This is a genomic window from Undibacterium sp. TJN19, from assembly GCF_049339485.1.
In the GTDB taxonomy this organism is placed as follows: Bacteria; Pseudomonadota; Gammaproteobacteria; order Burkholderiales; family Burkholderiaceae_D; genus Undibacterium.
Window position 1 is genome coordinate 115,343 of sequence record NZ_JBMPPL010000010.1, and the last position, 57,671, is coordinate 173,013.

The following is a 57,671-nucleotide window of genomic DNA, read 5'->3' on the forward strand; positions in this document are numbered from 1 at the left end:
TGGATTGCCCTGAACATCAACAGGCAGCAAGTAACGTCATTCCCAATAATTGGAAAAAAATTGAAATGAAATAAGCTGAGCTTTTTTTTAAATTAATTAATTAGGACTCCTATTTAAATTAGGTGCTTGGGTTCTTGCACCTGATATGTGTCATAGCACTTGGTAAGTCGATAAGTCGATATGACGATGTGTCATACAAATAGAACCAGAACATGGAACTTAAAGGAAAGACATGAAACACAGATTCAAAAAATTCTCCGCTTATATCGCGATAGTCTGTGCTGCACAGTACACCTGGGCGCACGATCACACCCATCAGGGTGGCATACAAACTGAAGCGAGCAAGAAAATCAAGGCTGATTTTGACATTTTTCACACCAAGATTACGACCGAAGGCAATGTGCTTATTTTTCATATTGCGGTCTCTGGCAAGGCCGGCAAAACAAAACCAGCGAAGTCTGGGAAACTAGCGGGCAGTACCGTGTTTTCCTATGTATGGCCGACCACCTTAGATCCATCTGTTGTTGGCTTTGAACCTAAGAGTGGCATCTTGGCTTTTGCTGTGACGTCCCACCCTGATTTTGACGATACCCCACTATTCGATGAAAATGGTGATGGCAATCCTAACAACGATGGCAATGTCTGGCATACCCACTGGGTAGTCTTGCAGCCTGATCAGGCTTGCGGAAAAGATGCGCTGAAAGTTGTTGACATTCCCGAAGGAAGTAAGCAACGCCTACCCAAGACCTGGCCGGGGTTACCTATATTGATAGACAGCCCGGGTTGGAATCCACTTTTCAAAGGTAAGACTTTGGAAGTGCGTGTGCCTTTTGATGATATCGAAAGCATTAAAAACGCTGGCTTCGATGGCGTTACTGCGGCATTGCGTGTCAATGCCAGCGTACACGCCCCATTACTTTGCGTCACCAACGTATTCAAAATAGCCTCTGGCAACCTGAGCCTGCCTGGCAAATTCAATCAATAAATCAATCACAGCAATCAAGAAAGAAATCATTATGCCTCACGTTCAACTCATCGATCCCAAAGAAACATCTGGTACACGCCATGCCATATTGAATGATATCAATATCGCTTTTGGAAGCACCCCAAATATGTTTCGCGCAGTTGCCAATTCGACAGCTGCACTAAATAGCATGTGGTCAGCATTTGGCGCCTTGGGTAACGGTCTTATCCCGGCAAAACTTGGCGAGCAAATTGCCGTTGCGATCGCTAATCTTAACCAATGCGAATACTGTCTCGCTGCCCATACCGTCCTGGGAAAAAAAGCGGGTGGCAGTAGCGCAGAAATGACTGCTGCGCAGATGGGTAATTCGCTTGACGCAAGAACTGATGCTGCACTTAAATTTGCCATCAAAGTAGTCAATCAGCGTGCGCACATTAGCAAAATTGATTTGGAAACAATGCGGCTTCATGGCTATGACGATGAGCATCTCGTCGAAATCATGGCGCACATTGCCCTGAATCTGTACACCAACTACATCAATGTTGCCCTGGATGTTCCGGTGGACTTCCCAAAAATAAAACTGAGTACTTCCATCGCAAATTAACCTGGTCATTCTGAGTGTGGAACTCTCTCCACACTCAGAATGGCAGCAAATGGGGAAAAAAATGTCTATGCTTAACACTGCTGCACCTGAACTTATCATTTCAGATTGGTTAAACACCGATGCAGCTATCAGCTTACAGTCTTTGCGTGGCAAGGTCGTATTCTTGCATAGCTTTCAAATGCTCTGCCCCGCTTGTGTATCGCACGGATTACCTCAGGCAAACGCGGTAAGAAATGCATTCTCTCAAGAAGAGCTTGCAGTCATAGGATTGCATACCGTGTTCGAACATCATCATGCGATGGGCAAGGAAGCTTTACAAGTCTTTATTCACGAATACAGGCCAGGCTTTCCCATCGCCATCGATATGCCAGATCAATTTAGCGACATTCCTTTGAGCATGCAGAAATATGGTTTACGAGGTACGCCCAGCACCATGCTCATAGACAGGAAAGGGCGCATCCGATTTCATCACCTTGGCGTTATCAACGATCTTAAATTAGGTCGCATGCTGTGTCAGCTGCTAACAGAAACAGATGGTATCGAAAATAATTTCGCCGAAAAAGCTAGTAAGCGTGAAGAGGCACAGGGATGTACTGTACATTCCTGTGGTTTGCCTTAGCACGGTATTAAAATGGTTTTAAAAATGCCTTTATTGCGAATTCAGGATGGGTGCTGGTAACACCAGGTTAGTCGCCTTGGAAATTGCTCCCCATAGTACGCCCACGACAGCATTCCAGACTTTTTCTATGGTCACCATCAATAAACCGCGCAAGGTTTTGGCAAAGCTCAGCGCCATGTCTTCCAGACCATCAAGGAAAAACTGCTGGGTTTCTGCTGTAATTTGCTTGGTCAATATGCCTGTAGAAACCAGTTCGGCCTGCTGGGCAATCGCCTGCAACTGTTGTTGAGTGAAACCGCGCAAAGTAGATACGTCAGCCTGAAGTACTCCACTTGCAGCCGTTTTCATATCATTGACAAGCTGATCAAGATCAAGAGCCATTTCGTCTTTCCTTCCAGTTCGAATTAACGCTGCAAAAAGTTTTCGTAAGTAATGGCCTGGTCCAGATAAATAACTACCTGTCCTTTAAAAGCCAGCGCTTCGTAGGCGGTCACACCTTGCTGGCGGTCGACATCACGCATCTTGCCCAAGGTTTCCGATACTTTCTTGATGGCATAAGCACTTGGCGGGGTGCTGTCGTCAGCAGCCAGCGCCGGACTGCCACGTTTATCCAGCAACTGATTGATCGTATCGGTGACCTTGTTTTTTGGCATCGGCCTGGCACCTGCCTGCAAACTCAAGGCATCCAGCCTACCGATCAGTGAATTGTAATTGTCTGCGCGGGAAGAAAAGCTGGTCTTGTCACTGCCATTCGACATGGCAGCCAGCAAAATCATGGTGTCTGTGTTGACCGCTGCGAGTCCATCCACCACGGTTTTATCATAGGCGGGCGCTAGCTGGATTGCACAGCCAGCCAGGGAGATACAAAGCCCTAGCAGATATACACGCGTCCATAAAAATAATTGCACAGCAGGCTTCATGGTTACTCCGCATGGAATAATGATAACGAAGCTGCAATATTAGCACTGAGAACTTGTTTTATCGTTGCTTGTCTGGCTTGCAATGATAATTTTTAGAGGAAGTACGATTTAAAATCGAGAAATCAGGGTTTAAAAGAACTCGCGATAAGCTTTGTGGCCTCATCATATTTTTCTTTTTGACTGGCGGCATAATTCCATTCAAAAGATGTGCACCAATTTCCCGTCGTCAATAACTTATCGTAATAAATCTGCTTGCCCTTGGTCCCGGAGACAACAGCAAAGCCTTTGCCTTTGGCCTTATAAGTAATGATCTTGCCGTCCTTCAGTTTTTCCTGTTCGGCTTTTTTGAGAAATTCTGCTGGCGTCGTGTCCCAATCATCTATACATGCGCGGGCATAGACACGCAATTCAGCCTCGCCATCTTTGGAGAGGAATACCTGGCCATCACCATTTGCGGCCTCCCCTTGTGGAACAAGGTAGTCAGGATAATCAATCGTATAGCCATAACGATGATTGACATAGGTTTTATAAATCAATTCAGTGCCACAGGCGTTCGCACTGAGAAATACGAGTGAAAATAAAAGGAAAATATTTTGCATATCAATTTCAGGCAACAATGCGGGCTTGCCCTTTGTTTAGAATACTGCACCCTGTCCGTATAAATACGGACAGGGTAAATTTCGATTAACCTAATACTGCAGCAATTGCATTCGCAGTCGCTTCAACATTGCCTGTGTTAAGGCCAGCGATGCACATGCGGCCAGAACGCACCAGGTAGACACCGAACTCTTCTTTGAGACGATCACACTGCTCCGCTGTCAGGCCGGTATAACTGAACATGCCGCGTTGCGTAAGGAAATAACTAAAATCGCGACCAGGCAATTTTGCACTCAATACATCATGCAATTTACGACGCATGGACTGAATACGATCACGCATGGCAACCACCTCAGCTTCCCACATAGGCCGCAATTCAGGGTCGCTCAAAACACGCGCCACCAGTTGGCCACCATGCAACGGCGGGTTGGAATAATTGCGGCGTATCGTTGCTTTCAGTTGCCCCAATACATTTACCGCCTGGGCGGCATCAGGACAAACCACGCTGAGCGCGCCACAGCGCTCACCATACAGGCTCATGCTCTTGGAGAATGAATTCGCCACAAAGAAACTCAGACCTTCATCGGCCAGCAAACGCACGGCATAAGCATCTTCTTCAATACCGTCACCGTAGCCCTGGTAGGCCAAATCAAGGAAGGCGATCAGTTCACGCTCTTTCAGCACCGGCACCAGTTGCTGCCACTGCGCTTGTGTCAAATCTACGCCAGTCGGGTTATGGCAGCAGGCGTGCAAGAGGACGATGCTTTTCTTTTCCGCTGCCTTCAAGGCATCCAGCATGGCCTCAAACCGCAAGCCACCGGTTGCGGCATCATAATAAGGATAAGTCTTGACCGTCAGGCCACAACCTTCAAATACTGCCTTGTGGTTGTCCCAGGTTGGGTCGCTGACCAGCATAGTGCTTGTTGGGAAATAGCGTTTGATGAAATCACCACCCACTTTCAGGCCGCCACTGGAACCAACCGCCTGTATCGTCACGACACGGCCAGCTTTGACAGCGGCATTATCTGCGCCGAACAATAAGTGCTGAACTGCGGTGCGGAAATTGGCTGCACCTTCCATAGGCAAGTACGGGCGTGCACCGGCATCAGCGACGACCTTATGTTCAGCTGCGCGCACTGAAGGCAGCATGGGGATTTTGCCAGCATCGTCAAAATAAATACCGATAGACAGGTTGATCTTGTTGGTACGAGGGTCTTTTCCAAATGCCTCGTTCAAGGACAAGATAGGATCGCCAGGATAGGCTTCGACGTGCTGAAACATGATAGAACTCCACAAGGTTGGACATAAAATCAATGCGCCACGCGGTATTTATTGTTAATAAATACACATTTCGTGTACGTTAAGCCCATATTGTGACACAAGCGGAGGCTGGCTTAGGATACAGAGCAAGTTAGCGACATCTTAAAACTGTATTACAGACCGGCGAAGTTACTGTGCAAACACAAACTGCCGTTTATCATTGATACCCATAAGCGGCAGTTCATACCAAATTGACGTTTCTTAATGCCCGTGAGAATGCTCTGCGGCCTCAACTGGCATTTCGCCGCCATTCTTTCCTTCAAAAAAGAAAGGCTGACGCGTTTTTTTGGTTTTACCCACTTCATTCATAGTGGCAGCATCGTACAAACGCCCATTCAGCATCACCTTGCTGACACGATCTGACAGACGTATATCTTTCAATACATCACCATCGATGATGACCAGGTCTGCAAGTTTGCCCACTTCCAGGGAACCTACATCCTTATCCAGTCCCAGATAGCGTGCGCCATTGATGGTGGCGCTGCGGATAGCTTCCATCGGCGTCATGCCGCCCTTCACCAAAGTCCATAATTCCCAATGTGCAGCCAGGCCTTCGCGCTGGCCATGGGCACCAAGATTGACGGGTACACCAGCATGTTGCAGCTCTGTTGCTGCCGCCGCGACTTTCAGCACGTTAAAGTCTTCTTCAGGCGCCGTCTCGCGACGCACACTGCGCGGCTCCAATACTGAACGTGGCACGTACTTGGACAATATCGGGTGTTTCCAGACATCTGTGTGGGCATACCAGTAATGTTCACCATCCAGCCCACCATAGGCCACTCCCAGGGTTGGCGTGTAGCCAACCTGCGTTTGCGACCACAGTTGCTTGACATCGTCATACACTTTTTCGACGGGCAAGGCATGCTCAACACCGGTGTGACCATCAACCACCATGGTCATATTGGTCTGAAACAAAGAACCGCCCTCTGGCACAACCATCATCTCTGTCTGACGGGCAGCTTCCAGTATCTGCTGGCGTTGGTCGCGACGCGGCTGGTTATAGCTCTTGACCGAGATCGCTCCGGCAGCCTTCAAACGTTTCAGGTGCGTCAACGCATCGTCCAGATTATTGACAATCGCCGCAAAATTACCTTTGGCACCGTAAAGAATGGTCCCAGTAGAATAAATACGCGGACCGATGACCAGTCCTGCTTTTTGCAATTCACTTTGCGTGAAGATTTCACCAGTATCGTTTGATGGATCATGGATGGTTGTTACACCAAATGCCAGTGATGCATAGTTAACCCAGCTTTGCTGCGGGATAATGCCATTTTCACCCATGCCGCCATGCCAGTGCACATCGACGATGCCTGGCATGATGGTTTGTCCATTGGCGTCGATTTGTGTCGCACCATTGGGTATGGCAATGTCCGCCGACCTGCCAATACTGACAATGCGGTTGTTATTGATGACGATGCGGCCATCTTCAATCACCTCATCCGCTTTCATGGTGACGATTCTGGCGCCGGAAATAACGGTCAGGCCTGCGGGCTTGTCTGCTGTCTGGCGAAAACCAATCTTTTGTCCCTGTTCAACTGGTTTGGGCAATTCTGTTGGCGCGCCGGGGACGAATGCAAACGCATCTTTCAGTTCACGGCTGAACAATTCATCGCCTAGCGAAAACAGAATGCGCTTGCTGTCACCGGACCAGTGCAAATATTGGCCCGCATTGACGTCAAGTTGTTTTACAGGCAGTGCATCCATCTTTTGCCCTATAGATACTGCCTTGCCAGCCAGCGGCAAAGGCGTGACATAGGCATGATAACGTTCACCAAAGGCCAGCCATTCGCCATCAGGAGAAATAGCAAACTCACCAGCGAATTCACTTTTTGCAACAGGCTGCTCAGGCTTGCCATCAAGGGGCACGCGTACCAGTGACGTAGTCCAGTCGACTTCGCCTGTGTACTGCGTGCGTGTCACATACACAGTCTGACCGTCTTTGCCAAATTGTGGGGCGCTTCCCTCTTCCGTTATCAAGCGCGGCTCAAGTTTGCCATCAATATTGGCCAGATATACACCGGTATCCAGGCCATACCAGGGTGAGGTCAAAAAACCGCCTTTGGCTTTGACATACACAACTTGTTTGCCATCAGGAGAAAAACGCGCCTGCATATATTTGCCGGGTGTTTTTGTCACCACAGTTTCTTTGCTGCTTGCCAAATCAATGACTCTGATGCTGCCCAGTTTTTCATCGTTCCAGCTACTGAAGACGAGGGACTTGCCATCGCGCGAAAAACTTGGGAAAAACTCGAAATGCGTATTTTGAGTCGTCATGCGACGCGGCGTGCCGTTAGGCAGGTCACGCACATAAATATGACCAAGTGCGGAATACACGACCTTGTCACCCTGTGGCGCTACGTTCACCCAGCGCAGTTGATGTATATCAAACTGATCAGGCGCGACTTCGTGCGGGAAACGCAAGGCAGCACGCACTTCACGTGTATCTTTCACATGGAAAGGAATTTCCACAGCCTTGCCTGCAAACGGGTCTAGTCGCCATAATTTACCTTTCGCCCAGACGACAATTTCCTTGCTACCTGGCATCCAGGCAAATGAAGGGTAGACCCCGTGCACGGCCCAGGTTTCCTGCATGTCACGTTCAAGTTCCGGCCACGCGGCCGATTCTTCACCTGTCGTCAGGTTCTTGAGGAATAGCGTAGATTGATTGCGAACCCGGCGCACAAACGCCAGATACTTGCCATCAGGTGAAGGCACCGGGCGAACAGACCCACCAGGGCCACTGACAAAGGCTTTGACTTTGCCGTCCTGCAGATCGCGGCGGAAAATCTGGTAGATCTGTGTATTGGAATCTTTATTGTATTCAAACGACGTACCGCCGGTGGTGTCTTGCGAATAATAGACGTAGCGGCCATCTGGTGAAAACGCTGGTTCACCCAGGTCTTTTTGCCAGTTAGGTTTTTCATTGAGTTGCACACCAGTGCCGCCACTTTGGTGATACAGCCAGATTTCGCCAGAACCCAGGGAACGTGTGCCCGTATAATGTTTACGCGCAGCGATATATTGGCCATTTGGATGCCAGACAGGGTTATTCAGCAAGCGAAAATCTTCTTTACTGACCGCGTGGGCATTGCTGCCATCAACATTCATCACCCAGACGTTGTCACCACCTCCGGCATCTGACATATAGGCGATCTGTTTGCCATCAGGAGAAAAGCGCGCCTGCATTTCCCAGGCAACTGTGTGCGTCAATGCATGGGCTTCGCCACCAGCGATGGGCAGAGTATATAAATCACCCAGCAGATCAAAGACTATTTGCTTGCCATCGGGGCTGACATCAACACTCATCCAGGTACCGGTACGGGTATCGATATTGACCGTTTTGGCCTCTCCTGGCGGGTGATTCACATCCCATTTCTTTTTTTCCGCTTCGGTCTTGTTGGCCGGCTCAGCAGCTCCTGCGGGAAAACACAACATTAATGCACATGCCAGTGGCAATAGTCTCAAAGCACCCATAACGCTCCCTCTCATTTTTATTCTTACTGATTATTATATAAATGCCATTATTGATATATTTTTAGAATATCAGAATGCGGGATTCAGACGCAGATTCAAAACAAAAGTTCCATATTGTTCATGTTTTCCCGACACGTCGCAGAAATGATGGATGGCAGGTTCGAGCGCCCTGCTTAGCGGCTGATGCCACCATGCCAAGCCTCTTGCTATTTTGTAAATGCAGGCCGCGCGGTGCAAATTGCAACAGGCTTGTCGTGTTAAATGATGAACTTTCATTGCATCAGGTATGATTAGACAATTGCCTTAGACCTTCGAACATGAACCTATTTGCAACCGAAGAAGAAGTGACACAGCTTGCAAATGAGCTGGCATCTGCACATGGTCTGGAAAAATTCATGTGCCAACTGGCTCTTGCCTGGCATTTGCGGCAAAGAGACAGTCGCCACGCCTTACAATATGTCACTACGGCACTGGCAGACCTCGCTGAATTGGAGGCACCAGAGTTCATCAGAAGACAAGCATATGCGCGCTTATGCCTGATACGAGCTGAAATCGCCAGCCTGTTTTGTGAGCTGGCAGCTTCAGAGCAACTTCTCGCTGAAGGCGTCATTGTATTTACGGAACTGGACGATTTCATAGGCCTGGGCGACGCCAGCATGACAGAGGCAACACTGGCTGTCGAACAAGGCAACGCTCAACGGGAAGCAAATGCCTGTGCCATGGCCGCCAACTGGTATGCGCGCACAGATGACCATTTGCGCTTTGCGATCGCAAAGTCCTGGGCGATTTATGAACTGGCTTTTTATGACCCGATAGAAGCTTCAGTGCGTCACGCTGCATTTGGCAGCCAACATCTGCAAACACAACACCCTGCTGTTGCCGCGCATTTGATCGCTGCAATGGGCGTCATCCACGGGCGGCGTGAACCCGCCAGAGCTTCGGTGTATTATCAGCAATCCAGTGAACTGGCACGACAAACCGGCATGATAAGGCTGGCCATCATCTCGGCAGGTAATTCTGGTGAATCGATGCAAAGTGTCGGCGACCTCGAGGGTGCAGCAAGTGTATTTGACTGGGCAGCCGAACGTGCACATCAGACAGAATGGCCTGCATTGATCGCATCTTCCATGTCGCATCTGGGTAGCCTGTTGCGACAGCTTGGCCAACTGGAACGCAGCAAAAAAACTCTGAAAGAAGCGCTGAAAGGCTTTGCCAAAACGCCAGGCGGCATCAACAAGGCTATCGTGCATGCCGAACTGGCTGAATGCCTGCTATTACTGGGAGATACTGAAGAAGCAGTCATCGCATTCAGTGAAGCCATAGCGCTGTTTCGTGCAGCCAATTCCATGGACGATTTGCCTCAAGCATTGATACGTTATGCCCGTGCACTGTCTACTGTGGGGAAACCAGACCTGGCTTTGCAAGCCATTGATGAAGCCAGTTTGCTGATACAGGAACATCAGTTCACTGCTTTAGGAGTGACGTTGAACGAGGTGCTGGCGGATATACACACGCGTCATACGATACCCCCTCCGACGGGCATGGCAGCTCCGAATGCCAGCATTCATTATCTTGAAAAATCATTGCTGACTGGTGCAGTCACCGCAGGCTGGCGTGCCAGTACAGAACTCCTGATGGCATTGAGCGATGCCTGGGCAGCCATCGGTGACAATGAAAAATCCTTGCTGTACGCACGGCAGGCGGTCACTGCAGAACAAGAAGAAGGCAAAAAACAGGCAAATAATCGCACTGCACTCGCGCAGGTAAGGCATGAAACCGAGTTGATACGTGCAGATGCCGAAAAACATAGGCTGGTCGCTCAGTCGGAAGCCCGTCGCGCAGAAACATTGCAAGCATCCGGAGCGACACTGGAACGCCTGGGCAAGATAGGCCAAAAAATCACTTCCAACCTGGAACCTGAAGCCGTATTTGAAACCATACATCTTCATCTGAAAGACTTGCTCGACGCCACAACCTTTATTATTTACCTGCTGTCGCCGGACGGAAAAACCCTTACCCAGGCATTTGGTGTAGAAGAAAACCTACCCCATCCTTATCACGAAGTGAGTGTCGCTGACATCCGCGCTTTCAGCGCACGTTGCGTGAGAGAACGGCGTGAAATCAAGATAGAGCTAAGGCCTGACAATGAGTTTACGGCTGTGCTCGACACCCTTCAGACGCTGAGCTTATTGTTCGCGCCCCTTAGCATAGGCGAACGTATACTGGGCGTCATGAGTATACAGACGCCGCGCGAACATGCTTATGGTGAGAGAGAGTGCCTGATTTTCCGTACACTTTGTGCCTACAGCGCCATCGCATTGGATAACGCCAATGCCTACAAAGAATTAAGGCGGACCCAACAACAACTTGAATCTTCCAGTATTACTGAACGCCAGGCAAGGAAGAAAGCAGAAGACGCCACGCGCCTCAAAAGCGAGTTTCTGGCTAACATGAGCCATGAAATTCGCACGCCTATGAATGCCGTCATCGGCCTGGCCCACCTTGCCCTGCAAACCAAATTAACGACCAAGCAATACGATTACGTCAGTAAAATTCATCACGCTGGTGAATCCTTACTAGGCATTATCAATGACATTCTGGATTTCTCAAAAATCGAGGCGGGCATGCTGGATGTGGAAATCATTCCCTTCCCGCTTGATGAAGTGCTGACCAGCGTCTCTACCGTCACCAGCCAGAAAGCTGCCGAAAAACAGGTCGATTATGTTTTCCGCGTCAAACCGGATGTGCCCAGTCATTTATTTGGCGATCCCTTAAGGCTGGGGCAGGTGTTGATTAACCTGATCAATAATGCAGTTAAATTTACGCCGACAGGTGGCGAGATTGAACTGACCGTGCATTGCCTTGAGCATACTCAGGACAAAGCAAAGCTCAATTTCTCGGTACGTGATACCGGAATAGGCATGTCCGTCGAACAGCAACAAAACCTGTTCCAGCCATTTACGCAGGCTGATGGATCAACCACCCGCAAATATGGGGGGACAGGCCTGGGGCTATCCATATCCCGTCGCCTGGTGGAATTGATGGGCGGGCAAATCAAGGTCAGCAGTATTGAAAATGCAGGATCGACATTTTCTTTTGAGCTGGGGTTTGATGTAGACATCAACGCCATTACAGACTTGCATCTGCCTGGTCAATTAAATGGTGCGCGCATTCTGGTATTAACGGACAGTCAATCGACAGGTGACGCACTGGGTGAAATGTTGTCCACTTTACCGGTACAATTTACCTGTGTGAAACAGGTCAGCGCAGCACTCGAACATATTCAAGTCCACCAGGACGCTGGCATCGATATCGTACTGATAGACTGGCATGAGAGCATGAGCAACAACACCATGCTGGCACAGTTAATCTATCAGGACGCGGCCTTGCAGCAAAGACCAAAACTGATATTGATGACACCGGCAGACACCCTCGGTCAAGCTTCACATACGAACACCGCAGGTGTAGACGGTATCTTGTTGAAACCCGTTTGCATGTCAGCGCTGGTAGATACCTTTGCCCGCTTGTTTGGCGACCGGTTTATTGCAGCCAACAAGACGCAAACTGTTTTGCCTTTGCAAAATCATTCAGGCCATCATGTCTTGCTGGCAGAAGATAATCCGGTCAATCAGCAAATTGCGCTGGAGCTGTTAAGCATGGTTGGCATTCGTGCCGATGTTGCAGAAAACGGGCATGAAGCAGTTCGCCTGATACAGGCTGCTGCCCCGGATCATTACGCAATGATTTTTATGGACTTGCAAATGCCTGTCATGGATGGTCATGAAGCTGCCGCTCTTATCAGAAAAAATCCACAATTTAAAAGCACGCCCATCATCGCCCTGACCGCACATGCTGTGGGCGATATTCGCGAACGTTGTATGCGCGAAGGCATGCAGGATTACCTGACCAAGCCGATACAGCCAGAGGCGTTGTTCAAGATGGTGGCACGCTGGGCTCCTGAAACACCGGGGCTGCCAGATCAGGGGAATGTAAGCCTGTCGCCTGTAGAAATAAACGGCAGCAAGACCACCCTGCCACATTTTATTGCACTTGATACCAAACAAGGCCTGTACTTCATGGGGGGGCGTCAGGATTTTTACTTGAACATGCTCGCCCGTTTTCAACAAAGCCAGGCCGATACCTTATCTGAACTGGACATACTGCTTGCTGTTGATGATTATAAAAATGCAGAGCGACTGGTGCATACCCTGAAAGGCCTGGCGGGCAGCATAGGTGCAATTGAACTACAAAAAATTGCGGCTGAATTTGAAATTGCTTTATCGCTTGAACAAGGAAGACAATCTTTGCTGGACCTGCAGGAACAATTGACTATTTCCCTGAATGCGGTCCTGGATGAATTAAATACACAGTTGCCAAAAGCGACGAATACACCGCTTGAAAACGCATTGAGTGATGAAGAGGCGAAACAAATTTTAAGCGACCTGCAAGACCTGTTGCAGGCATCCGACGGTGATGCGCAAACTTTGTTTGATGAACATCAGGCAGCCATTGCGACGCAACTGATTCCCACCGATATGGGAAAATTAAGGCATTTCATGCACCAGTTTGATTTTGAAGCCGCTGCCGCCCTGCTTGCAAATAAGTGACGACTTATTGTTTCTCAGCCAAAAAATTCAATTTATTTCTTTAGATGATCTGCTTTTCTTTTAACTGAGCTATTGTCGCTTCGCTCACACCCCAGTCACACAAAATTTCCATGCTATGCTGCCCTGCCGATGCGGGTGGCATAGTGACTTCTGGTTTGGTGCGGCTAAAACGTGGTGCCGGTGCGGGTTGCACGACACCTTCGACAGACATGAAATTTTCCCTTGCCTGATTATGCGGATGTAACGGGGCTTCTGCCATATCCAGCACGGGGGCAAAACAGATATCTGAACCTTCCATCACATCACACCATTGTTGCCTTGTCCTGGTTTTGAACAAGGCAGTCAGCTTTGTTTTTAATTCTGGCCACTTGCCGGCATCCATCTGCGCTGCGAATGCAGGATCAGTAATTTCGGCACGCTGCAATAGCAAGGCATAGAATTGCGGCTCAATGGCACCGACAGAAATGAATTTGCCGTCAGCACAAATATATGTGTCATAGAAATGGGCGCCACCATCAAGCATATTGGCGGCGCGCTCATCGGTCCAGGCACCAAAGGCGCGAAATCCATAGATCATTGCGCCCAGCAAGGCAGAACCATCAACCATGGCCGCATCAACTACTTGCCCCTTGCCGGAACTGCGTGCTTCCAGCGCCGCACAGACAACACCAAAGGCGAGCATCATGGCACCACCACCAAAATCGCCAACCAGGTTCAGTGGTGGCGCTGGCGGTGCATCTGCACGGCCCATGGCATGCAACATGCCGCTGAGGGCGATGTAATTCAAATCATGCCCCGCCGCCTGCGAAAGCGGGCCCTCCTGGCCCCAGCCAGTAATGCGCCCATAAACCAGACGGGGATTGCGTTGCAAGCAGATATCAGGCCCCAGGCCCAGCCTTTCCATTACACCGGGACGAAATCCTTCCAGCAGGATGTCTGCATGCTCGACCAAGTCCAGCAGCACTGCTTTCGCTTCAGTCTGTTTCAGATCCAGTGCGAGTGAACGGCGGCCACGCGCCATGACATCGTATTTGGTGCCTAGCATGGGAAAAGGATTGCTAGCACCTGCTGCTAGCTTGCGGTGTATGCGTATGACTTCTGCCCCCATGTCAGCCAGCATCATGGCTGCGAATGGACAGGGGCCAAGGCCTACCATTTCAATGACACGTATTCCCTTTAATGGTCCACTCATGCTATTCCTGTTGGTTTTGACTTTGCTTCTACAGATTACGGGAAATGATTTCTTTCATGATTTCATTGGCACCGCCGTATATTCTTTGCACCCTCGCATCGACATACATTTGTGCTATCGGGTATTCCATCATATAGCCATAACCGCCAAACAATTGCAGGCACTGATCAATGACCTTGCACTGCAGGTCAGATATCCAGTACTTGGCCATGGAAGCCAGTTCTGTGTCCATGCGTCCTTCCATCATATCGACAATACAGCGATCAATGAAAGTGCGGGCGATGGTTGCTTCAGTCTTGATTTCTGCCAGGACAAAACGGGTGTTTTGCATCTCTATCAAAGCCTGGCCGAAAGCCTTGCGTTCTTTTGTATGCGCGATGGTGAGGTTTAATGCGCGCTCAATGGCAGCGACACCTGCCACGCCAAGGATGGTGCGTTCATATGGCAATTCCGTCATTAACTGGGTAAAGCCTTTTCCCTCAACGCCACCCAGTATTGCATCCAGCGGAACGCGGACATCATCAAAAAACAGTTCGCAGGTATCCTGCCCTTTTTGCCCTATTTTTTCGAGTATCCGCCCCACCCTGTAACCAGGACGGTCCCTGGTTTCCACCAGCAATAAGGACACGCCCTTGGCACCAGCATCGGGATCAGTCTTAGTGACCACGACCACGAGGTCGGCCAGATAGCCATTCGATATAAAAGTTTTTGAGCCGTTGATGACGTAGCTATCGGCATCCTGTCTCGCGGTCGTTCGTATACCTTTCAGATCAGATCCGGCTCCTGGTTCAGACATGGCGATTGCCGCTACCATTTCGCCACTGGCCAGCTTAGGCAGGTATTTGCGTTTTTGTGCTTCTGTACCTTGATTCAAAATATAGTGCGCAACAATCGCATGCACATGAATACCGAATGCCATGTCACCTGCGTAAGTCAGTTCTTCAAAGACGATGGACTGATGCGCGAAACTGCCGCCAGAACCGCCGTATTCTTCAGCAATATCAGTCAGCAATATGCCCATGTCACCACCCTTTTTCCACAGGTCGCGGTCAACATGCTGTTGCTTTTTCCAGCGGTCTTGATGTGGTACAACTTCAGCCTCGACAAAGCGGCGTACTGCATCCCTGAAACTTTCCAGCTCCGGTGTAATCCAAGAGGGTCTTATTTGCATTTTGTCTCCATTTTTATTATTGCCAATCTTGTCAATTCGTCCAATTGATGTGACTGGAGAATAAGGTTACCATCAGCATCAAAGACAAACGCAAGATTCTTCACTTTTAGAAGTGAACTACCAATAGCAACTCTCCCATGTCCATGACAAGCAAGTTTAATACGATTATTCCTTCGAAAAATTCAGAATTGCCGGCTCCAGTAACGATGCCAGTCAAAAAGCGTGGCAGGCCTGTGCTCAATGAATCAGAAAGCATAAAAAAAGAATTGATAGAAAAATCGGCTCAGCTCTTCAGAAAAAAAGGGTATGGCAATACGACTGTCCGTGATATCGCGGCCGCAGTGGGCATCCAGTCAGGAAGCTGGTTTTATCATTTTAAAACCAAGCATGAAATATTGGTGGCGGTGATGGAACAAGGCATGCAAAGATCTCTACTGGAGATTGAAGCCATTGCAGTCACGGACCTGCCACCAAGAATGCGTTTTCAGCGTCTGGTGGAAGTGCATTTGCACACATTGCTGGCACCTGATCACGATTTTATTCCAGTCTTGCTGTATGAATGGCGCTCGGTAGAAAAAGCGGCGCGTCTGCGCATCATTGCATTGAAAGACAGGTATGAGGCCGTGTGGAATGAAGTTATGCTTGCCTTGCAAGCTTCTGGAGACTGGGCCATGCCAACTGGCCTGGACAAACTATGGATGTTCGGAACCCTGAACTGGACCGCACAATGGTACAGGCGTGACACTGGGATAGGTATAGAACAATTGGCTGAACAAGCAGTGCAATTTATTTTACGTACCCCGGCAAGCAGAAACTAAAGCACACACCAATAATGAGATTTTTATTATTGGTGTGTGGCAGGGATCTGGGTATTTGTCGAAATCCGGTTTTATTTAAACTGACTTACGCTTCGAGAAAATGGCAACCAGGCCGACCACTAAAAGCACAGGGAACAGCAAAGGCAATAAAGCCAATGCCAAAGATCCCAGGACTACCCCAAATACGATGCACAGCAAGATGGCAACGCCAGTCAGGATTATACCTGTCACACTCAAAGCCAAAAACAGTGCCAGCATGCCTATCCCACAGGCCAGAACGAAACCGGAAAAGCCACTAAATCCGTGTACATTTTCACCGGCAACCTGCATGCTTACTCCATCATATGAAAACATGCTGAGCACTAGCATGACGGTGAAAATGGAAAGCAAAACAAATGCTATACGTTTGCCGGATGTTGTCGATTTCATTTTGAGCCCCTCTAGGTTTATTTAATTTTTTGAATCTGGTGTTGATGGAAGCATCATAGTAAGAAGCAGGATGACAAGCCATCGCCTTGCGACAGAGCGCAAAAATGAAGGGATGAGCAGTAAATATGACGTTGTATCCGGAGGGTCGGACGGCGATCAGTAAAGAAAAGAAGACACAAAAAGCAGGCAAGGCGGGTGTTTTGCAAGATCACCCGCCCAGAGTGACAGAAGGAAAGCTGCTAACTATCAGGCGCCGGTGTAGCTGGTTTTTACGGTCGTAAAGAACTCTACAGCAGCACTCCCCTGCTCCCGTGCACCATAGCTTGATGCCTTGGTGCCACCAAATGGCACGTGGTAATCGACACCTGCCGTTGGCAAATTCACCATGACCATGCCAGCACGTGCATGACGTTTGAAGTGCGTTGCGTATTTCAGTGATGTAGTACAGATGCCTGCCGTCAAACCAAATTCTGTATCATTCGCCAGTTGCAACGCATGTTCATAATTTTTTGCAGGAATGACCGACGCCACAGGGCCAAATATTTCTTCTCGCGTGTGCTGCATCGCTGGGTCACAATCAACAAACAGTGCAGGGTTCAGAAAATATCCGTCGGTATCACGTGCAAGGCGCTCACCACCAAATGCGAGCCTGGCACCTTCGTCCTTTGCCATGGCGATATAACGCAAATCCTGGTCCAGTTGCGATTGATCGACCACAGGGCCGATGTCAATACCGGCATGCAGCGCATTACCCACTTTAAGTGCCTTTAATTTTTCTGTCATGCTGGCGACGAAAGCAGCATAAATTTTCTCATCGACAATCAGGCGCGAAGAGGCGGTACAGCGTTGTCCGGTAGAGAAGAATGAACCCTGTATTGCCGCATTGACAGCGACATCAAGGTCAGCATCTGCCGTGATGACCAGGGGATTCTTGCCTCCCATTTCCAATTGCACCTTGGCACGACGGGCAGCACATGCTGCCAGCACCCGCGCACCAGTGCCCACTGAGCCAGTAAAACTGATCGCATCCACGCGACTATCCTTGCTCATGGCTTCGCCAACGATGCGGCCCGGCCCTGACAATAAGTTAAACACGCCAGCCGGCAACCCGGAACGGCTGATGATTTCTGCCATCGCCCATGAACAGCCGGGCACCAGTTCTGCCGGTTTTAAAAGGACGGTATTGCCATATGCCAGTGCCGGCGCGACCTTCCAGGCTGGTATGGCAATGGGAAAGTTCCAGGGAGCGATAATGCCAACCACGCCTACTGCTTCGCGCGTTACGTCAACCTCGACACCTGGTCTGACTGATGCCAATTTGTCGCCACGTATGCGCAGGGCTTCCTGAGCAAAGAATTTAAAAATGGCAGCAGCGCGCCCCACTTCACCGATTGCCTCAGGCAGGGTCTTGCCTTCCTCCCTGGCCAGGAGAGTACCCAGCTCAGTTTTGCGTTCATTGATTTCTGTACCGATTTTGTCGAGGGCATCTGCCCTTTGCTGTACACCAGAATTGCGCCAGCCTTCCGCTGCAGCACGCGCTGCTGCGATTGCCAACTCTACTTGCGCTTGCCCGGCACTGGCGTATTCATCCACGACTTCGCTGAGATCAGATGGGTTGTGTGTCACGGTAGTGTTGGCACCGTCATGCCAGTCGCCATTGATATAAAGCTTTTTCATTTACTTTTTGTCCTTAATGATTGTCATTATTGTTTTCATGAGTTGCAAAACCATTTGCGAGACCAATTGCAGCCAGCGTTGACGTTTTGGTCGGAAAAACCGGTTGCCGCAATCCCGGCGCCTGCCATTCAAACAGGAATTGACAAGCTGCGCCGCAGATACGCCCCTGACACGCCCCCATACCAGCTCGTGTCATCAGCTTGGCACTGCGCCAGTCACTATGCGCTGCCAGTTGCACCGCACTGACATCTTCACAGCGACAGACCAGCGTATCGGGCCGGCACAGTTTACGCAAATCAGAATCAGGTGCAAAGCAGGTGTTGAGTAAATCAGCAAATTCTTGGGCCTGCTCACGCTTGGTGGAATCGCGTCCATCAATCAACTGGCCGCTCGCGCCCAGTCCGGCAATACGCCCTTCAGCCAGGGCTTTGTCAACACCGCCGATACCGCAAGCTTCACCAGCTGCCCAGATATCGGGCTGACTGCTGGCCTGTTTTTCGTTGACGGCAATATGACCATTCCTGATTTCACAGGCCAGCAGGCTGGCTATTTCCAGATTAGGGGTCAATCCAAAACCGCAGGCCAGAAAATCACAAGGCAATTCAAGTGTTTTACCCTTGTGTACTAGGCTGACACTGCGCACGCGTTGCTCACCATGCGCCTTGATCACACGTGCATCATGCCGGTAATGAAAATATTTCAAATGCCAGAATAATTGCAGTGCCTGCCATAGTTTGCCGCGATGTGCTTTGAGCAAAGCCAGGAAAAACTTCATCAATTCCATCGTCGTGCGATGTTCGACTATGCTGATCACTTCACCACCAGCACGACGAACCGTGTCTGCCACAGCGAGTAATAAAGGGCCACTACCGGCGATGACGACACGCTTTGCTTCGACTGGCATACCCGCCTTGATCAAAGCCTGCAGCCCGCCTGCGCCTGTGACGCCCGGCAAGGTCCAGCCAGGAAAAGGCAATAAGAGTTCACGTGCCCCGCTGCAAATAATCAGTTTTTCCCACGAGATTTTTTGCGGACCATCCGAAGTTTCCAGCAGAAATTCATGGTTTCCCGGTGCAGCGACGATACGCACGCCGTAAACGATGCGCACATTACTGCAAGCTGCCAATTGCCGCCATAGTGTATGTGCGCGACGATCCTTCCATCGTGCCGGTCCGCCACGCCAGATTTGGCCACCTGGCGCAGGATTTTCATCAATAATCGTCACCAGTTCTGCCTGCCTGGCAGCTGCAAGCGCCGCTGCCAGGCCTGCAGGGCCAGCACCGAGTATCAGGATGGAAGTAGAAAACGGCAAAATACCCGAAATCACAAGGTACCTCCATTTTGGGTATTGATCACCATACCGGAGCGGCAGTATTGCTGGCAAGCCAGACTATGCGCGCGCCCATTAATGCGCACCCGGCATTCCTGGCACACGCCCATGCCGCAAACTGCAAACCGGGGCTGGCCCAAAACTGACCGTCGCGTATGCATTTTGTCGAAACTGATCAAGGCAGCCGCGACACTCATGTCTGTACTGGCATCGAAGGGAAAGCCATCTATCCAGATTTTTGCCTGTTGTGACAATGGATCAGGCATATTTCAAACTCCGCATAGTAAAAAACCGTGAAGGCAAATAGGATGTATGGTCGATTTCGCAGGGGCGCCCGGCAATCTGATCTGCCAATAGCTGCGCCGTCGCCATCGCGGTCGTGACGCCAAGCCCCTCATGCCCGGCAGCCAGCCAGACCCCCTTTAATATCGGGTGCGGACCTATCACGGGATGACCATCCGGAGAGGCCGGACGCATGCCCGCCCACGCGCGGATGATTTGCATGTCTGCCAGACAGGGCAAAAGCTTCATTGCAACCTGCAATACTGCGCCTAATGCTGTGGGATCAAGACTGGTATCGATCTGCTGATCCTGACGGCAAGACCCGATCAACCATTGACCACTGGGCCGTGGTTGTACATTGGCAGCCACTGCCAGGGCATCGGCGCTTACTGCTGCCTGGCCATAATCCATACTGACGATCTGGTGCGACAAGCGTCCGGGATAACGATCAGTAATGGCCAGATGACCTTTGCGTCCAAATATGGCAACTTCTGGCAAGAGTCTGGCAACATCCATACCAGTGGCAACGACAATCGTGTCCGCGCTCAATTGACTGCCATCCTCAAAAGTCAATGTACCAGCGTCCACACTCAAAACACGCTTGCCAAGCAAGAGTTGGCCACCTTGTTTAACCAGTTGTTGCGCCATGAAGTGCGCAATCAACGGCGGATAAACGACGCTGTCACCAAAAACCCTGACACCACCTGCCAGGCCTTGCCGCAACGCGGGTTCCAGTTTTTGCACCTGATCACCAGTTAACGCTTCGGCACGCCAAAGCCGTGCGTTCAGGCGTTGGGCACGGTGATGGGCTTCCGTCAGTTGGGCTTCGTTTTCTGCCACCCAAAGAGTGCCGCAATGACTGGCTTCACCGACACCTGGATGTTCTGCAAAAAATTCCTGCCACAAGCGCAGGGAAAACAAGCACAAATCCAGTTCCTGATCTGTTTCATCCAGTGCAACCAGATGCCCCATGCCGGCTGCGGTGACACCGCAGCCAGGCGACGCCGCGTCAATCAGACTGACCTGCAAGCCCTGCTGTTGCAATTTCAAGGCGCATACTGCACCAATGATGCCGGCACCAATGACCAGTACATTTGCCTTCATTGTCATGCACCTCTTTTTAAAACAAACTTCAGGCGAAGCTTGGCAAAACAGGACGGTTCGCCAGCGAAGCGCTGACCACCTGCTCAACACGGCTACGCAATGCGCCTTCCAGCGGCAAACGCGGTGCCCGTACGCGGTCGTTGGAATCTATCGCCAGGGTTTCCACCAGCTTGATGTTTTGAACCAGATAGCTCGACACATCCAGATCCAGCAAAGGACGGAACCAGCGATAGATATCCAGTGCTTCGTTATAACGACCAGCCTTGATCAGGCGATAGATGGCCACTGTCTCATGAGGGAACGCCACAACCAGGCCGGCTACCCAGCCAACAGCGCCTGCCGTCAGTGCTTCAAACGCCAGATTGTCGACACCGGTAAACAAGTCGTAGCGACCGCCCAGACGATTGATGATTTCTGTAGTGCGACGGATATCGTCCGACGACTCCTTGACCGCCACAAAGCGCGCATCATCAGCCAGTTCTTCCAGCATATCGGTAGTCACATCAACCCGGTATGCAAGTCGGTTTGAATAGATCATGACCGGCAAATCGCCAGCAGCAGCGATACTTCGCAAAGTTGCAACCGTTTCACGGTGATTGGTGTGATAGATGGTGCTTGGCACGACCATCAGGCCATCCGCACCTGCCTTGGCAGCTTTTTCAGCCAAAGCACAGGCGTCCCTGGTAGCAGCTTCAGCAATAGTCAATATAGCGGGCTGGTTACCAGTGACTTCCTTGGTCAATTTCAGCACATCGATACGTTCCGCGTGCGACAGCAATGGGCCTTCACCCAGAGAACCACAGGCAATCAGACCATCACAACCGGCATTCATCAGATAGCGGAAACAACGCTCCATTTCCTTGAAATCCAGTGTGTCGTCATTGTTGAATTTTGTCGTTACTGCGGGGATTACGCCTTGCCACATGATATTTGCCCTGCTTTCTCCGGCGAACCGGTCAATTTTGAAAATCAATCAAAGAAGAAATCGCATACTGATAACTGATCGAAGAAATCGGTCACAACACAAACTTGCAGCATGGCATTAAATTGGCTGTTAGTTGCGCATTCATCAGATTTGAACATGACAAAGTGTAATCCTGCGATAACTGCCCGTCTTGATGTTTGTATGCATTTTGAAAGACGAAATCGGCATAGCAGCAAACAATATCAAAAAAATAATCTTTACACTCAAGTACAGGCAAACCAATCTATTTATTTACAAGCTGCAAAATCAGGGAATTGCAAATTTAAATTGCCTTAAAAATACTTAATGTCAAATAGATAATATAAATATAAGCTGTATATACAACATACTAAAGTAGTAAGCACCCTCGTTACTATTGACACAACAATGTTACAAATGTTTTCATGTAAGGCTATTTTATTAAGTCAAGCAATTGACTTAATAAAAAATTCCGAGGTTTTGGGGAAAACCTCTCACTCTTTAGCTTATGTAACAGCTTACGTCTGGAGATACTTAATAATGTTGAAAAAAACCATCTTGTCCCGGTCTCTGCAAATCATGTTTTCAGGCAGCCTGGCAGCTGGGCTGGGCATCACAGCATTACCTGCAACAGCACAACAAACTGAAAATGGCGAAAAAGTCCAGCGTGTAGAAATCACTGGCTCAAATATACGACGTACCGACAAGGAAACACCAAGCCCGGTTCAGGTATTGACCTTGCAGGACATGAAGGCCAGCGGCTACACCGATGTATCGAGTGTATTGCGTAACATCACTGCCAATGGCCAGGGTACTTTAAGCCAGGCCAATCCAGGCTCTTTCGCCAGCGGTGCATCTGGCATTGCATTGCGTGGTCTGACTGTCGGCGCAACACTGGTACTGATTGATGGTCATCGCATGGCGCCTTATGCCTTGTCAGACGATGGTCAGCGCAGCTTTGTTGATATCAGCCAGATTCCGTTTGATGCCATTGAAAGAATCGAAATCCTGAAGGATGGTGCGTCATCGGTCTACGGCTCAGATGCGATTGCTGGCGTAGTCAACGTCATTTTGAAGAAAAAATTTGTTGGCACTGAAATGTCAGCAGAAACCGGCACCAGTTCGCGTCGCGATGGTACTACCCTGCACGCTTCCGGTATCTATGGCTGGGGTGACCTGGATAAGGATGGGCACAATGCCTATTTGTCTGCCGAATACCGCAAGCAAAACAAAATTCTGGTAGCTGACCGCCATGCAGATTTCACCAATACCGACTGGACCAGTGTCGGCGGCGTCAACCAGACAGACGGCTTCGTTCGCCGCCCCGGTTATCAGCCACGCAGCAACACTGGCTATTTCATTGATCCAAATACCGGTGACATCAGCGGCTTTTTACCTGGTTGCGACGCCACTTTACTCGCGGCTGGCAAATGCACGTATAAAGCCCCGCTGCAATTGCAACCAGAAACGCAAAATATCAATCTGATCGGCTCGTTTGTACAAAAATTGCCGAATGACTGGCAATTGAACCTGAAAGGTTCTCTGTTCAGTTCTAAGGCCAATCAAGTCAACAATTACGCTACCACCAATGTCAATAACGGCAATGGCGGGCAAACGCAGATTGCTTATGGCCCAAATCAATTGCCTTCAGTCAATGGTCCGTATTCATTTAGTGTACCAGCGACTTATCCTGGCAATACAACTGGCACAACGCAATGGCTGCAATATAATTTCGCCAACCTGGGTCCACAAAGAACCGAAGTTACCTCAGATACTATCCGCTTCGCTGGCGACCTCACTGGCACGATAGGTAGCTGGGACGTCACTGCTTCTGCCGGTTACACGAAAAATACAGTCAAGCAAACTATTTACGGTGCTTTGAATCTGGCCAATCTGCAAGCAGCCTTGAATGACACTAAAAATCCTTACCTGGTCGGGTTGGCTGCTGGTGGAAATACAGCGGCACAAAATGCAGCTGTTGCACCACCTGTCAATGCAAAAGCAACTGACATACTCGAATATGTCAGCGTACGTGGTAGCCGTGAACTGATGACGCTTTCTGGCGGGCCTTTATCTATCGGCCTCGGTGGCGAATTCACGCATCGTGAACTCAATGCGCAAGCACCTGCTTCAGCGCTCGACGGCTCGCAATTGGTCAACAATTCCTTTGCTATCGGCAACCAGAATATCTCTGCCGTATACATGGAATTGGTCGCCCCCGTATTGAAGAACCTTGAACTTGATGCCGCCGTACGTTACGACAAATACAGTGGCGGCAGCAATGCAACTACACCTAAATTTGGCGTGAAATATACACCTGTCAAGGAATTGACTGTCCGGGGTACATATGCAAAAGGCTTCCGTGCGCCAAATCCGGCGGAGTCAGGTCAGGCTGGCCAGTCCTTCTATTCCAATACCTATCAGGATCCAAAACTTTGCGGCAATGCAGGCACCGATCCAACAGTGACACCTGGTAACTACCCAGGACAATGCGCAGTAGCATTGACTGGTGTACAGTTGCCAGGTCAAAACCTGCAAGCAGAAAAATCCAAATCTTATACCCTGGGTTTGATTTTCGAACCCAGCCAGCAATTCAGCCTGACGACGGATTTCTATAAAATCCGTATCGATAACCAGATCATTTCTTCACTGAACGATCCTAGTTATGATCCTGAGCCATTCATCGTCCGCGGTACACCTGTACCACAGCCCTATGTACTGCCAGACGGCTCTATCGGTACAAGAACACCGCCGATTGGTAACGCCCTGTATGCGCCTTACCCATATGAAAATGCGCAATACACCGAAGTGTCAGGTGTGGACGTCAATGCTCGCTGGACACTGAACCTGGAATCTGCAGGCAAACTGTCGACAGACCTGACTTACACGCATATGCTTAAATATGAGCAAGGTACGGCAGGTGCTGCACCAGTTCGCCTCGAAGGCACGCATGGTCCATCGGGTATCTCAGGTAACACTGGCAATCCCAAAGACCGCGCGCAACTGGTCATGACATGGGAAGGTGGTCCCGTCAAAGTTGCAGGAACAGTCAACTGGGTTAGCAGTTTCAGCGTCATCGATCCAACCAACCCACAACTGCTTACCTGCGATGGTGCCATTCATAGTGGTAGCGCAGCTTTCCGCGGCACAGTACCATCTCAGTATTGCAAAGTAGATAGTTTCACCACGCTGGACTTATATGCAAGCTACAAATACGGTAAAAACTGGTTGTTCCACGCATCCATACAAAACGTATTTGATAAACAGCCACCGCTGGACTTCCAGACCTATGGTGGCTCTGTCGGAACCTATTACAACCCGGCCCTGCATCAGGCTGGCGCTGTTGGCCGCTTCCTGAATATCGGTGCGACTTATAAGTTCTGATAACAATGCATAAGTAACATGCTGTTTTCTGGAAGTATCAAGAGCCTGCATCCTTGATATTTCCAGATTTTGGTTCATTAAGTCCCTTACACTAGCGCAGAAACAAAAAACATCCCCACAACGGCAATGCTGCCCCCGACAATACGGTTGACGGCCTTGTTCAAATGCCGATTTGCTGACAATGCAGCAATCAAACCAGTCGCATGCAAGAGAAGCGTAGCCAGAATAAAACCTGCACCAAACTCAATAGCTGCATCACGCGCTCCCATTTCAATGCCGTGGGCATAACCGTGTGCGATCGCGAATATGCTTACCAGCCCTATACTCATGAACATGGGTAATTTCGCGGTTGAGGCAATCAACAGACCCAATACCAATACCGAAACAGCAATCCCTGGTTCTACAAATGGCAATGGCATCCCATTAATGCCCATCATGGCTCCGGCGGCCATCGCCATTGGAAATACTGCGGGCAACAGCCATAAAGAAATACCACGTTGTTGCGCAGCCCAGATACCCACAGCCAGCATTGCCAGCAAATGATCCAGCCCCATAAAGGGATGGGCAAAACCAGCTTCAAAGCCATGAACCGAATGCATGGCGCTGACATGCGCAAATGCGGGAGTAACTACCGTGGTGAGCAGTGACATTGCCAGCATGCCGATCATTTTTTGATGTAACTTCATATTATTCTCTCCCTGATTTGTGTTCAATTCTTTACAACATCGAGCATGCCTTGCTGACGAATGAACGCAACGACCGTCGCCAGACCGTCGCCTGTACGCAGGTTGGTAAACACGAATGGCCGCTCGCCGCGCATGCGTTTGGCGTCTTGCGCCATGATGTCAAGGTTGGCACCGACATGCGGTGCCAGATCCGTTTTGTTGATGATCAGTAGATCAGAGCGGGTAATGCCAGGGCCACCCTTGCGCGGTATCTTTTCGCCGCCTGCCACGTCAATCACGTAAATCGTAAGGTCAGATAGTTCCGGACTGAATGTCGCGGCCAGATTATCGCCACCGGATTCAACCAGGATCAGATCCAGGTCCGGAAAATCTGCGCTCATACGGGCAATCGCCTCCAGATTAATCGATGCATCTTCACGGATTGCCGTATGCGGGCACCCCCCTGTTTCTACTCCCATCAGCCGCTCCGCAGGCAAGGCGTCAGCACGCAATAATATTTCCATGTCTTCCTTGGTATAAATATCGTTGGTGATGACGGCCATTTCATATTGATCACGCATGCTCTTGCAAAGCATTTCGCACAATGCCGTCTTGCCCGAACCAACCGGGCCACCAATACCGACGCGTAAAGGGTTGGAAACCACAGTGGTTGATTGCGTATTTTGTATAGTCATTTTTTGTCCTTTTGTTTCTTATTTTTGTGCGGGGTAAGATTCACGAGCGATACAGGCGGCTGTATTGCACTTCATGCTGCATGGATAAAAGTGACAAGCCAGGCGACCAGTTCGATAGCTGATGGTCTTCCAACTGCTGTGCTATTTTCGCTGCGGCTTCCAGTTCTGGTCGCAAAGACAGCAATAAGCGTTGGCCGGCGACTTGCCCAAGCGGGATGGATTTCACGCACACCAGTGCCTGATTTTCTGCCCATGAAAACAACATGCCCAAAACAGCCGATTCTGCGGGTACCTGCAGGGCAATAGCAGCACAAGCCAGTGCCGTGGGTAAAGGTATTTCTGTTTCAGTCTGCAAAATGGCCAGCAACTCTGGGTCAGCTATTTGCAAATCGACGACCAGTTTCCCAAGTGAATATCCCATCTGTATGCTTTCAGCCCGAAATTCTGCTGTATCGCGTGCGGCAACAAACAAATTGCTCCAGTACGAAACCTGAGCCTGGTCTTTACGTGAAAACGCCTGTAATAATCGCCAGAGTATCGGCGCTTCAAAACGGGCAACGACTTCATGCAGGTAAGCAATGATCCAGCTTTTTGCCGTCACTTCGTTCTTGACCAGACCTTTTTCTATTGCTGCTTCCAGACCCTGTGAATAGCTGTACGCGCCTATCGGCAAGGATGGGCTGGCGAGTTGCAGCAAATGTAGCAAAGCCGTGGCTTGCATAGCTATGACTGCTTGTCTGAGGGGCGGTGAATACGCTGACGCAATGGTATGGGAGCCAATGGATTATGAGAATGCCCATCGTCCCCACCATGATGGTGCCCGCCGCCATAAGCACCCGATTCGGGTTCAAAACTGGCCTGTTCTTCCACTACATGCGCCCCGAGACCTTGCAGCATTTCTTTCAACACCGGATCTTTGCGTATACGCAAAAATCCATCGCCAACCTGTGCCTGCGTATGGCGGTTACCCAAATGAAAGGCACAACGCAATAAATTGAACGCGGTGTCACATTCAACCTTGTAGGTTGGTTCAGGCGCGGCAATGATTTGTATGACGCGGCCATCATTGGCCTGCATCAAATCACCGTGGCGCATGACCGTGCCGCGTACAGTGAAAACAGCAACATCTTCACCGCTTGTCAGTGTTGCCCGCAATCGGCTCTTTTCACGCAACTCATAAGGCAGTACCAGTTGCCCGGCAATGCTGTCAGCACTATCGATTTTTTGTTGTAAGGTGAGCATAGTTAAAATAAAAAATATCTTTGTGCCATAGGTAAAATCTTTGCTGGCTCGCAAACCAGCAATTCGCCATTGGCGCGCACTTCGTAGGTTTCGGGATCGACTTCCATCTTTGGCGTCAAACTGTTATGAATCATGTCTTTCTTGCGGACACTGCGGGTGTTTTTAACCGGGATCAAGGTCTTGTTCAGTTTTAATTGCTCTGCCAGGCCAGCGTCAAAGCCCGCCTGCGAGACAAAGGTAAACGATTTTTTCAACCCGCCACCAAAAGCACCAAACATCATGCGGTAATGAACGGGTTGTGGGGTGGGTATTGATGCGTTCGGATCACCCATCTGCGCCGCAGCGATCATGCCACCTTTTAATATCATGGAAGGCTTGACACCAAAGAAAGCTGGTTTCCACAAGACGATGTCAGCAATCTTGCCCGCTTCAAGTGAACCGACAGCATGCGCAATGCCGTGCGTCAGCGCAGGGTTGATGGTGTATTTGGCGATATAACGCTTGATGCGGAAATTATCATTACTGGCATTGTCTTCAGCCAGTGAGCCACGTTGCTGTTTCATCTTGTCTGCCGTTTGCCAGGTGCGCATGATGACTTCACCCACCCGGCCCATGGCCTGGGAATCAGAAGACATCATGGAGATGGCACCGATATCATGCAAAATATCTTCAGCAGCAATCGTTTCACGCCGTATGCGCGACTCGGCAAAAGCAATGTCTTCCGCGATGGCTGGATCAAGATGGTGACACACCATGAGCATGTCGAGATGCTCATCCAGGGTATTGACAGTATAGGGGCGGGTAGGATTGGTAGATGAGGGCAACACATTTGCCTCACCTACTGCCGCAATAATATCGGGTGCATGGCCACCACCCGCACCTTCGGTATGAAAGGTGTGGATAGTCCTGTCCTTGAATGCGGCCAGGGTATGTTCGAGAAAGCCACCTTCATTCAGCGTATCGCTATGAATGGCAACCTGTACATCCATCTGGTCTGCCACGCTCAGGCAATTGTCGATGGCCTGCGGTGTTGTACCCCAGTCTTCATGCAGCTTCAGGCCTATGGCACCTGCCCTGATCTGTTCTTCCAGCGGTAAAGGCAGACTGACATTCCCCTTGCCCATAAATCCCAGGTTCATGGGAAAAGCGTCTGCCGCCATCAACATGGAATGCAGATGCCACGACCCGGGTGTACAGGTTGTTGCAGCCGTGCCTGTGGCCGGACCTGTACCACCACCCAGCATGGTGGTGACACCGCTCATCAACGCTTCTTCAATCTGCTGGGGACAAATGAAATGGATGTGTGAGTCTATGCCCCCAGCGGTCACGATCTTGCCTTCACCTGCAATAATTTCTGTCGCACCGCCAATTGCCATGTCGACGCCAGACTGTATATCAGGGTTGCCGGCCTTGCCTATGCAGGCGATCAAGCCATTTTTAATACCGATATCGGCCTTGACGATGCCCCAGTGATCAATGATGACGGCATTGGTGATCACCGTGTCCATGACATCGGCATGCGCCCTTTGCGACTGCCCCATGCCATCCCGTATTACCTTGCCACCACCAAATTTCACTTCTTCACCATAGATGGCAAAGTCTTTTTCAATTTCTATAAACAGATTGGTATCTGCTAGGCGGATACGGTCACCCGTGGTCGGCCCAAACATCTCTGCATAAGCCTGGCGTGAAATTTTCATAGCGCCCCCATAACTTTGCCACTGAAACCATAGACTTTCCTGTCTCCAGCGAGCGCAACCAGTTCTATGGTGCGTTGCTGGCCTGGCTCAAAACGCACGGCGGTACCTGCGGCGATATGTAAACGCATGCCATACGCCAACTGGCGATCAAACTGTAATGCAGGATTGGTTTCAAAAAAATGAAAATGAGAACCCACCTGTATAGGTCGGTCACCACTGTTTGCCACCACAATGCTCAGTGTGGGCCTACCGACATTGAGCTCTATCTCTCCATCGGTAATCAGCATTTCACCAGGTATCATAGATTTGCCTCAAGGAATAGGATGGTGGACTGTCACCAGTTTCGTGCCATCCGTGAACGTGGCTTCTACCTGGATATCGGGAATCATTTCGGCTATGCCTTCCATGACATCGGCACGACTTAATATCTGCGTGCCTTCTGACATCAGTTCAGCAACCGTTTTGCCATCGCGGGCCCCCTCCATGATGGCAGCGCTGATCAGCGCCACCGCTTCAGGGTAATTCAGCTTCAGGCCGCGCGCCTTGCGCCGCTCTGCCAGCAAGGCCGCGGTAAAAATCAGCAGTTTGTCTTTTTCTCTGGGTGTCAGGTCCATATTCTCGCGCTCACCTATCAAACATCTTGTTCACTCTGGCTGGATAAATCAGCTTATAGCTGATTCCCATATGCAATGATGTACAACACAGCAAGTTTTGAACCAGCACAATTCGACTCTTAATTCGTTTTTTGCACCAGTAAAAATCATTAAATCACCAAAATGGTGCATTTATGCTTGTGACCATTATTTGCTTTATCAGTACATTGCCAATTTAGCAGTTTCATTGTACTTCTGTAAAAGTTTTTGGAACTTTTCACTCACTTCGGAGTAATACCTAAAAACAATCAATGAAATGCATGTGGATACCGCAGACCAGGACATCAGCTTACTCAGGCAAATGCGCGACGGTGATGTTGCGGCTTTTCAACGCCTGTACCAACGCCACCAGGGATCTATCTACCGTTATGCCCTCATGCGTTGCGGTCGCCCGGCAATGGCAGCAGACGTGGTACAGGATGTTTTCATGGGTTTTCTGAATAAAGCCTATCGGTATGACGCTGGACTGGGAAGTTTGCAAAATTTTTTATTCGGCGTCGCCCGCAACTTATTGTTGAAGCAGGATAAGCATGAACGACGTCACCAGTCTTTACCAGGCAATAACGATGAGGATGGTGAAGAAGTATTGATGAGCGACGTTGCAGAACCATCCGACATTGTTTTCACCCAACAGATGACAGAGCACGTCAGACAAGCCGTGGCGGTGCTGCGCCCCCATTATCGTGACGTCGTCATTTTATATGAGCTGCAAGAGTTGTCCTATGCAGAGATTGCTGTGATTTGTGACATAGACATAGGTACAGTGAGATCCCGATTATCGAGAGCACGGGCCGCTATCCTGCAATACAGCGAGCGCCTGGGCTGGCGCCCTGATGCAGAGGCGAAAACAGGAACAGCGAAATGAACGATCACATGAATACGGTGCAAGACAATAATGAAGCAATACTGGACAAGCAGTTCAGTCTCTTGCGCAAAGACTTGCAAGAACTGAATACGCCTGAAGTAACTGAACAGCGTCTATTGCAGGCATTTAGCGCGCAGTATGGAAAAGACAAAAAACAGGCGCTCAAAATGCGTTGGCAACCTTGGCTGGCTGGCATGTTGACACTGTGCGGCAGTTTTGGATTGGTGATGCTGACCTTGTTATCCACAGCACCTTTGCAAGAACTGTCATCACAAAACCCTGCCCAGGCGAATACCGAGCTGCCGCCGTTTGTCGCCCTGGTTCCGTTAGAGCGCCTGGAGGAAGGAACAGCACACATGATGGAAACTGAGGTTCCCGCGGCCTGGTTGGCCAGTCAGGGCATGCCCGTGAGCCCAGAGATTGCCGGTGAAATGGTGCGCGCTCAGATGTTGGTAGATGCAGAAGGATCTCCTTTGGCGATGCGCCTGCTCAAAAATTAATGTATCTGTTATGTACGTGTTTTAAGCAAAAAATTTAATTTCACGATTACATCTCTTAATCACAGCTAATCTTCAACGCTAAGGAAACATCATGACTATCAAATTATCAATGCTGATTTTTTTGAGCTATTCCTGGAATGTGACACACGCCAATGTCATTAATGACAGTATTACTCCCATCACAACAGAGGAAAAACAAACAGGTCTGCATCTTGAGATTCATCAGCCCACACCGCTGGCACCGATAGCACCGATAGTACCGTTGGCACCTATGCGGCCTGTGCCGCCAATGCCAGCCATGCCAGTACTTGCCGCATTGGCTGGCTTGCCCGAAACCAGTACAGTCAATAAAACCATTTCAGATGCAATGATTGCAGCAAGAAATGCCAGCGATGCCATGAACGCCGTTTTTTCTGGCATGCAGGACATGCATATTTCCAACCCTATAAAAAACGCGGCATATAGTGCAGAAATCATTACGGAAAAAACGCAGACTCTGGCTGACGGTAATCAGATCAGCAATAAGACTTCCAGTATGGTCTATAGGGACAATGCAGGCCGTACTCGCTATGAAGTACGAGATAACAAAGGGAACTTGTCGCAAATCCTCATCAGCGACCCGGTCGAAAACTCACGTTACGTAGTCATACCTGAAAGAAAGACTGTCACCAAGGTCAGTCTGTTGAAAACATCGGATGGGAAAATCATGGCCGAAAAACAGAGGCAGGAAGGGAATATAGGCCGGATGTATCTGCAAACGAATGAAGATGAAATCATCATCAAGACATTGAAAAAGAAAAACGATGACAAGTCTGATGACAATAAAGGCCCACGAGAAGAAATAAAGGTCATCAATGCAAAATCTGCCAGTTTTGTGCCGGGCCCACATACTGCCTTCATGAGTGCGACCGACAATCTGATTAACATCATAAAAACTTCTCCACTGCCAACTGCTTTCACGGATACTCACTGGAGTAACAAAACAAGCACCAAGGATATGGGTACAAGAGAATTCGATGGTGTTCGTGCAGAGGGAAAAATGCGTTCATACCAAATCCCTGCTGGAGAGATTGGCAATAAAAATCCGATTACCGTTAGTTCAGAAACCTGGTATTCCACTGACTTGCAATTGACCGTCCTTATCAAGCAAAGTGACCCACGTACCGGCGAATGGAGTTACCGTCTGAGCAACCTGAAACGTGCAGAGCCAGCCGCAAACCTGTTTACTGTTCCGGAAGGGTACACCGTCAGAAATGTTAACCTTGCACAAAAAATCGTCATCGAAAAACGCGAAGAAAAGAAACCCTGATCCCTCTGGCCAGCCGGGCCGTTTTTGCAGGGCTTGTGAGTGAGCAGGGCCAGTATCCCGACCTGCCCTGCCGCTCTTTTTTAAAGTTGCTTGCCAATATTCCCGGGATTGGTTATAGTTTTTCCATGCACGCAATCCCCCATCCCCTGCCGAACACGAACTTATGCGCTATCAATGCCGCATATGCTGTCGTGCACGCAATTGCGCCGCCTGCTTTTTCCATCTGCGACATCTCCATTATTCGAATTATCCGGGGTCGTTAAGCTACGGCGTATGCCGGTGCCTGGCGGCCCTTCAGCACATCATTTCCTGATGTCTTGCGCACTTCCGCGCTCTGATTTCTTTTTGATTTCTCTTGCTGATTTTATTTTGGAGTTTTTATGTCTCATGTCGCCACAGACAGGCCCACGCACGCGCCTGCCTCCTTGCCTTCAAGCTTGTTAAACACAGGTATATTCCCCTACCCTTCACTGGCAGATATCCAACTGACGGCTGCCAGGTTATCAAATCAGGTTCTGCATACTCCCGTCTGGCATTGGCAGGCTGGAAATGCATTGAACAAGCTGGCAGCAGGCACTGAAGTCTGGCTGAAGCTGGAGTTGTTTCAAAAAACCGGCACATTTAAACTACGTGGCGCACTGAATTGTATTTCTCCGATGAATCCCGCAGCGCGACAGCGTGGTGTTGTCGCTGTCAGTGCTGGCAATCATGCGATGGCGGTGGCCTATGCGGCCAGGCTGGCAGGTGTATCTTGCAAGGTCGTATTGCCGCGACATGCCAGCCCGACGCGCATCAACGCCTGCCGGCAGGATGGTGCTGAAGTCATACTTGAAGTAGATATGCATACCGCATTTGCGCTAGGGCAGCGCATCGTTGAAAAAGAGCAGCGCACCATGATCCACCCTTATGACGGCCCATTGACCGCCCTGGGTACGGCAACCGTGGGGCTAGAACTGATGCAACAGATAGAACAACTTGATGCAGTCATCGTGCCCATCGGCGGTGGCGGCTTATGTGCAGGCATCGCTTCTGCCGTCAAACAGCTGGCACCGCATTGTGCCGTGTATGGTGTTGAACCTTATGGGGCAGATGCGATGTACCGCAGTTTTCAGTCGGGGCAGGCAGAAAAACTGAAAATCGTTGATAGTGTCGCCGATAGCCTGTGCGCACCCTATGTGATGGACTATAGCTTCAGGGTATGCCAGCGCTTTGTTGATGAGATCGTCCGGGTTACGGATGATGAAATCTGCGCTGCCATGGTGGATTTATACCATGACGTCAAACTGGTGGCTGAACCTGCCGCTGCTGTCGCCACCGCTGGACTTTTTGGTCCTTTACGCGATCAACTGGCGGGCAAACGTGTCGCCGTTATTGTTTGTGGATCAAATGTCGACCCTGGCAGATATGCAGCATTACTGGAACGAGGTATGCAAGAGAATGAAGAAGTTTGTGTCTGAAGCAATAAGAAACAATATACCGTACGCAAACGAAAACCCGGTTTCACTGGCTTCAATGGAACTTAGATCTTCTGCATCTGTCCATGATCTGCCTTATGATTTATCGTTTTATCCGGTTTACTTCCTATTGTCTGCCTCATTGCCTACAAAATGAAATCAAGTCCTATGCAAAAGTATGCTCTCAGCCCTTCTTTACGACACCTTGTTCTGGCGTTGTCCATCAGTGCTGCCTATTCCCCGGCCCTACAGGCGAAACCAGAGCATGCCGTAAATGCGGAAAAAAATGCGCAGATCAGCGCGGACATTAAGCTCAAGCAATTGTCTGACCGTTATTGGGATTTTTTCCAGCGCGTCAATCCTGAAGCAGCAACGTTGTATGGGGAATACCGGCTCAATAACAAACTGCGTGACTTATCAGAAAAAAATCTGGCCAATGCCGCTAGAGAAGCACAGGTATTGCTAGAAAAAATCAGGGCAATACCTGCAAACAAGTTAAGTCAGACTGCACAAATCGACCAGCAATTGTTGATACGTACCCTGAGCGACCGCTTGACGGCCTACCAGCTAAAGACTTATCTGATGCCACTGGAACAAATGAGCGGCGTACAGGCTGCACTGCCGCAACTGCTGACGGTCACGCCTTTTGAGACGGAACGGCATTTCTACGACTACATAGCACGTTTGAATCGGGTACCACAATTATTTGAGCAGGCAATCACTCTGGCAAGAATTGGCCAGAAACAAGGTTTGATACCGCCGCGCTACATACTGGAAAAAGTTGTGACGCAATGCGGTGAAATCGCTGGGCCCGCCGGTGAAGAGAATGTCTTTGCCAGCCCTTTAAAGCGCTTCCCGGCCAGTTTTAACGACAAGCAAAGAATTGAAATACGCAATGCCATGCTCAAAGCCGTCAACGAAAAACTGCGTCCTGCCTATTTGCATTTACAGAAATTTGTCAGCAATGAATATGCGGCTCAAGGCCGTGCTGAGCCCGGCATATGGGCGCTGAAAAACGGCGAACAAATATACAGATTTGCAGTCCGTACGCAAACCACCACTGACCTGAATCCAGAACAGATACATCAGATCGGCCTCAAAGAAGTCGCTGATCTGGAAGCCCAGACCGAAGCACTGGCCAAAACAGCAGGCTATAAAAATAGTCTGGAATTTCGGGCTGCAGTCAAGGCAGACCCAAAACTGAAACCTGTTTCACGTGAACAGATCATACAGAACTACGAATATTACACAGCACAAATGCAGGTGAAATTGCCTGAACTGTTTGGTGTTTTGCCAAAGGCAAAGTTGAAGATTGCGGCTATCCCTGATTTTCTTGAAAAAGATGCCTCCACCAATTACCAGCAAGGTACAGCAGACGGTAGCCGACCCGGGCAAGTGTGGGTGAATACCTATAATTTCGCCAACCGCAATATGGTCGGCAATGAATCGACTGCCTATCACGAAGGCGTGCCTGGCCACCACATGCAGATATCCATCGCCCAGGAATTGCCAGGCATGCACCCGTTTCACCGCGCCCTGAATGATGAATACAATGCCTATGTCGAAGGCTGGGCCCTGTACTCAGAACGTCTGGGCAAGGAAGTCGGTTTCTTCCAGGACCCGGTCAGTGATCTAGGCCGCCTGAACGGTGAGTTGTTCCGCGCCATTCGTCTCGTCGTTGATACTGGTCTTCATGCAAAACACTGGACACGCGAACAGGCCCTCGACTACTTCGACAAGCATGCAAGCATACGCCCGGAAGCTGAAGTTGACCGTTATGTTGCCTGGCCTGCGCAAGCCCTGGGATATAAGATCGGGCAATTGAAAATCATAGAATTACGTCAGCATGCGCAGGCAGAATTGGGCGATAAATTCGATTTACGCAGCTTTCATGACAATATGCTCAATGCTGGCGCATTACCACTGGATATGCTGGAACAACACATCAACAGCTGGATAGCGTTACAAAAAAACAAGTAATGTAAATATTGCACAGGGCTCAGGCTAAATAAGCCCTCTCCTCCAAAAACACACTACCCATCTTTGCGTAGTGTGCACTTTGCTTTCCATTTATGGCTTCTTTTCATGTCGGTGATATTGAAAAGCCTGCTATGCCCTACAATATGGGTAATACGCACAAGCTCGGGCACGGTCATCCTTCAGTCTGATCTTAAATCCCTGACAAAATCACACCACGAATGGAAAACAGCATGGAACAAGGCTGGGTTACAGAATTCTTTCATCAACACAGCAACCTGCTGGTTTTTGTGAATGTCTTGTTGCAGCAATTGGGCCTGCCTGTACCGGCCGTGCCTACCATGATGTTCAATGCCAGCCAGGCCACTCATTTTAATCAGTTACTGATCTTGCTCGTCGCGGCCATTTCGGCATCCCTGATTGCAGATATGCTCTGGTATCAGGCGGGCAAGGTATTTGGCTACAAGGTTCTGAAGTTTTTATGCAAAATGTCGATCAATCCTGGCTCTTGCGTTAACCAGACAGAGGCACGCTTTCATCGTTGGGGCGTGTGGTCACTGGTGGTTGGTAAATTCATCCCTGGCTTTTCTACCGTGGCACCGCCTGTAGCAGGCGCGCTGGGCATGCCGCGCGCATCATTTATGCTAGCGTCGGCGATTGGTGCTGGCCTGTGGGCAGGGTTGGCACTGATTGCCGGCTTTGCCTTGCAGGCACAGATTGAAACCACGCTGACTTTTTTGTCATTGCAAGGGGTACGCATCATCGCCGTCTTTGTAGCGATGTTGCTGAGCTGGCTGGCCTGGAAATTCTGGCAAAAGAAACGCTTTGAAAAACTGGCCGCAATCCCTCATTTCAGCGCCACTGATATGGTGGCAAGCTACCAGAGAAAAAACATGCCAAGGATCATCGACTTGCGCAGCCCTGCCCTGATCGCAGAAACAGGTGTTATCCCCCTCGCGGTCGTCAGCGAGACCAAGCAGGTTGGTGTAGCGGCCAAAGACTGGCCCCTGAACGAAATGATCATTACCATTTGCGCCTGCCCTGGTGATGCCGGGGCAGTGCATGCCGCGCATACGCTAAAGCAGCTAGGCTATCTGGACGTGCGCCCTTTGGCTGGCGGTTTTGACGCATGGCGTGAAATTGCTGTTGATCGCCCTGACCTGCTGATTAAAGCCTGATGCATGTTGACAAGCCTCAGGCTGGGAGATTGAGGTAGGCATCAAGTTGCAGTACGAGCTGGTCATAGGTCACTTTATAGCGCTGGCTGGACCTCAGGTCTTCATGCATGACCAGCCAGACTGGGAAATCCAGTTGAAACTCGCCTGACAACACATGCTCAAGCCGTGGATAAGCCTTTGCCAGGTTAACCTGGCATATACCTATACCGTAGGCATTGCGAATGGCAGAAAATTGCGCCAGATCGCTATCAGTCCTCAAAGAAAAATTCGCACGCTGCATGAAGGGAAACTTCTTTTGCAAGGCCCTGATATAAGGCAGTTCCTTGTCAAAGCCGATCAGACTGTGCGCAGACAAGTCGCCCAGAGTTTTGGGGTGTCCACATCGTTGCAAATAATCAGCATGCGCAAACAAGCCCAGCCTGATTGCACCTATGCGTTTGGCAATCAAGGCATCTTGCAGAGGCTGCGTCATGCGTACGGCGATGTCGGCATCGCGGCCAAGCAAGTCACTGGTGATATTGCTTGCCTGTAGTTCAATTTTCAACCCGGGATAAGGCTTTCGCAACGCAGACAGCATCGCCGGCAATATCTCCACGCCCATGACTTCTGAAGCCGTAATGCGCACTGTGCCACTGACTTCACCAGCCTCTGCACTGACACTGCGTAGCAAGGCACTTTCTGTTGCATGAAGGCTTTCTACATAAGGTTTTAACGCAAGCGCTGTCGTCGTAGGCGACAAACCGGATTGAGAGCGTACAAAAAGACGTGAACCGAGGGCGCTTTCCAGTGCTTCAATTTGCCGGCCTATGGTTGGCTGTGTCAGCCCCAGCGTACGCGCAGCACCAGATAATGAACCTTCTTCCAGTACTGCCAGGGCAGTACGGTAGTAATCCCAGGGTATATTTTTTCCATCCATACAAAAATGTATATCACCTATGCAGTTTTCGCCAATTGTATATAAGAGTGTCAGGCTACACAATAACAACATCAACACACACAAAGGAGAACATCATGAACAGTAATAAAAAAGCGTTGGTCTTGGGTGCAACTGGCGGTATTGGCGGCGAAGTTGCCCGACTCTTGATGCAACGCGGCTGGGAAGTAACGGCATTGCACCGCAATCCTGCCAGCGTCAGCGACAAAAGCACTGCACACTTCTGGTTGCCAGGTGACGTCATGAAACAAGAAGATGTCATTCAGGCGGCAATGGGCAAATCCCTGATTGTGCATGCAGTCAATCCACCAGGCTATCGTGACTGGGAAAAACTGGTACTGCCGATGATGGACAACAGCATTGCTGCCGCCAAGGCGACGGGCGCACGCATCGTATTGCCGGGTACGGTATATAACTTCGGGCCGGATGTTTTCCCATCTGTGTCGGAAGATGCAGCGCAATTCCCTATTACTAAAAAGGGTAAAATCCGCGTCGAACTTGAACACCGTTTGCGTCTGGCCGCATCAAAAGGAGTCAAATCCCTGATCGTTCGTGCCGGTGACTTTTTTGGCCCCAAAGCTGCCAATAGCTGGTTTTCGCAAGGACTGGTTACACCAGGCAAATCTCCTTCCGTAGTGCGCTACCCAGGCAATGCTGGTATCGGCCACCAATGGGCATATTTACCCGATGTTGCCGAAACCATGGTCAGGTTGATAGAACGCGAAAGTGAGCTGGAAAAATTTGCACGCTTTCATATGGACGGTCATTGGGATCATGATGGCAAACAAATGGTCAAAGCCATCGGCATGGCAACTGGCAACACTGATTTAAAAGGCAGCTGGTTTCCTTGGCCAGTATTCAGGTTGCTTGCCCCATTTCAGCAAACCTTGAAAGAAATGCTGGAAATGCGTTACCTGTGGCGCGCACAAGTAAGGATGTCGAACAAAAAGCTGGTGGATTTTTTGGGTGACGAACCTCGCACACCGCTGGATATTGCTGTACGCACCACTCTGACAGGTCTGGGTTGCATCAAGCCCAAAGTAGCTAACCTGGAATTAAACAGCAATTTTGTCAGTTCCCACTAGTGTTACAGCCAATACGCTAGGTATTCCAGATACGTGGCGTTACTGCTGGACTGCCGATAATAACTGGGCGCAAATGTTGCCACACCATTTGCATCCAGTAACGGCCAACTTCACTGGAGTTGCCCAGGTAGCGTGCGACGATCATGGTTTTCATTTGTGTGAGTCCACACAGGGCATCTGGTTCATGTTCAGCCAGCAAGGCCATGGTTTGTTCACGCACGGCCTGAAGCTGTTCATTGCTGAGCAGCGCTCCTGATGCCATCACCATCGCACTAACAGATTTACCGTTCAGCCCCAAAGGGCTTTGCATTGTGGCACCGCCACCTTGCAGGCTGCCTTGCTCGTGCCAGATCATTTTTCCTTCACGATAAACGCTGCAATGCTGAAGTATGCTACCGCTGCGATAAGTCTCACCAGATGCCGTGCGGCCAAAACACAGGATATCGCTGGCAATGAAGCGCGCATCTTTCTCCAGGTGTATGGTCTGATGCAGCTCTACACAGGCATCATCATAGAATATTGTTTCTTGTGGCAACCATTCCAGCCTAGCCGCCTGGGCCACATGCAACTGTATGTGTTGTTGCGAGATATACCCATTGCTGCGATACCATTTTGCTGCGCCAGGTGTGGTGATCAGGGCGTGAGTATCTGGTGCCAGGCGGACCGTAATAGCTAATTTGTCGCCACCAACAACACCGCCAGGCGGATGTATGATGATGGCGTGGCATATATTTCCACCTTCTGGATACAAAGGCTTTTGCACACGTAAAGGCCCTTGATGCTTGCGCTCTGTCAGGCGGGTCACTCCTGCATCATTGCCAAATCCCAGTTGCAGGCTGGCCTGCCAGGGCGATGCGCCGCCAGTGCTGGTTGGCACGCATTTTGGGCTGCTGGCTTGTCTTAGCGGTTCAGAACCATCCATGAATAGTCGAGAAGAATGCAAAAGCAAACTATACCGCCAGATGACGCTTGACGTCATCCCCATCCATTAAATCTTCGCCGCCATAGGCAACCACTTCACCACGTGACAGCACGATAAAATGATCGGCCAGCTCACGGGCAAAATCAAAATATTGTTCACACAGCAAAATGCCGATATCACCACGTTCACGCAACAGACGTATCACGCGACCGATATCCTTGATGATGGACGGCTGTATGCCTTCGGTCGGCTCATCGAGGATGATCAGTTTAGGTTCTGCCAGTAAGGCGCGCGCAATCGCCAGTTGCTGTTGCTGGCCACCTGACAAATCACCACCGCGCCGGTGCAGCATTTCCTTAAGAACGGGAAAGAGCTCATAGACTTCATTCTTGATTTTTGACGCACGTCTTGCAGGCAAAGTAGCCATGCCCATCAAGAGATTTTCTTCAACGGTTAGCCGGGCAAAAATTTCACGGCCTTGTGGTACATACGCAATACCGGCGCGCGCACGCTGATGCGGCGACAGCTTGTTGATATCGCGCCCTTCAAACAGGATACTGCCTTGCGATGATGGCAACACCCCCATCAGGCATTTGAGCAAAGTGGTTTTACCTACGCCGTTACGCCCCAGCAAAGCGAGGCATTCACCCTTTTTCAGGGAAAGAGACACCCCACGCAGGGTATGGCTGGAACCGTAATGTTGATGTAGTTGATTGACTTCCAGCATACTTAGCGCCCCAGATACACTTCAATGACTCGTTCATCCGCCTGCACCTGCTGCATCGTGCCCTGCGCCAGGACTGATCCTTCATGCAATACTGTCACCTTGCCCTGCTGGGCAATGTCGGTGACGAACCCCATGTCATGCTCAACCACCATGATGGAATGCTTGCCGCGCAATTCATTCAGCAATTCTGCCGTACGTGCTGTTTCTGCATCCGACATGCCTGCTACTGGCTCATCAAGCAATATCAATTGTGGTTCCTGTATCAGCAACATGCCAATTTCCAGCCATTGCTTCTGCCCGTGCGACAAGAGGCCGGCCTGTCTTTGCTCTTGACCATTGAGTCGTATCAATTGCAGGATTGCCGCGATCTTGTCGGTTTGTTCGCTGTTCAGGCGGGCGAACAAGGTGGTCTTGACGCGCTTGTCCATCTTCATCGCCAGTTCGAGATTTTCAAATACTGTATGCTGCTCAAAAACCGTAGGCCTTTGGAACTTGCGGCCTATGCCCGCACGGGCAATTTCAACTTCGTTCATGCGGGTCAGATCCATGGTTTGCCCAAAGAAAGCTGTACCGGATGTGGGTCGGGTTTTGCCGGTAATGACATCCATCATAGTCGTCTTGCCTGCGCCATTGGGGCCTATGATGCAACGTAATTCACCGACCGAAATATCGAGCGTCAGCTTATTAATCGCCTTGAAACCATCGAACGACACCACGATGTCTTCGAGATACAAGATCGCACCATGCGTGGTATCCAGGCCTTCAGGCTTGATACGTCCATACGATACGCCCTGATCGCCAGTAGCACTTTCATATTGCTGGCCGGGTCGCAGTACACCGCTCATCATATAACTCATGCGCCCTCCTTGTTCTTTTTGAATTTGCCGATCACCCCTAGCACGCCTTGTTGCATGAACAGGGTCACGAGTATGAAAAGCAGACCCAGCGCATACAGCCACAGATCGGGAAAGGCAGCAGTAAACCAGCTTTTGAGGCCATTGACGGTAAACGCACCTATGATGGGGCCCAGCAAAGTCCCGCGGCCACCCACTGCAGCCCAGATCACCATTTCTATGGAATTTCCCGGCGACATTTCGGACGGATTGATGATGCCCACCTGCGGCACATACAAGGCACCGGCAATACCACACAAGACAGCTGACAGTGTCCAGACAAAAAGTTTGAACCACAGCGGGTTATAGCCGATAAACATGAGTCGGGATTCAGAATCACGCACTGCCTGCAAGACTCGCCCCAGTTTGGAAGTGACAATCCAGCGACACATGAACAAGGCACCTAGCAACAAACCGAGGGTCATCAAATACAGCGCTGCTTTCGTACCAGGCGCGGTAATGCTGAACCCTAAGATGCGTTTGAAATCAGTAAAACCATTATTACCGCCAAAACCGGTGTTATTGCGGAAGAACAGCAACATGAACGCGAATGTCATCGCCTGGGTAATGATTGAAAAATACACACCCTTGATGCGTGAACGGAAGGCAAAGAAACCAAATATGAACGCCAGCACACCCGGCACCAGCACCACCAGCGCCATGCAATACCAGAAGCTGTCCGTCATTGACCAATACCAGGGATAAGTTTTCCAGTCCAGAAAAACCATGAAATCAGGCAAATTACTTTGATAGACACCGTCACGTCCTATGGCCCTCATCAGATACATGCCATGCGCATAAGCACCGAGCGCGAAGAAAACGCCATGACCCAGAGACAAAATACCCGTATAACCCCAGACCAGATCGAGCGCCAAAGCAGCCAGCGCATAACACATGAACTTGCCAACTAAAGCAATGGTATAGCTGGAAATATGCAAGGCATGCCCGGCTGGAAAACTCAGATTCAGTACAGGCAGCAGGAATGCGATTACCGCGCACACCAGAATACCTGTCCAGGCCGGGCGTGAAAACAAGCTGCTGGCATATCCGCCTGCATGTAAGTCAGGTGCTTTCATTCTACGCTCCTGCCTTTGAGTGCAAACAGGCCCTGCGGCCTGCGCTGTATGAAGATGATGATAAATACCAGTATCACAATTTTAGCCATGACCGCACCGGCGACAGGCTCAAGGAATTTGTTGACTTCTCCCAAGCCAAAGGCAGCAATCACCGTTCCGGCAAGCTGACCCACACCACCCAGCACCACGACCATGAATGAATCAACGATGTAGTTTTGCCCCAGGTCAGGCCCGACATTCCCCAACTGTGACAAGGCAACGCCGCCCAGCCCTGCTATGCCTGAACCCAGCCCAAAGGTCAGCATGTCAATCTTGCCAGTGGCAACTCCAACACAATCAGCCATGCGGCGGTTTTGTGTTACTGCACGCACAAACAAGCCCAGCCTGCTCTTGTTCAATAAAAGCCAGACAGCCAGAACAACAAACAAGGCAAAGAAAATAATGATGATGCGGTTATATGATAAGACCAGTGAGCCCATGACTGTCACACCACCAGACATCCAGCTCGGGTTGGCCACTTCCACATTTTGCGCACCAAAGATTGACCGCACGGTTTGCATCAGCACGAGGCTGATGCCCCAGGTGCACAACAGGGTTTCCAAGGGTCGTCCATATAGCCAGCGGATGACGGTTCGTTCCAGCAAAATACCGACTGAGGCAGATACCAGGAAGGCCGCCGGTAAGGCAAGTAACAGATAAGCATCCAGCGCGGCAGGAAAATAATTGCGGAACAACATTTGGCAGACATAGGTGGTGTAGGCCCCTATCATCAGCAATTCGCCATGCGCCATGTTGATGATACCCATCAGGCCAAAAGTAATTGCCAGACCCAGCGCGGCCAGCAGCAAGACGCTGCCCAGGGAAATGCCATAAAAAAGATTGCCGACAAATTCTGTGCGGGCCAGGCGGTTATTGATCGCTTGTAAAGTGGTAACTGCTTCGACACGTATGCTTTCATCCGGCTCGTTGTAACTACCGTCAGGATTTCGCACCAGCATTTTCTGTAATACAGGTTTTAAATTCGCATTCGGGCTATCGAGCAAGGCCTTGACAGCGGCCTTGCGCACAACGGGATCAGCCGCTTGCAGGTTTGCACTGGCGATCAGCATTTGCAAGAGTGACTTGATTTCGCTAGCGTTTTCTTTCAGATAGGCTTTGTTCAGCAAAGGTAATTGTTCGGGTGTCGCTTCTTTTTCCAGGTCTTTTGCAGCAGTCAGGCGTGTCGCCCGGTCAGTTGAAAATAATTTCAAACCGGACAATGCACTATCGAGAACAGCCCGCAGACGGTTGTTAATGGCGATGGCATCCGCACCTTCGGGCAGGCTGCCTGTTTTGTCATTGCCAAGATCTTTCGCCTTATCACCATCAAGCAAATAGACGGCGCCATCCTTGGCATAAAGATTTTCGTTTTTGAGTGCGGCTAATACTGCTGTGGCATCCTGGCTGCCCAGGGCAGCAATGGCATTAACAGCGGCAATACGGGCATCCGGGTCATCACCAGCCAATGCTTGCAATAACTTGGCATCAAGGGCTGCGTGGACGTTCAAACTGAAAACGAGCATGCAAATGCCCACACAGATTTTTTGCAAAGTCATAGATGGCCAGGTTAAATGGGGAAAAGGCTATTGCAACTATTCGTCAGGCGACAGGGAATATGAATACTCAAACACTCATACCCCCTGTTTATGACGCTTCGTTATTACAGTTTCTGTTTGGCTTCATTGCCCGGGATATAAGGGCTCCACGGTTGTGCACGTATCGGCGTTTTGGTTTTATAGACGACGCTGAACTGACCATCCGCCTTGATCTCACCTATCATGACTGGTTTGTGCAAGTGATGATTGGTTTTATCCATCATCAGATCAAAGCCGGAAGGGGCTTTAAAAGTCTGACCGGCCATGGCGGCAATGACCTTATCTGTATCTGTAGATTTCGCTTTTTCGACAGCTTGCTTCCACATATAGATACCCACATAAGTGGCTTCCATCGGGTCATTGGTCACGACTGTTGCAGCGTTTGGCAATTTCTTGGCGACCGCATAGTCTTTCCATTTTTTGATAAATTCTGAGTTGACTGGATTTTTCACAGATTCAAAGTAATTCCATGCAGCCAAGTGGCCCACTAACGGTTTGGTGTCAACACCGCGCAGTTCTTCTTCACCGACAGAGAAGGCAACGACAGGCACATCGGTCGCTTTAAGGCCGGCATTACCAAGCTCCTTGTAGAAAGGCACATTCGAGTCACCATTGATGGTGGAGATAACAGCAGTCTTGCCACCGGCGGCAAATTTCTTGATATTGGCGACGATGGTCTGGTAATCGGAATGGCCGAAAGGTGTGTACACCTCATCGATATCAGTATCTTTGACACCTTTGCTATGCAAGAAAGCGCGCAGGATTTTGTTGGTCGTACGTGGGTAGACATAATCCGTACCCAGCAAGACGAAACGCTTGGCACCACCGCCCTCTTTCGACATCAGGTATTCAGTTGCCGGTATCGCCTGCTGGTTAGGTGCTGCACCCGTGTAAAAAACATTTTTTTCCAGCTCTTCGCCCTCATATTGCACCGGGTAGAAAAGCAGGCTATTCAATTCCTTGAATACCGGCAAGACAGATTTACGCGATACTGAAGTCCAGCAGCCAAATACGACCGAAACCTTATCTTGCGACACCAGTTGACGGGCTTTTTCAGCAAACAAAGGCCAGTTGGAGGCTGGATCAACGATCACCGCTTCCAGTTTTTTGCCCATCACGCCACCCTTGGCATTGATCTCGTCTATCGTCATCAAGGCGACATCTTTCAACGAAGTCTCTGAAATCGCCATGGTGCCAGACAAAGAATGCAGAATGCCAACCTTGATCGTATCGGCGGCCAATGCCTGCGACATCCAGCCTGAAGCGGCCAAGGTCATTGCGGCAACAGCAGTTGCTTTCAAAACAGTACGACGTGTCATGTTTTCTCCTGATAGTGGTGAGGTCATGGAAAGAAAAACCAAACTTCCATCAGGACAGATAGCAGATACCATGCCAGCTGATAAAAACAAAAACTGCACTCAGATTTCTCTTGGTGAGCACGTATATGACAAATGAAGGCAAATGCCTTGCAGGCCGAAACAGTGCGGAACTTGGTTTGCCGACTAAGTCAGTGCGCAATCACAGCAAAACATGAGAAAAATGCCTGACAACAAGGCAATTCTACTTTTCGGTGCATGTGTGCGCTGAAACTGTGCAAAACCGGGGCTTTTCCCGGAAACATGATTTGGAATGCTTAGAAGGTGTTTACGATCTGTAGCGAGCGTGCGTCAGCAGGTTCAGATAACAAAAACGCAGCGCAAAAAGCGGAATGTACTCAAGTGCCGGAACGATGTGACACCAGGCCCGTATGAGCCTATATAGCGATGATAAGCGACGCGTACTGCCGGTAACTGAACAATTTTTACTTCCATAAGATATTTTCGAAGTGATTGATAAGAGTCACCATCTTCGCAAATACCAACTAGGCTTACCCGATAAGGATTGCTGGGCACCTGACCAGATTGCTGTCTTGCAGTACTCTTTTTTCATAAATAGCACGCACCTGCTCCAACCTGCGTTAATGACTACCTGCACGCCATTGACCGGGAGTACAATCAAACCGCAGCTTGAATGCGCGCGCAAATGCCTCGCCAGAAGCAAATCCGCATGCCAGCGCAATATCCAGTATTGATGTCTGCAGGTCACAGGGCAAACGCCAGGCGAGAACCTATTTCTGTCCCGCTGCAGCGAGTCGTGCTTCTCAATAGCAATTATTCGACCCAGGGCTGTTGATACATTCTAGTGAATTTGCTCCAAGGAAAAATACCCGAGCGTCTTGATTTACCCAATACTCACAGCATTGTACTTACCGTTGATAGTTGAGTTTTCAAATTTTCCAGTCAAAAACAAATATCCGTCACACACCTCTGTTCGCCCAAATGTAAGAACGCCCCGTTCGATTTCGTAAGCGAGTGTTTCAGTCAATGGAAAGAATTTCATATCACTACCTGCCTTTTCCTTGACAATCAGACGTTTCCAATGACCGCCCATGCATGACTCCGCAGTTTGGTTTGTGAATTGAATTACCGTCTCTGCCTTAGCTTGATGATTCAAGTCCGATATACGTAATCGCCAACTGGCTTCCAACTCCTGCGCTTGAGTTACCGTTATAAGACAAAAGGTGAAAATACAAGTGGTTAATTTGTGTGGCAGGGAAGTTAGCATAGATTCAAAAAGAAGAAGTATAAAAAAAACGGCGCGTATTCGACTAACCTGAACGGACACTCGGCTCCATCGAAAGCTTCATACAGATCAACAGTGCCATCTACGCCGGGCAAAAACCCTGTAGTCGTCATGAAAGTGTTTTTCGCACTCAATCTCATAACCGAATTATATCTTTCGCCCTCTCTTTTTACCTGTCTTCAATGCATTTTCGGATAACCCGTAATTTGCTGTATCTCTTTATATAGAGGCTGCAAGCGCGCATACATTTTCTGATATACACGATGGTAAAGCTCATTGTAGATCTGATGGTGGTGAGAAATCGGCTGAAAGGTTTTTCCTATCCTTGTCATTTCCCGTATCGCGGTATCGAAATCAGGATGCAAGCCCAGTCCCACTGCCGCATCAATCGCAGCACCCAGGCCGGATGTCTCGTAGATATGCGGGCGTGAAGTCGGCAAGCCAAAAATATCTGCCGTCAATTGCATGGCAGCGTCACTTTGCGAGCCGCCGCCAGAAATACGCAATTCAGTAATCGCAACGCCACTGCGTTTTTCTATGCGCTCCTTGCCTTCCCGCAATGCATAGGCCAAGCCTTCAAGAATGGCACGGTACATATGCGCACGTGTATGCACGTCACCGAAACCAATGATTGCGCCTTTGGCTTCTGCCCCGGGCACCTTGATGCCCGGTGTCCAGTAAGGTTGCAACATCAGGCCCATGGAGCCCGGCGGCACGGCATTGACCAGTTCATCAAACAGGGCTTCTGGCAGGGTACCCTGCTCTGCCGCCTGCAATTTTTCATGGTGGCCAAATTGCTCCTTGAACCAGTTCACCATCCAGTAACCACGGAATATCTGTACCTCGGTACTATATGAATTGGGTATCGCCGCTGGATATGGCGGTATAAAGGGCGTTACTTCCAAATATTTTTTGCTGGTGGTATTGATGGTGGCAGTCGTGCCGTAACTCAAACAACCAATATTAGGTTGCTGACAGCCAGCACCTATCACTTCACAAGCCTTGTCCGCTGCAGCAGCCAGCAAAGGTGTGCCCGGCAGGATGCCAGTCGCATTTGCTGCCTCGGTCGTTATATGTCCCATGATGGTGCCGGGCGGTACCAGCTCAGGCAGGGTTTCTGGCCTGACTGCCAGTGCCTGCCACTTCCAGTCCAGCTTGCCTGCCCATTTCAGGCCCTTATAATCAAACGGCAGATAACCAACTTGCGAACCGATGGAGTCGATGAAGTTACCGCATAATTTGTGGTTCAGGTAACCTGACAACATCAGGTATTTATCGGTCTTCTCCCAAATCTCAGGCTGATGCGCCTTGATCCAGTTTGCTTCAGCCTCACCACGAAAGAAATTAATGGTGCTGGCAACGCCGGCAAGCTTGAATGCCGTCAGCCATAGCGGGTTGACCGGCGGCACGACATCAGTGCGGCGTTGATCCAGCCAGGTAATTGCCGGGCGCAAGGGTCTGGCCTGTTTATCAAGGTTGATCATCGTGCCGCGCTGGGTGGTAACGGCAACGCCATGCACACTAGCTGGTGAAATGGCATGCGTTGTCCATAATTGCTGGCAGGCGCTGCATACGGCTTGCCAGTAATCTTCTGGATGATGCTCAGCCCAGCCTGGGTAATCAGAAAAATAGGCTTGCAGATGCACTTGTGATTTGGCGACGATATTACCCTGCAAATCAAATAAGATTGCGCGTACGCTTTGAGTGCCATTGTCTATGGATAAAATATATTGTTTGGACATAAGTCTCCTCATTTTTCTTTTTATGCGCGATGCCGGTCAGGCTGTTTTGCGCCATTCAGGGATACTATCCCTGTCAGGCAAGGCATAATTTTTATTCCACAGTTGCAGGTATGCCAGTTCTTCCTGCTCCCAGCGCGCATCGTCCCAGCCTAATTCAGGCTGGCAAATTGCCCTTATCTTTGGCAACAGCATCAAGCCACCCTGACGCAACAACAAACCGAGACGTGTCCTGCGCAACATCAAGTCTTCGAGATGCTCTACAGCCTCTTGCGCAGCAGCCCAACGTAATTCTACCCACATGCAATTCGTACCGGGAACAGATTCCAGTTCACCCGCCTGGGCTGCGGCCAATACCATGATAGCTTGCTGGCCATAATGGCCAAGCAGGCGCTTTTTCTGGTTCAGGTTCAAGGCATGTCCCGGCAAGGCCGGGGGTTTGGCAAATAATGCCGTTGGTCGCAAATCTGGCTTCCACCCTGGCAGCAGCGGCAGGACATGCCTGAGCGCGTCCAGTGCAATCAGGCGAAAGGTCGTCAGCTTGCCGCCGGTAACAGTCAACAGTCCTTTTTCCAGCCAAACGGCATGATCACGCCCCTCTTTGGAAGGATCAGTTTTGCCCGTATCAATGACAGGGCGCACGCCTGCATAGGTCGCAATGACATCGTCCAGGGTGATTTGCAGGCTGGGAAACTGGTATTCGATCGCTGCCATCAGGTAACTGACTTCCTCTGCCGTAATCGATGCTTCAGCCTGCATGTCGGCATGATGATCTACATCCGTCGTGCCGACAAGTGTCACGCCTTCCCATGGATACATGAATACCGGCCTGCCATCCAATGGATGCATGAGGCTGATGGCTTGCGCCACGGGCAAGCGCCAGGCTGGAATGGTCAGGTGGCTGCCACGCAAGGGGCGCAATTTTGCAGGTGCACCTTGTTGCTGGCGCAGCCCATCTGCCCAGGCCCCGGTTGCATTGATGACGACTTTGGCACCTACTTCGCTTATTTCACCATTAAGCATGTTGCGCAATACCACGCCACTGGCCTGGTTATCTACATACAGTAGCTTTTGTGCAGCCATATAATTGATGGCGCTTGCCCCGTTCATTTGTGCTTCCTGCAAGACACGCATTACCAGGCGTGCATCGTCAGTCTTGGCATCGTGATAGCACATTCCACCCAATAGCCCTGTGCGATCTATGTGAGGTGCCAGCATGAGGAATTCTTGCGACGAAAAATAATGCCGCATGCGCTGACCCGCCATACTGTCATAAATTGCCAGGCCCAGTGAAAACATCCAGCGCCCAGGTTTGCGATTGCGATAATCCGCAAAAGCAAAACTTTGTACATCGACCAGGCCTTCTGCTTCCTGCATCAAATTCTCGCGCTCACGCACAGAATCACGTGTCAGTGAAAATTTGCCTTCCTTGATGTAACGCAGGCCGCCATGAACCAGTTTGGATGAACGGCTTGAAGTACCCCAGGCAAAGTCTTTTTGTTCAACCAATAATACTTTCAGGCCACGCCGGGCTGCTTCCAGCAAAATCCCTGCCCCTGTAATACCGCCGCCGATGATAACAAGATCCCAGTTTTTCTTTTCATTTTCCAGGCTTGCGATGATTTCTGCACGGGCAGCACTTTTTTTTGCAGCTTGCATCATGTTGCCTGCTCGTTTGCTGGCAACAATTTGCCCGGATTCATGACGCCTTGCGGATCAAAATGACTGAACACCTGGCGCATTGCCTCGATGCCCAAAGCGCCTTTTTCCTGTGCCAAATAGGCTGCATGATCTGTTCCCACGCCATGCTGATGACTAATGGTGCCACCCTGTTCGACAATGGCACGGCAGGCTGCGGTCTTGAGTCTTTTCCAGCGCGCCAGGTCGCTATCATAATCACCGCTCAGGCGGTAGGCAAAAGTAGTATAAACACTGGCACCCTGCGCATACAGATGTGACAGATGCGTATAGGTATGCAACTTCTCGCCTTCACTTGCCAGGGTATCTTTCGCTGACTGCTCCACTGAATGCATCATGCCTTTGACTTTGGGCCAGTCGCAGGCTGTTTCTACGGTATCAACGGCATATCCATGCTGCCAGAGGGTATTGCGCAGATAAACATTTTTAAATCGACCCTGTTTCCATTTTTCACCCATGGTTTGACCGGCATGGATGCCATAGTGCTGCCTGGCGATTTTCAGCGCTGCCCTTAATGCCTGTTTCACATTGGTTTTGTCACCGCTCGCCCCTATCAGCAACAGACATTTCTGGTCGGCACAACCACGCCATGTCAGATAGGTTTCCAGCAAAGCGATCAGTTTCTTATGGCCGGCAAGAGTCAGGCTGGTCAGTGTTTCTGTCTCGTTCGACAGTCGTAGCATGGATAAAGACAATTTTGCCTGGGAGATTTGCCTGACTGCGGTTTGCGCAGCATCCCAGTTCGGGAAAAATATGGCATGAAATTCCTCGCAAGCTGGCAAAGGAGTAATACGTACCGTTACCTCAGTCACGATACCCATGCGCCCTTCAGAGCCCAGCAGAATTTCACGTAAATCTGTTCCCGCTGCTGAAGCAGGAAATGTACGGATGTCCAGACGACCGGCTGGGGTTTCCACCCGCGCGCCAGCCAGCAGTTGCTCTATCCGGCCGTAACGCAGTGACTGTTGTCCAGATGAACGTGTCACTACCCACCCACCCAGGGTAGAATATTCAAATGACTGCGGGAAGTGCCCAAGGGTATAGCCATGGGCACGCAATTGCGCCTCCAGATCCGGACCAAATATTCCGGCACCAAATGTCGCCAGTTGGGCTTCCTTATCCAGATTCAACAAGCATGACAGTCGTGACATGACCACGGTCAGTACAGCCTGCGCCCCTTGTGGCACGGTCAGATGCCCCACCACGCTGGTACCGCCACCATAAGGTATCAAGGCAACCTGGTGTTGCCTGGCATAATCAAGCAAGGTGCGGATATCTTCTGAGCTTTCGGGAAAAGCCACGCCATCGGGGAAGTTTTCAATTTTTCCATAACGCATTTTCAGCCAGTCTGGCAAGCTTTGCCCCAGGCTATGACGCATGCGCGTGCCGACTGTGATATCGATCAGAGGATGGGGATGCAAACGGGTAACGGGTGCAGTTGCAGAAATTTGCTCTTGTGTCACATCTGCCGGCGGCTTGCCCATGCCTATACGCTCTTGCAGGAAAGCAAGGGCATCCGTATTTAAGGCATAGGTGATGCTGTCATCGCCCCAACCATTCCAACGTCGCATTTTATGTTCCTTTTAATGAGGTGCTCTTGGTATACTTCCGCAGCGGCGCACAGAATGCGCCATATTGATACCGAGAATACCCAACCACCTGCAAGTTGTATTGCGCTTTCATGACAAGGGCCTTGTTTTAAGATGCCAAATCACGCTTCGGGCCAAGTACATGCCAGCCGTTCAGCAAATCGGGTGACCAAAGCTTATTTGCAGCCTTTACTGGAAATTGCAGCCGAACGGGGGATTTGCCTGCGCAGCCTAGCGCATAGGGCTGGAATGGAAGAGGTTGCGCTGACCGCGTTGGCAGATTCAATTCCCGCCATGCATTACCCAGCCTTGCTGGACGCTGGCGCCAGTTTAAGCAATGACCCTCATTTCGGTCTGCATGTAGGTGAACGGGTAAAACTGGGTACTTATAATGTGTATGGAATGATACTGATGAGCTGTCGGGACTTCGCTCAGGCATTTGAGCAAACCATGCGCTATGAAGGTCTGGCGCATGACCTGGGGCGTTCGGCCCTGATCGTTACAGCAGACATCAGTGAATATCAATGGCACAGCAATTTTCCATCTGCAAGCCGTCACCTGGCTGAAAGTGTATTTGCCGGCATACGCGTATTTGGTAACTGGTTTGCCGGGACTGCATTACCGCCTGCCCCGGTATTTTTCACTCACGCAGCACCAGATGACCTCAGCGAATACCATCGTATTTTTGGCAAGGAAATCTTTTTTGAAGCCGAACTCAACTGCGCCCGCTTTCCAAGCGCATTACTAAACTGGCAGGTACCCAACGCAGATGTCAGCATGTATCCGGTACTGCAACAGCATGCCGAACAACTGCTCAAGGAAAAACAGCGTGCATCGGATGATGGCGGCATTGTTGCACTTGTACGGGCTGCCATTCGCAACAGACTGGCGCAGGACCAGGCGCGATTACCATTGATTGCGCAGGAATTAATGCTTAGCCAGCGTACCTTGCAACGCAAACTCAGTGAAGCCGGCATCAATTTTCAACTGCTACTTGACCAGACACGCAAGGAACTGGCTGAAGATTATTTACGCCAGGCCAATTTCAGCCTTGCTGATATCGCCTTTTTATTGGGTTACCAGGAACAAAGTGCGTTTAACCATGCGTTTAAGGAATGGTCAGGCATTAGTCCAGGCGGTTTTCGTGAGCAAAATCTGCGGGATAAATGAAAAATGCGGAATCGATCATCGATTCCGCATCTGATGTCTGGCTTATGCCTGACTATGTCTGGTCGGTGGCTTTGTTCGCTTGAACACGGGCAAAGCACACCTCACTGCCATCATGCATATCAGTTGCATGTATAACAGCTAGCGATAGCTTAGTCCTGTTTTATGACAAGGTGATGAAATGCACCTTGGATTTATGCCATCTGCTATAGACCTGTGCTAGTGTCATCTCTGCCGACAAAACCGAATTGAAAATTTGAAAGGAATACAAATGCGTATCAAATCTTTTTTAATTTCTGTCCTGCTATGGACCTTGAGCAACAGCGTTTTCGCCGCTGAGCTTCTGGCTGTGGCAGATGTGGAAAAAGTCACTGGCTTGAGCGGCATACAGGTTGTTGGCAAAGATCCGGCCAAGGGCGCTGGCGGTGAACTTAATTTTGCCAATGCAGATAAAAAACTCATCACGATGGTGATGATACAAGATGGCTCCATGTTCGATTTCTGGAAAAAACAATATGGCAAGGATGGCGTTTCCATCCAGGGAGTGGGTACAGAAGCCTTCCACACCAAACCAGACTCTGCCATTTCCTACATCGCCTTTAAGAAGGGCAATAAAGCCATCTGGATACAATCCATGGGCTGGAACAAAACTGGCAAACCTAACCTGACCGATGCACAACTGGCCGAACTTGCCAAATTGGCGGCTTCGCGCATGTAGATGCGCCGATATAAAGAAAGACATCGCTTAGTTACTTGGGACACTTTTTGCAGTCGCAGCAAAAAAACAACATCCATATAGTGTGATTCGTCATGTGATGCTAGATTTTTTATAAAAGCTATGGCAAGATCAATTCAAGAAATCTTGCAACAGCTAAAACTTTTTAAAGGATAAACGTGAATACAACTTGGCTCCCACAACTGAAACAAAATCTGTGCCTGACAGCGCAAGGTTTGGTGTCAGCATGGACTGCACAAGAAGTTGCAACGTTTACGCATGGCAAAGCCACCACGGCTTTCACCAGCTATGCACTAGACCGCCATATTATTGGACGTGACCGCAACACGAGCGTCAATATGAATGCAGGCAGTTCCGCTAAGCAGTCCAAGCAAAGTAATTTTAAAGCAGTGTCAAACCCAATTAGCCGCATCCGAAGCGTCAATCTTCAGGTAGCGGGAGCAAGTTAAAACAAGCTCCTCTCACCCAAAGCTGAAAAGCCCGGATGCCTTTAAAAAGCTCCGGGCTTTTTGTTTGATTGTTCTGGCTATTCGCTTGCCAGATAGAGCAGTGAAACCCGCGCAAGCGGTCGTAACCGGCAAAAACCGGTTACGGAAACATGATAGTGAAAATAGGATGTTGTTCTTTATCACTGGTCTTCGCCAGAGAAGCAGAACGATATCCAGAAAATGTAATTCAACATGACGAGAAGTTCACAGCAACCATGCCTGTGCTTCAAGCAATTTTTATTCTGAATGAAGGGAGGTAAAAATGTTTGCTGTATTTTGGATAGAAATCCACGAGCAAATAAAAATGTCTCAATGCAAGGAATTTCAATCAGGCGACATGATTGCCGCCCTGAAATTTGCAGATGGACTAAGGCAAAGACAAGCTGCTGGCGAGTATTTGCGGCACATCACCATGTCTTCAGAAAATACCAATTCTGTCGGCATACCAAGCGCTTCTCTGGCCTATCATTGGGCTGAACACAAAATCGCAGCATGAGTATGAACATGAGGCGAAGGCCAGGCTTGCAAGCTGCCCTTCGCCAATTCTGTATCCCTGCTGTTTCACTTAATTCCACTCTATTTGCTTTATGAAATTGACAGAGAAAGCAACTGTAAGAGCGTTTCACCGCCACCGGCTTGGAGGGACGAGTTTACAGGCCCTCGGGTTTCGTGGTCCAGAAAGCCAGGTCAGGCGGTTTGAGGCATTGTGTACCTGGGGTGATTTTTCCGGTTGCTCTATCCTGGACCTGGGATGTGGCTATGGTGATCTGAAACCTTTTCTTGATCAGCGTTATGAAGATATTATTTATCTTGGCGTAGATTTCCTGCAAGAGTTTGTTGATGGTGCTCAAGCAAGCCATGGTCATCTGCCGAACACTCAATTTTTTCATTCCGATTTTCTGACAGCGGGTTTACCAGAAGTGGATATCGTCATCGCATCAGGAAGTTTGAACTACCGTTCAGAAAATATATTACACCCGTGGCAAATGATTACGCGCATGTGGGAAGCAGCCGGTAAGGGTGTCGTGTTCAATTTACTGGATGCAAAAATTTTTGGGGAAGATGAAGTACTGTGCGGTTACGATATCGATGAAGTAAGCGCCTATTGTAAGAAACTGGATGCACAGACAAAAATCCTGAATGATTATTTGCCAGATGATTTTACAGTGCTGATGCGGAAATCATAAAACAAGTATCGCTACGCAGCATCACCGACGTAACAACAACAGCCAGCGTGGCAGCTTATTCAGTACAGCAATCAGCCAGCGCATCTGCCAGGGGAAAATCAGTACCTCTTGTCGTGCACCAATGGCTGCGACAATTAATTCTACCGCCTGCTCTTCTGAAAATAAAAACGGTTTCTTGCTGGCGTCGCCATCGTTTAATGCACGCAGTTTTTCCGTATCGATATAACCGGGGACGATAGCAGTTACCGAAATTGAAAAGGGTTTTAGTGCAATGCGATAGGTATCGCACAAGCTCAACACGCTGCGCTTGGTCGCACTGTACAGTGAGGCACCGGGATAATCGTGCAACAAGCCTGCAACAGAAGATACCGCCACCATATGCCCCGAGCGCTGATGCAGCATTTTCGCCGAAACCAGTTCAAACGCATGACTCAAACCGCTGACATTGGTTTGCAGCATTCTCATGGTGGCCGCCTCATCAAGCTGATGATGACGGGTATTGTAATAAACGCCCGCGGTCACGATCAATAAATCGATGCCATTTTCGCCGAATTCATTGACGAGCTGCGACATGGCCATTTTATCTGCAACATCGAGCTGACGACAGGTCAGCGCGGGATATTGCTTGCGTATATTGCCTGGCAGCCGCTGCAAATCGCGCCCGCAAACCATCACCTGATCGCCACGCTGCAAATAATACAAGGCAAGCGCCAGACCTATGCCACTCGTGCCGCCCAATATCATGACCCTCATGGTCAACAACCCCTGCTATACCGGTCTACGCTACGTATTAATTTTTCTTCGTAAGGCTGCTGCCGCTGAAATGCCTCCATGCCACGTTCATAACCGTATTGCCATTGCGCACTCATCACTTGCACATAAGCGTCATAAGTTTCCGGCATGACGAGGTTAATGCGGTTTTTACGCCAATCCAGTTTCTTTTGCGCCGATTGTTTAGCCAACGCAAATGTAATGTCAGAAGTATCGATACGATAATCGACTGCTTGTCCATTCACATATTTTAAGCGGGCATTGCCATCCACACCCAAAACCGAACGCCAGGCAGGAATGGAAAAAGTCTGATCGAAACCCTGCTTAAACTCTATCATCACCTCATCTGCCAAACGGCGCGCCAGCTCTATGGGAAACAAATCCAGCACGCCGCCGATATAGTTTTCGCCTGCATGCGTATAGCAACGAAAATAAAACATATCGGCAATTGAAATACGCGCAGCCACCGTATGTGGCGTTTGCACATCAGTCAGCAATTGATCAGATATGGCATGATTGCCCCACCGAGGGTCGGACAGCGGCGATGCCATGCCATTTAACAAATCAGCCGCGTGCTGATCGCAAAAGACGGTTTCGGCAAATAATTTACGTTGCCCTCGTAACTGCCCTACTTCCTCTTCAGAAAATAGTAATTTGCCGCCGATAATTGCTACTGCGACCTGCGGCTCACCTGTCAGGTTTGGTGGCGACGGTAATTTTTCCGGCACCT

Annotated in this window: 54 protein-coding genes (2 of these 54 running past the window's edge); 20 read left to right on the top strand and 34 right to left on the bottom strand. The window is 49.8% G+C overall.

Annotated elements, in window-relative coordinates; all coding sequences use genetic code 11:
• The 4 genes from ACO0LH_RS22570 to ACO0LH_RS22585 form a co-directional block, all read left to right on the top strand.
• Nucleotides 1-74 carry the 3' portion of a MarR family winged helix-turn-helix transcriptional regulator gene (locus tag ACO0LH_RS22570; protein WP_422943389.1) on the top strand. The gene continues 586 nt to the left of window position 1, outside the view, so 74 of the gene's 660 nt are visible here — the last part of the coding sequence; the start codon falls outside the window, past its left edge; the stop codon is at nt 72-74.
• Between the two features lie 158 nt (nt 75-232).
• Nucleotides 233-985 (top strand): hypothetical protein, encoded by a 753-nt coding sequence (locus ACO0LH_RS22575; RefSeq protein WP_422943390.1) that lies wholly within the window; start codon nt 233-235, stop codon nt 983-985.
• A gap of 31 nt (nt 986-1,016) precedes the next feature.
• Nucleotides 1,017-1,568, top strand: a complete 552-nt coding sequence (locus ACO0LH_RS22580; RefSeq protein ID WP_422943391.1) for a carboxymuconolactone decarboxylase family protein — start codon at nt 1,017-1,019, stop codon at nt 1,566-1,568.
• Between the two features lie 49 nt (nt 1,569-1,617).
• A complete protein-coding gene (locus ACO0LH_RS22585; protein WP_422943392.1) occupies nt 1,618-2,187 on the top strand; it encodes a redoxin domain-containing protein in 570 nt (189 codons plus the stop codon).
• A gap of 30 nt (nt 2,188-2,217) precedes the next feature.
• Here the strand turns inward: ACO0LH_RS22585 and ACO0LH_RS22590 are convergent, their stop codons facing one another.
• The 5 genes from ACO0LH_RS22590 to ACO0LH_RS22610 all read right to left on the bottom strand — a co-directional run bounded on the left by ACO0LH_RS22590 (nt 2,218) and on the right by ACO0LH_RS22610 (nt 8,498).
• Nucleotides 2,218-2,568, bottom strand: coding sequence for a hypothetical protein (locus tag ACO0LH_RS22590; RefSeq protein WP_422943393.1), 351 nt, complete (start codon nt 2,566-2,568; stop codon nt 2,218-2,220).
• A gap of 23 nt (nt 2,569-2,591) precedes the next feature.
• Nucleotides 2,592-3,107 (bottom strand): hypothetical protein, encoded by a 516-nt coding sequence (locus tag ACO0LH_RS22595; RefSeq protein ID WP_422943394.1) that lies wholly within the window; start codon nt 3,105-3,107, stop codon nt 2,592-2,594.
• Between the two features lie 122 nt (nt 3,108-3,229).
• Nucleotides 3,230-3,706: a hypothetical protein gene (locus tag ACO0LH_RS22600; protein ID WP_422943395.1), complete on the bottom strand. Its 477-nt coding sequence runs from the start codon at nt 3,704-3,706 to the stop codon at nt 3,230-3,232.
• Nucleotides 3,707-3,791: 85 nt separating this feature from the next.
• Entirely contained in the window at nt 3,792-4,985 is a 1,194-nt protein-coding gene (locus ACO0LH_RS22605; RefSeq protein ID WP_422943396.1) for an aromatic amino acid transaminase, read from the bottom strand.
• 240 nt (nt 4,986-5,225) lie between these two features.
• The gene (locus ACO0LH_RS22610) at nt 5,226-8,498 is read right to left on the bottom strand and encodes an amidohydrolase family protein (RefSeq protein WP_422943397.1); all 3,273 of its coding nucleotides are present in this window, start codon (nt 8,496-8,498) and stop codon (nt 5,226-5,228) included.
• A gap of 317 nt (nt 8,499-8,815) precedes the next feature.
• Between ACO0LH_RS22610 and ACO0LH_RS22615 the strand changes: the two genes are divergently transcribed.
• Nucleotides 8,816-13,105, top strand: a complete 4,290-nt coding sequence (locus ACO0LH_RS22615; protein WP_422943398.1) for an ATP-binding protein — start codon at nt 8,816-8,818, stop codon at nt 13,103-13,105.
• Nucleotides 13,106-13,145: 40 nt separating this feature from the next.
• Here ACO0LH_RS22615 and ACO0LH_RS22620 read toward each other — a convergent pair whose 3' ends face one another.
• A complete protein-coding gene (locus ACO0LH_RS22620) occupies nt 13,146-14,297 on the bottom strand; it encodes a CaiB/BaiF CoA transferase family protein (RefSeq protein WP_422943399.1) in 1,152 nt (383 codons plus the stop codon).
• A gap of 28 nt (nt 14,298-14,325) precedes the next feature.
• Nucleotides 14,326-15,468 carry an acyl-CoA dehydrogenase family protein gene (locus ACO0LH_RS22625; RefSeq protein ID WP_422943400.1) on the bottom strand — a complete coding sequence of 381 codons (1,143 nt, stop codon included), beginning with the start codon at nt 15,466-15,468 and terminating at the stop codon, nt 14,326-14,328.
• Nucleotides 15,469-15,605: 137 nt separating this feature from the next.
• On the opposite strand from ACO0LH_RS22625, the gene ACO0LH_RS22630 reads away from it, so the two are divergent.
• Nucleotides 15,606-16,286: a TetR/AcrR family transcriptional regulator gene (locus tag ACO0LH_RS22630; protein WP_422943401.1), complete on the top strand. Its 681-nt coding sequence runs from the start codon at nt 15,606-15,608 to the stop codon at nt 16,284-16,286.
• A gap of 75 nt (nt 16,287-16,361) precedes the next feature.
• Here ACO0LH_RS22630 and ACO0LH_RS22635 read toward each other — a convergent pair whose 3' ends face one another.
• From ACO0LH_RS22635 to ACO0LH_RS22660, 6 genes are all read right to left on the bottom strand, one after another.
• Nucleotides 16,362-16,715: a hypothetical protein gene (locus tag ACO0LH_RS22635; RefSeq protein ID WP_422943402.1), complete on the bottom strand. Its 354-nt coding sequence runs from the start codon at nt 16,713-16,715 to the stop codon at nt 16,362-16,364.
• A gap of 246 nt (nt 16,716-16,961) precedes the next feature.
• Entirely contained in the window at nt 16,962-18,392 is a 1,431-nt protein-coding gene (locus ACO0LH_RS22640) for an aldehyde dehydrogenase family protein (protein ID WP_422943403.1), read from the bottom strand.
• Between the two features lie 13 nt (nt 18,393-18,405).
• Nucleotides 18,406-19,719, bottom strand: coding sequence for an FAD-dependent oxidoreductase (locus ACO0LH_RS22645; protein WP_422943404.1), 1,314 nt, complete (start codon nt 19,717-19,719; stop codon nt 18,406-18,408).
• Nucleotides 19,716-19,988 carry a 2Fe-2S iron-sulfur cluster-binding protein gene (locus ACO0LH_RS22650; protein WP_422943405.1) on the bottom strand — a complete coding sequence of 91 codons (273 nt, stop codon included), beginning with the start codon at nt 19,986-19,988 and terminating at the stop codon, nt 19,716-19,718. The genes ACO0LH_RS22645 and ACO0LH_RS22650 overlap by 4 nt, the downstream gene beginning before the upstream one ends.
• Nucleotides 19,981-21,114, bottom strand: coding sequence for an NAD(P)/FAD-dependent oxidoreductase (locus ACO0LH_RS22655; protein WP_422943406.1), 1,134 nt, complete (start codon nt 21,112-21,114; stop codon nt 19,981-19,983). Before ACO0LH_RS22655 ends, ACO0LH_RS22650 begins: the two co-directional genes overlap by 8 nt.
• Nucleotides 21,115-21,136: 22 nt before the next feature.
• Nucleotides 21,137-22,033 (bottom strand): dihydrodipicolinate synthase family protein, encoded by an 897-nt coding sequence (locus ACO0LH_RS22660; RefSeq protein WP_422943407.1) that lies wholly within the window; start codon nt 22,031-22,033, stop codon nt 21,137-21,139.
• Between the two features lie 558 nt (nt 22,034-22,591).
• Between ACO0LH_RS22660 and ACO0LH_RS22665 the strand changes: the two genes are divergently transcribed.
• The gene (locus ACO0LH_RS22665) at nt 22,592-25,435 is read left to right on the top strand and encodes a TonB-dependent receptor (protein ID WP_422943408.1); all 2,844 of its coding nucleotides are present in this window, start codon (nt 22,592-22,594) and stop codon (nt 25,433-25,435) included.
• Between the two features lie 86 nt (nt 25,436-25,521).
• Here the strand turns inward: ACO0LH_RS22665 and ACO0LH_RS22670 are convergent, their stop codons facing one another.
• Genes ACO0LH_RS22670 through ACO0LH_RS22700 form a run of 7 tightly spaced genes read right to left on the bottom strand, consistent with a single transcriptional unit; the run spans nt 25,522 to nt 30,351 of the window.
• On the bottom strand, nt 25,522-26,121 hold the full coding sequence (locus ACO0LH_RS22670) for a HupE/UreJ family protein (protein WP_422943409.1): 600 nt from the start codon (nt 26,119-26,121) through the stop codon (nt 25,522-25,524).
• Nucleotides 26,122-26,144: 23 nt separating this feature from the next.
• Entirely contained in the window at nt 26,145-26,795 is a 651-nt protein-coding gene (ureG, locus tag ACO0LH_RS22675) for an urease accessory protein UreG (RefSeq protein WP_422943410.1), read from the bottom strand.
• A 40-nt stretch (nt 26,796-26,835) separates the two neighbouring features.
• Nucleotides 26,836-27,516 carry an urease accessory protein UreF gene (locus tag ACO0LH_RS22680; RefSeq protein ID WP_422943411.1) on the bottom strand — a complete coding sequence of 227 codons (681 nt, stop codon included), beginning with the start codon at nt 27,514-27,516 and terminating at the stop codon, nt 26,836-26,838.
• A 2-nt stretch (nt 27,517-27,518) separates the two neighbouring features.
• Nucleotides 27,519-28,037: an urease accessory protein UreE gene (gene ureE, locus ACO0LH_RS22685; RefSeq protein ID WP_422943412.1), complete on the bottom strand. Its 519-nt coding sequence runs from the start codon at nt 28,035-28,037 to the stop codon at nt 27,519-27,521.
• Between the two features lie 2 nt (nt 28,038-28,039).
• Nucleotides 28,040-29,737: an urease subunit alpha gene (gene ureC / locus ACO0LH_RS22690; RefSeq protein WP_422943413.1), complete on the bottom strand. Its 1,698-nt coding sequence runs from the start codon at nt 29,735-29,737 to the stop codon at nt 28,040-28,042.
• The gene (locus tag ACO0LH_RS22695) at nt 29,734-30,039 is read right to left on the bottom strand and encodes an urease subunit beta (RefSeq protein ID WP_422943414.1); all 306 of its coding nucleotides are present in this window, start codon (nt 30,037-30,039) and stop codon (nt 29,734-29,736) included. The genes ureC and ACO0LH_RS22695 overlap by 4 nt, the downstream gene beginning before the upstream one ends.
• Before the next feature lie 9 nt (nt 30,040-30,048).
• Complete coding sequence (locus ACO0LH_RS22700) at nt 30,049-30,351, bottom strand: urease subunit gamma (protein ID WP_422943415.1); 303 nt, start codon at nt 30,349-30,351, stop codon at nt 30,049-30,051.
• A gap of 301 nt (nt 30,352-30,652) precedes the next feature.
• Between ACO0LH_RS22700 and ACO0LH_RS22705 the strand changes: the two genes are divergently transcribed.
• The 6 genes from ACO0LH_RS22705 (at nt 30,653) to ACO0LH_RS22730 (ending at nt 37,673) form a co-directional block, all read left to right on the top strand.
• Nucleotides 30,653-31,255: an RNA polymerase sigma factor gene (locus ACO0LH_RS22705; RefSeq protein ID WP_422943416.1), complete on the top strand. Its 603-nt coding sequence runs from the start codon at nt 30,653-30,655 to the stop codon at nt 31,253-31,255.
• Nucleotides 31,252-31,755 (top strand): hypothetical protein, encoded by a 504-nt coding sequence (locus ACO0LH_RS22710; RefSeq protein ID WP_422943417.1) that lies wholly within the window; start codon nt 31,252-31,254, stop codon nt 31,753-31,755. The genes ACO0LH_RS22705 and ACO0LH_RS22710 overlap by 4 nt, the downstream gene beginning before the upstream one ends.
• Before the next feature lie 91 nt (nt 31,756-31,846).
• A complete protein-coding gene (locus ACO0LH_RS22715) occupies nt 31,847-33,064 on the top strand; it encodes a hypothetical protein (protein ID WP_422943418.1) in 1,218 nt (405 codons plus the stop codon).
• A gap of 380 nt (nt 33,065-33,444) precedes the next feature.
• Nucleotides 33,445-34,521 carry a threonine ammonia-lyase gene (locus ACO0LH_RS22720; protein ID WP_422943419.1) on the top strand — a complete coding sequence of 359 codons (1,077 nt, stop codon included), beginning with the start codon at nt 33,445-33,447 and terminating at the stop codon, nt 34,519-34,521.
• 165 nt (nt 34,522-34,686) lie between these two features.
• On the top strand, nt 34,687-36,498 hold the full coding sequence (locus ACO0LH_RS22725) for a DUF885 domain-containing protein (protein ID WP_422943420.1): 1,812 nt from the start codon (nt 34,687-34,689) through the stop codon (nt 36,496-36,498).
• Nucleotides 36,499-36,728: 230 nt separating this feature from the next.
• Entirely contained in the window at nt 36,729-37,673 is a 945-nt protein-coding gene (locus tag ACO0LH_RS22730; RefSeq protein WP_422943421.1) for a VTT domain-containing protein, read from the top strand.
• 16 nt (nt 37,674-37,689) lie between these two features.
• Here the strand turns inward: ACO0LH_RS22730 and ACO0LH_RS22735 are convergent, their stop codons facing one another.
• Nucleotides 37,690-38,589: a LysR family transcriptional regulator gene (locus tag ACO0LH_RS22735; RefSeq protein WP_422943422.1), complete on the bottom strand. Its 900-nt coding sequence runs from the start codon at nt 38,587-38,589 to the stop codon at nt 37,690-37,692.
• Between the two features lie 95 nt (nt 38,590-38,684).
• Here ACO0LH_RS22735 and ACO0LH_RS22740 point away from each other — a divergent pair, with 95 nt between their 5' ends.
• The gene (locus ACO0LH_RS22740) at nt 38,685-39,692 is read left to right on the top strand and encodes an NAD(P)H-binding protein (RefSeq protein WP_422943423.1); all 1,008 of its coding nucleotides are present in this window, start codon (nt 38,685-38,687) and stop codon (nt 39,690-39,692) included.
• A 16-nt stretch (nt 39,693-39,708) separates the two neighbouring features.
• Here ACO0LH_RS22740 and ACO0LH_RS22745 read toward each other — a convergent pair whose 3' ends face one another.
• The 6 genes from ACO0LH_RS22745 to urtA all read right to left on the bottom strand — a co-directional run bounded on the left by ACO0LH_RS22745 (nt 39,709) and on the right by urtA (nt 46,263).
• A complete protein-coding gene (locus ACO0LH_RS22745) occupies nt 39,709-40,614 on the bottom strand; it encodes an urease accessory protein UreD (RefSeq protein WP_422943424.1) in 906 nt (301 codons plus the stop codon).
• A 28-nt stretch (nt 40,615-40,642) separates the two neighbouring features.
• The gene (urtE, locus tag ACO0LH_RS22750; protein ID WP_422943425.1) at nt 40,643-41,341 is read right to left on the bottom strand and encodes an urea ABC transporter ATP-binding subunit UrtE; all 699 of its coding nucleotides are present in this window, start codon (nt 41,339-41,341) and stop codon (nt 40,643-40,645) included.
• Nucleotides 41,342-41,343: 2 nt separating this feature from the next.
• Nucleotides 41,344-42,198, bottom strand: a complete 855-nt coding sequence (gene urtD, locus ACO0LH_RS22755; RefSeq protein WP_422943426.1) for an urea ABC transporter ATP-binding protein UrtD — start codon at nt 42,196-42,198, stop codon at nt 41,344-41,346.
• The gene (gene urtC / locus ACO0LH_RS22760; RefSeq protein ID WP_422943427.1) at nt 42,195-43,310 is read right to left on the bottom strand and encodes an urea ABC transporter permease subunit UrtC; all 1,116 of its coding nucleotides are present in this window, start codon (nt 43,308-43,310) and stop codon (nt 42,195-42,197) included. Before urtC ends, urtD begins: the two co-directional genes overlap by 4 nt.
• Entirely contained in the window at nt 43,307-44,872 is a 1,566-nt protein-coding gene (gene urtB / locus ACO0LH_RS22765; protein ID WP_422943428.1) for an urea ABC transporter permease subunit UrtB, read from the bottom strand. The genes urtC and urtB overlap by 4 nt, the downstream gene beginning before the upstream one ends.
• 137 nt (nt 44,873-45,009) lie before the next feature.
• Nucleotides 45,010-46,263, bottom strand: a complete 1,254-nt coding sequence (gene urtA, locus ACO0LH_RS22770; protein ID WP_422943429.1) for an urea ABC transporter substrate-binding protein — start codon at nt 46,261-46,263, stop codon at nt 45,010-45,012.
• Between urtA and ACO0LH_RS22775 the strand changes: the two genes are divergently transcribed.
• A complete protein-coding gene (locus ACO0LH_RS22775; protein ID WP_422943430.1) occupies nt 46,262-46,399 on the top strand; it encodes a hypothetical protein in 138 nt (45 codons plus the stop codon). The genes urtA and ACO0LH_RS22775 overlap by 2 nt on opposite strands.
• Nucleotides 46,400-46,901: 502 nt before the next feature.
• On the opposite strand, the gene ACO0LH_RS22780 is transcribed toward ACO0LH_RS22775, so the two are convergent.
• From ACO0LH_RS22780 to ACO0LH_RS22800, 5 genes are all read right to left on the bottom strand, one after another.
• Nucleotides 46,902-47,036 carry a helix-turn-helix domain-containing protein gene (locus tag ACO0LH_RS22780; RefSeq protein WP_422943431.1) on the bottom strand — a complete coding sequence of 45 codons (135 nt, stop codon included), beginning with the start codon at nt 47,034-47,036 and terminating at the stop codon, nt 46,902-46,904.
• Between the two features lie 128 nt (nt 47,037-47,164).
• Complete coding sequence (locus ACO0LH_RS22785; RefSeq protein WP_422943432.1) at nt 47,165-47,374, bottom strand: hypothetical protein; 210 nt, start codon at nt 47,372-47,374, stop codon at nt 47,165-47,167.
• A 371-nt stretch (nt 47,375-47,745) separates the two neighbouring features.
• Complete coding sequence (locus ACO0LH_RS22790) at nt 47,746-49,308, bottom strand: FGGY-family carbohydrate kinase (RefSeq protein WP_422943433.1); 1,563 nt, start codon at nt 49,306-49,308, stop codon at nt 47,746-47,748.
• A 36-nt stretch (nt 49,309-49,344) separates the two neighbouring features.
• Nucleotides 49,345-50,964: a glycerol-3-phosphate dehydrogenase/oxidase gene (locus ACO0LH_RS22795; RefSeq protein ID WP_422943434.1), complete on the bottom strand. Its 1,620-nt coding sequence runs from the start codon at nt 50,962-50,964 to the stop codon at nt 49,345-49,347.
• Nucleotides 50,964-52,574 (bottom strand): FAD-binding oxidoreductase, encoded by a 1,611-nt coding sequence (locus ACO0LH_RS22800; RefSeq protein WP_422943435.1) that lies wholly within the window; start codon nt 52,572-52,574, stop codon nt 50,964-50,966. Before ACO0LH_RS22800 ends, ACO0LH_RS22795 begins: the two co-directional genes overlap by 1 nt.
• Nucleotides 52,575-52,757: 183 nt before the next feature.
• Between ACO0LH_RS22800 and ACO0LH_RS22805 the strand changes: the two genes are divergently transcribed.
• From ACO0LH_RS22805 to ACO0LH_RS22825, 5 genes are all read left to right on the top strand, one after another.
• Nucleotides 52,758-53,762, top strand: a complete 1,005-nt coding sequence (locus ACO0LH_RS22805) for an AraC family transcriptional regulator (protein ID WP_422943436.1) — start codon at nt 52,758-52,760, stop codon at nt 53,760-53,762.
• Nucleotides 53,763-54,030: 268 nt separating this feature from the next.
• A complete protein-coding gene (locus ACO0LH_RS22810; protein WP_422943437.1) occupies nt 54,031-54,477 on the top strand; it encodes a hypothetical protein in 447 nt (148 codons plus the stop codon).
• Nucleotides 54,478-54,653: 176 nt separating this feature from the next.
• Nucleotides 54,654-54,944, top strand: coding sequence for a hypothetical protein (locus ACO0LH_RS22815; protein ID WP_422943438.1), 291 nt, complete (start codon nt 54,654-54,656; stop codon nt 54,942-54,944).
• Between the two features lie 301 nt (nt 54,945-55,245).
• Nucleotides 55,246-55,479, top strand: a complete 234-nt coding sequence (locus ACO0LH_RS22820; RefSeq protein WP_422943439.1) for a hypothetical protein — start codon at nt 55,246-55,248, stop codon at nt 55,477-55,479.
• Between the two features lie 91 nt (nt 55,480-55,570).
• Nucleotides 55,571-56,170 (top strand): class I SAM-dependent methyltransferase, encoded by a 600-nt coding sequence (locus ACO0LH_RS22825; RefSeq protein WP_422943440.1) that lies wholly within the window; start codon nt 55,571-55,573, stop codon nt 56,168-56,170.
• A gap of 21 nt (nt 56,171-56,191) precedes the next feature.
• Here ACO0LH_RS22825 and ACO0LH_RS22830 read toward each other — a convergent pair whose 3' ends face one another.
• Nucleotides 56,192-56,923: an SDR family NAD(P)-dependent oxidoreductase gene (locus tag ACO0LH_RS22830; RefSeq protein WP_422943441.1), complete on the bottom strand. Its 732-nt coding sequence runs from the start codon at nt 56,921-56,923 to the stop codon at nt 56,192-56,194.
• 2 nt (nt 56,924-56,925) lie between these two features.
• Nucleotides 56,926-57,671: the 3' portion of a patatin-like phospholipase family protein gene (locus ACO0LH_RS22835; protein ID WP_422943442.1), read on the bottom strand. Its footprint extends 346 nt past the window's final position; 746 of the gene's 1,092 nt are visible here — the last part of the coding sequence; its start codon lies beyond the right edge, outside the window; the stop codon is at nt 56,926-56,928.

What these genes read in the sequence shown, in the direction of transcription:
- ACO0LH_RS22665 (WP_422943408.1), top strand. Translation starts at nt 22,592, where the DNA reads ATGTTGAAAAAAACCATCTTGTCCCGGTCTCTGCAAATCATGTTTTCA.
- ACO0LH_RS22740 (WP_422943423.1), top strand. Translation starts at nt 38,685, where the DNA reads ATGAACAGTAATAAAAAAGCGTTGGTCTTGGGTGCAACTGGCGGTATT.
- ACO0LH_RS22635 (WP_422943402.1), bottom strand. Translation starts at nt 16,715, where the DNA reads ATGAAATCGACAACATCCGGCAAACGTATAGCATTTGTTTTGCTTTCC.
- ACO0LH_RS22625 (WP_422943400.1), bottom strand. Translation starts at nt 15,468, where the DNA reads ATGCAAATAAGACCCTCTTGGATTACACCGGAGCTGGAAAGTTTCAGG.
- ACO0LH_RS22745 (WP_422943424.1), bottom strand. Translation starts at nt 40,614, where the DNA reads ATGGATGGTTCTGAACCGCTAAGACAAGCCAGCAGCCCAAAATGCGTG.
- ACO0LH_RS22725 (WP_422943420.1), top strand. Translation starts at nt 34,687, where the DNA reads ATGCAAAAGTATGCTCTCAGCCCTTCTTTACGACACCTTGTTCTGGCG.
- ACO0LH_RS22810 (WP_422943437.1), top strand. Translation starts at nt 54,031, where the DNA reads ATGCGTATCAAATCTTTTTTAATTTCTGTCCTGCTATGGACCTTGAGC.
- ACO0LH_RS22600 (WP_422943395.1), bottom strand. Translation starts at nt 3,706, where the DNA reads ATGCAAAATATTTTCCTTTTATTTTCACTCGTATTTCTCAGTGCGAAC.
- ACO0LH_RS22735 (WP_422943422.1), bottom strand. Translation starts at nt 38,589, where the DNA reads ATGGATGGAAAAAATATACCCTGGGATTACTACCGTACTGCCCTGGCA.
- ACO0LH_RS22710 (WP_422943417.1), top strand. Translation starts at nt 31,252, where the DNA reads ATGAACGATCACATGAATACGGTGCAAGACAATAATGAAGCAATACTG.
- ACO0LH_RS22790 (WP_422943433.1), bottom strand. Translation starts at nt 49,308, where the DNA reads ATGTCCAAACAATATATTTTATCCATAGACAATGGCACTCAAAGCGTA.
- urtA (WP_422943429.1), bottom strand. Translation starts at nt 46,263, where the DNA reads ATGACACGTCGTACTGTTTTGAAAGCAACTGCTGTTGCCGCAATGACC.
- ACO0LH_RS22620 (WP_422943399.1), bottom strand. Translation starts at nt 14,297, where the DNA reads ATGAGTGGACCATTAAAGGGAATACGTGTCATTGAAATGGTAGGCCTT.
- ureC (WP_422943413.1), bottom strand. Translation starts at nt 29,737, where the DNA reads ATGAAAATTTCACGCCAGGCTTATGCAGAGATGTTTGGGCCGACCACG.
- ACO0LH_RS22830 (WP_422943441.1), bottom strand. Translation starts at nt 56,923, where the DNA reads ATGAGGGTCATGATATTGGGCGGCACGAGTGGCATAGGTCTGGCGCTT.
- ACO0LH_RS22825 (WP_422943440.1), top strand. Translation starts at nt 55,571, where the DNA reads ATGAAATTGACAGAGAAAGCAACTGTAAGAGCGTTTCACCGCCACCGG.
- ACO0LH_RS22670 (WP_422943409.1), bottom strand. Translation starts at nt 26,121, where the DNA reads ATGAAGTTACATCAAAAAATGATCGGCATGCTGGCAATGTCACTGCTC.
- ACO0LH_RS22800 (WP_422943435.1), bottom strand. Translation starts at nt 52,574, where the DNA reads ATGCGACGTTGGAATGGTTGGGGCGATGACAGCATCACCTATGCCTTA.
- ACO0LH_RS22775 (WP_422943430.1), top strand. Translation starts at nt 46,262, where the DNA reads ATGTTTTCTCCTGATAGTGGTGAGGTCATGGAAAGAAAAACCAAACTT.
- ACO0LH_RS22650 (WP_422943405.1), bottom strand. Translation starts at nt 19,988, where the DNA reads ATGCCTGATCCATTGTCACAACAGGCAAAAATCTGGATAGATGGCTTT.
- ACO0LH_RS22605 (WP_422943396.1), bottom strand. Translation starts at nt 4,985, where the DNA reads ATGTTTCAGCACGTCGAAGCCTATCCTGGCGATCCTATCTTGTCCTTG.
- ACO0LH_RS22615 (WP_422943398.1), top strand. Translation starts at nt 8,816, where the DNA reads ATGAACCTATTTGCAACCGAAGAAGAAGTGACACAGCTTGCAAATGAG.
- ACO0LH_RS22715 (WP_422943418.1), top strand. Translation starts at nt 31,847, where the DNA reads ATGACTATCAAATTATCAATGCTGATTTTTTTGAGCTATTCCTGGAAT.
- ACO0LH_RS22680 (WP_422943411.1), bottom strand. Translation starts at nt 27,516, where the DNA reads ATGCAAGCCACGGCTTTGCTACATTTGCTGCAACTCGCCAGCCCATCC.
- ACO0LH_RS22580 (WP_422943391.1), top strand. Translation starts at nt 1,017, where the DNA reads ATGCCTCACGTTCAACTCATCGATCCCAAAGAAACATCTGGTACACGC.
- ACO0LH_RS22730 (WP_422943421.1), top strand. Translation starts at nt 36,729, where the DNA reads ATGGAACAAGGCTGGGTTACAGAATTCTTTCATCAACACAGCAACCTG.
- ureE (WP_422943412.1), bottom strand. Translation starts at nt 28,037, where the DNA reads ATGCTCACCTTACAACAAAAAATCGATAGTGCTGACAGCATTGCCGGG.
- ACO0LH_RS22590 (WP_422943393.1), bottom strand. Translation starts at nt 2,568, where the DNA reads ATGGCTCTTGATCTTGATCAGCTTGTCAATGATATGAAAACGGCTGCA.
- ACO0LH_RS22610 (WP_422943397.1), bottom strand. Translation starts at nt 8,498, where the DNA reads ATGGGTGCTTTGAGACTATTGCCACTGGCATGTGCATTAATGTTGTGT.
- ACO0LH_RS22695 (WP_422943414.1), bottom strand. Translation starts at nt 30,039, where the DNA reads ATGATACCTGGTGAAATGCTGATTACCGATGGAGAGATAGAGCTCAAT.
- ACO0LH_RS22655 (WP_422943406.1), bottom strand. Translation starts at nt 21,114, where the DNA reads ATGACAATGAAGGCAAATGTACTGGTCATTGGTGCCGGCATCATTGGT.
- ACO0LH_RS22585 (WP_422943392.1), top strand. Translation starts at nt 1,618, where the DNA reads ATGGGGAAAAAAATGTCTATGCTTAACACTGCTGCACCTGAACTTATC.
- ACO0LH_RS22575 (WP_422943390.1), top strand. Translation starts at nt 233, where the DNA reads ATGAAACACAGATTCAAAAAATTCTCCGCTTATATCGCGATAGTCTGT.
- ACO0LH_RS22720 (WP_422943419.1), top strand. Translation starts at nt 33,445, where the DNA reads ATGTCTCATGTCGCCACAGACAGGCCCACGCACGCGCCTGCCTCCTTG.
- ACO0LH_RS22640 (WP_422943403.1), bottom strand. Translation starts at nt 18,392, where the DNA reads ATGAAAAAGCTTTATATCAATGGCGACTGGCATGACGGTGCCAACACT.
- ACO0LH_RS22785 (WP_422943432.1), bottom strand. Translation starts at nt 47,374, where the DNA reads ATGGGCGGTCATTGGAAACGTCTGATTGTCAAGGAAAAGGCAGGTAGT.
- ACO0LH_RS22595 (WP_422943394.1), bottom strand. Translation starts at nt 3,107, where the DNA reads ATGAAGCCTGCTGTGCAATTATTTTTATGGACGCGTGTATATCTGCTA.
- urtC (WP_422943427.1), bottom strand. Translation starts at nt 43,310, where the DNA reads ATGAAAGCACCTGACTTACATGCAGGCGGATATGCCAGCAGCTTGTTT.
- ACO0LH_RS22820 (WP_422943439.1), top strand. Translation starts at nt 55,246, where the DNA reads ATGTTTGCTGTATTTTGGATAGAAATCCACGAGCAAATAAAAATGTCT.
- ACO0LH_RS22795 (WP_422943434.1), bottom strand. Translation starts at nt 50,964, where the DNA reads ATGCAAGCTGCAAAAAAAAGTGCTGCCCGTGCAGAAATCATCGCAAGC.
- urtB (WP_422943428.1), bottom strand. Translation starts at nt 44,872, where the DNA reads ATGCTCGTTTTCAGTTTGAACGTCCACGCAGCCCTTGATGCCAAGTTA.
- ACO0LH_RS22630 (WP_422943401.1), top strand. Translation starts at nt 15,606, where the DNA reads ATGTCCATGACAAGCAAGTTTAATACGATTATTCCTTCGAAAAATTCA.
- ACO0LH_RS22660 (WP_422943407.1), bottom strand. Translation starts at nt 22,033, where the DNA reads ATGTGGCAAGGCGTAATCCCCGCAGTAACGACAAAATTCAACAATGAC.
- urtE (WP_422943425.1), bottom strand. Translation starts at nt 41,341, where the DNA reads ATGCTGGAAGTCAATCAACTACATCAACATTACGGTTCCAGCCATACC.
- ACO0LH_RS22700 (WP_422943415.1), bottom strand. Translation starts at nt 30,351, where the DNA reads ATGGACCTGACACCCAGAGAAAAAGACAAACTGCTGATTTTTACCGCG.
- ureG (WP_422943410.1), bottom strand. Translation starts at nt 26,795, where the DNA reads ATGACTATACAAAATACGCAATCAACCACTGTGGTTTCCAACCCTTTA.
- urtD (WP_422943426.1), bottom strand. Translation starts at nt 42,198, where the DNA reads ATGAGTTATATGATGAGCGGTGTACTGCGACCCGGCCAGCAATATGAA.